We start from the raw sequence: 57671 nt of genomic DNA, 5'->3' as shown, positions 1-57671 counted from the left end.
GGCCGTCCATGATCCCGGTGTCCCTGCCGCGCAGCCAGTGGTCGAACCAGCGCACGTGCTCGTCGGCCAGGTTGTAGCCGGCGCCGCCCAGCACACCCCCGGTGTGCGGCCAGGGGCCGATGACCACCCGGTGCGGCACGGTCAGCCGGCGGGCCCACTCGGTCGCGTCGCGCGCCCAGACGTCGTGCCAACCGCCCAGGTGGTAGACGGCGACCCCGGAGGCGTTGATCGCCGTCAGCAGCGCCGACGGGCTGCGGGTGAGGTACGCCGCCTCGCCGGTGTCGGCCAGCCGCGACTCGGCTGCGGGCAGGCCGGCGAACATCGTCCTGACGTCCCGGTTGGCCACGTGCTGCTCGCGGGCGGCGGCCAGCAGGAGGCCGTCCGGGTCGTCGTCGAGGGGCGCGACGGGGCCACGCAGGTCGAGTTCGCGGACGTCCTCGCCCCAGGCGCGGGCGAAGTCGTCCCGGAACACCCCGCCGTCCCAGGCGAAGCGGTGCAGGTCGAACAGCGCCATCTGCGGGAAGATCGCCACCAGGTGCGGCGGGGCCGTGCTCGCCGCCAGGTACTGCGACACCCCCAGGTAGGAGCGGCCGAACATGCCGACCCGGCCGTCGCACCAGGGCTGGGCGGCGATCCACTCGGTGATGTCGTACGTGTCGGTCGCCTCGGCCGTGCCGAACGGACCGTCGCTGGTGCCGAACGACGCGCCGCTGCCCCGGCTGTCCACCACCACCACGACGTAGCCCCGGGCCAGCAGGCGCTGCGCGATCGGGAAGGCCCGCAGCGTCACCTCCCCGGGTGCCACCTCGGCCACCCCGAGGTCGTCGATGTCGGTGAGGTCGACGTCGGCCAGCTCGGCCCGCACCACCGCCAGGAAGTCGTCCCGCCCCGGGCGCGGCGACACCTGGTGGTAGCGGTCGTGGGCCCAGACGGCCGGCGCGGGGTCGCGCTGGCCGACCGGACGGAAGACGTACGTGGCCAGCCGGGTGCCGTCGCGCGTGGCGACGTACCCGGACCGGCAGGTCCAGGTGCGGCTCATACCAGGTCCGCCCGTCCGTAGAGTTCCCGCGCCTGCACCCCGACGTCGGCGCAGCGCTGGAAGAACTCCGCCATCTGCTTGAGCTGGTACGACTCGTCGGTGTAGTTGGTGGCCATGACGAAGACCAGCCAGGGCTCGCGGCCCATCGCGTACACGTACGCCTGCCTGGCCCGCAGTCGCCGCACGATGCCCATCGCCTCGACGGCGTCGGAGCCGTTGAGCTTGCGGCTGCGGCTCATCTTCTGCTCGATCCGGCGGGAGAAGAGCGGGCCGTACATCCACGACAGCGGGGCGCCGTCGCACTCCATGCCGAGGAACGCCATGTCGACGTCGCCGATCATGTCGTGGATGTGGCCGAACAGCGCCGGGTCGACGCAGCGGTTGTCCGCGCCGAAGTAGAGGTTCTTGCCGCCGGTACGCACCGAGTAGGTGACCTTCGCGGCGATGTCGAGGTCGCAGTGCTCGCCGACGAACGGGCAGACCACGATCTGGCCGTCGGGCAGCTCGATCGCCTCGCCCGGCTCCACGTCCACGACGTTGGGGAAGCCGAGCGCCTCCAGGCACAGCCGCAGCGACGGGTCCTGCAACGCCCCGGCGGCGGTCTTCGGCACGACCACCGTGCCGATGCGGTGCCGCAGCTTCAGCAGGGTGGCCAGTTCGAGGTGGTCCTGGTGCGCGTGCGTGATCAGCACGTAGTCGATGACGTCGGGCAGGTCGGCGTAGGCGTACCGGTCGCCGTCGCCCAGGGCGTCGGACAGGAACGGGTCGGTCATCACGGTGACCGGGCCGGACTGGACCACCACGCAGGCGTGCCCGAAGTAGCGCACCCGCAGCCCGGGGCCGTCCAGGTTGCGGTCCGGGCTGCCGCCCGGCTCGGCCGAGAACAACCCGCTGAAGGTGGCCAGGTCGGCGTCGGAGACGTCGAACGCCTCCCGCAGCTCGCCGAAGGGACGGGCCGTGTTCATGGTGGAGAAGAGCAGGTCGATGCGGGGGTCCCGCAGCGGCATCGTGGCCTGCACGTGCCCGTTGCCGGGGAACCGGGGGGTGGTCATCGCGAAGGGCCGCTCGTCGCCGGTGGCCAGCGACAGGTCCACCGAGTGGGCGGACTCGTCGAAGTGCCGCGACCGGTAGAGCATCCGCTCCGCGAGCCGGATCCGGGCGTGGTCGTTGAGGTCGTAGACCAGCTCGACGTAGCCGCGCAGGGCCGGCGGGATCTCGCTGTAGCGGGGCGTCAGGTCGAACCCGTCGGCGAGCTTCTCCAGGTTGACCGTCAGTTCGTCCATCGCCGCCGACAGTTCCGGCATCGGCCCGTCGGTGAGCCGGTCCACCAGTTCGGTCACGCCGTCGAGCTGGTCGTCCTCGAGGTCGACGAACATGCCGCCGCGCAGCTTCGGGTCCCGGGCCGAGCGGCGGTGCAGCGCCGGCGCGTCGAGGAACGAGCGCAGCAGCGGTCCGTGCAGCTTGGTGAAGTTCATCGCCGCCGGCACCGGCGACACCAGGTTGAGCCAGGCGTAGTACCGGTGGATCAGCGGTTCCAGCGCCAGGTTGGGCCGGGCGTGGACAAGGTCGTGGCTGGCGAAAGGCTGGTTCATCGTTCTCCCTCGGTCGGGTCGACCCGCAGTCGGTCACGGACGGTCCGGACGACCTGTGCGAGGTTGTGGAAGTCTTCGTCGTCGGTGGGGGTGTCCAGCACGAAGGTGCGTACCCCGGCCCGGATCAGGGCCAGCAGCCGGTCGACGGCACCGGCGTGGTCGGCCACCAGGTACGGCCCGTCCGCCTGGCCGGAGCGGAACGGCGCGAGCCGGTACGCCGGGTCGACGGTTACCGCGCCGTGGCCGGCCTCCGCCTCGGCGAAGAGCCGCTGCTTCCAGACCGAGTCGGTGTTGGCCATGGTGATCGCGGTGATCTTGGCGCCGTCCGGGTCCTCCGGGAAGCGGGCCGCGGCGACCCGCTCGGTCTCCGCCGCCGTCGCCCGGGTCAGCAGCCCGAAGTTCAGCGCGCCGGCCGACGCGCCGTCGGCGTCGGACCGGCCCGCCGTCAGCATCTGGATGCTGGTGGCGCCCACCCGGTCGGCCACCTCGCGGGCGGCCGGGGACTGCCCCGCGACGAACAGCCGGGGCAGCAGGTGCGCGGGCAGCCCGGGCGTGAGCTGCAACCGCGACACCTGGTAGAACCGGCCGTCGAAGCTGAACGGTCGACGGCTGCCCAGCACCCCCATCATGATCTCGACGTACTCGGCGAGGCGTGCGTACCGGTCGTCGTGCTCCAGCCGGTCGCCGAGCGCGTCCAGGTCGCTGACGGCCGTGCCGGTGATCAGGTTGAGGTCGATGCGCCGCTGGTAGAGCAGGCCGAGCGAGGCGACCATCCGGGCCGCGGTGAACGGGTGCTGGTAGACGGGGTTCACCGCGACCAGCGGGCTGAGCCGGGTGGTGCCGGCCGCCGCCGCGGTCGCCAGGATCCAGGGGTCGAGCACCGCCCCGCTGCCGGTGAAGATGAGCACCCCGTCGAGGTCCGCCGCGTCGCTGCGGCGGATGACGGACATCGCCGTGTCCGCGTAGGCGGTCAGGTCCCGGACGCGGGGCACCACGGTGATGAAGCTGACGTCGGGCACGGCCCTCACGCTCCCTCTTCGGTGACCGCGGCGAGCGCGGCCCGGATCTCCTGCGCCTCGCGCAGCTTGTCGTCGATCACCCTGGCGAGCGCGGCGACGGTGGGGGTCTCCAGGAACACGCCGAGTTGCAGCTCGACGTGGAAGGCCTGGGCGAGGTCCCGCAGCGTCCGGGCGGCGTTGAGCGAGTCCGCGCCGAGCATCAGCAGCGAGTCGTGCAGCCCGATCCGGTCCACCCCGAGCCGGCGTCGCCACACGGCGGCCACCGCCTCCTCCAGGACCGTCCCGGTGCCCGGCTGGGCGTCGGCGGACGCGGCGGCGGGCGCCGTGCCGTCCACGGGCGCCACGGCCACCGGGTCGACCCAGTGCCGTGAGCGCTGGAACGGGTACGTCGGCAGGCCGACGCGCCGCCGCGAGGCGCCCTCGTGCAGGGCCGTCCAGTCCACCTCGACGCCCCGGCGCCACGCCTCGCCCAGCGCGCCGAGCAGCCCCCGCAGGCTGCCGCCGTCGTCGGTCAGGGCCAGCGTCGGGGCCGCACCCGGGCCGACGACCAGGGTCACGTCGGCCTCGCCCGGCGCCTCGGCGGACGCCGGGGGGCGGGTGCCGGCGCGCAGCGCGCGGCCCGCCTCCGCGGGAGTGAGGCGGCCGTCGACGACGGCGGCCGTCACGGCGCCCGCTCCCTCGCCGTGGACGGCGACCGGCGACACGCCGCAGGCGGCCAGCAGCCGGGCGAGCGCGAGCTGCCCGGTGACGGTGGCCGCGTCGGAGCCCGCCCCGGCGGCACCCGGGTCGAGGTCCAGCTCACCGGCCACCCGGTCGACCTCCGCGCGCAGCCGGGGCAGGGCGTCGCACAGCGCCGCCAGGTCGGGGCAGGTGGCGCCGAACGCGTACGCCACCGTGGCGGCCTCCGGCGACGCCTGCGCCGCGCCGACGGCGGACAGCGCGCGGGCCGCCTCGCCGGCGTCGGCGGCCACCACGAAGGCCCGGTGGCGGAACGCACGACGACCGACCTGGCTGGTGTAGGCGACGTCGGCGAGGGCCTGCCCGGGGTGGCTCCCGACGTGCTCGGCGAGCCGGGCCGCGGCGGCGGCCAGCGCCTCGCCGCCGGCCGCCGAGACGGTGAGCAGCACGGCCGACGGGTTCGACCCCGGCGGCGCGGGCGGCGGCGCCTGTTCGAGGATGACGTGCGCGTTGGTCCCGCCGACGCCGAACGAGCTGACCGCCGCCCGGCGCGGCCCGGCCGCCTCCGGCCAGTCCCGCAGCATGTCGTTGACCCGGAACGGCCCCCGATCGAGCGAGGTCTGCGGGTTGGGCTTGCGGTAGTGGATCGACGGCGGCAGCTCGCCGTGGTGCACGGCGAGGACCGCCTTGATCAGCGAGGTCACCCCGGCGGCGGTGTCGAGGTTGCCGACGTTCGGCTTGACCGAGCCGATGGCCCACTCGGCCCCCGGTGCGGCGGCGCCGTACGCCTCCTCCAGGGCGGACACCTCGATGGAGTCGCCCATCAGCGTGCCGCTGCCGTTGGCCTCGACGTACTGGATGGAACCCGGCTCGACGTCGGCGACCCGCAGCGCCCGGCGGATCACCCGCACCTGGCCCGACCGGCCGGGCGCCACGAAGCTGACCTTGCCGGCGCCGTCGTTGTTCACCGCCGAGCCCTTGACCAGGGCATAGATCCGGTCACCGGCGGCCTCGGCGTCCTCCCGGCGGCGCAGCACCACCACGCCCGCGCCGTCGCCCAGGTGGTAGCCGGCGGCCTCGGCGTCGAACGCCCGGCAGCGGCCGTCGGGCGAGTTGACGCCGTCGGCCTCGTGCCGGTAGCCGCGCGGCACCGGGTTCTTGACGCTGACCGCGCCCACGATCGCCATGTCGCACTGGTAGTCGAGCAGGCTGCTGATGGCGTGGTGCAGCCCCACCAGGGCCGAGGAACAGTTGGTCTGCACCGTCATGCTGGGGCCGGTCAGGTCGAGCTTGTACGACACCCGGGTGGCCAGGTTGTCCTTGTCGCTGGCGACGGCCATGCCCAACCGGCCGGCGGAGTCGACCAGCTCCTGCTGGGGCAGCAGGTGGTAGAGCAGGTACTGGTTCAGGCCGCACCCGGCGTACACGGCGATGTCGCCGGGGAAGCGGCGGCTGTCGTAGCCGGCGTCCTCCAGCGACTCCCAGGCGCATTCCAGCAGGATCCGGTGCTGCGGGTCGATCAGCGTCGCGTCCGTCGGCGAGTAGCCGAAGAACTGCGCGTCGAACCGGTCGGCGCCCTCGATGCCCGACCACATCGGCACGTACGCCGGGTCGGTGCGTTCCGCGGCCGGGACCGCGTCCAGCTCGGCGTCGGTCAGCGGGCGGCCGGCGTCGACACCGTCGCGCAGCAGCTCCCAGAACTCGGCGACGTTCGCCGCACCCGGAAACCGTCCGCTCATCCCCACGACGGCGATGTCCATCTCGCTGCTCATCGACTTCCCACTTCCTGGATTCGCTGGCGCATCAGCCGACGGCGGTTCGCCACCTGCTCGTTGCGGTCGGGACCCGCGTCGACGGGCGGGTCCGCCGCCGGACGTACGGGCTCGCCGAGGTGCTCGGCGAGCTTGCGCACGGTGGTGTGCTCGTACAGGTCGACCAGCGGGAACTGCCGGCCGAGGAGTTCCTGGAGGCGGATGTGCACCTGGACCAGGCTCAGCGAGTTGCCGCCGACGTCGAAGAAGTTGTCGTCGAGCCCGACGGCGCCGACGCCGAGGACGTCCAGCCAGATCTCGGTGACCTGGGCCTGGAGCCCACCGCCGCCCGCCGTGAGCGGCCGGGCCGTGGCGCCCGCGCCGAGCCGGGCCAGCGCCTCCGTGGCCTCGGCCGCCACGGCGCGGCGGCTCACCTTGCCGGTGGCCGTGGTGGGCAGTTCGTCGACCAGGTGCAGCAGCGGCACCATGAACTCCGGCAGCCGCTGCCGCAGGTGGGTGCGCAGGTCGTGCAGCAGGTCCCGCCGGGCGCTGGCGCGCAGCGGGTCGTTGGCCAGCTCCGACCACTCACCGCGTCGGGTCTCCGGCGGGGTCCAGCCGACCGCGTCGTCGGGCCGGCCCGCCGGCCAGAACCGCAGGTCCATCGTGTACGGGTCGCGCGCGGTCGACGGCACGACCGAGGTCCGCCGGCCCAGCGCCTCGCCGATGCTCCAGCAGTCCTCCGGGTCGACCCCGGGCGGCAGCTCGCCCACCGGGAGCGCCACCGGGTCCGCGTCGGCGAGCCCGGCCAGCCGGCGTACGGGGCCGGCGACCGTGACCAGCCGAGCGTTCGGCACGCCGCGCACCTCCACCGGGCGGTTGCGGTTGCCGCGCAGCAGGCCGCGCAGCCGGGCGACGTCCAGGGCCTCGCCGGCCCAGTCGAGCCGCACCGGGTCGAGCGGGTCGGCGGCGGGGCGGTCCGGGGCGGCGCCGACGTGCAGGACGACGTCGTAGCGGAACGCGCTCAGCTCGTTGGCCTGCCGGCCCCGCTTGAGGTGCAGCTCCGCCCCGCTCACCCCGGGCAGCCAGTGCGGGGCGGTGAGGAACAGGTCGGGGGCCAGCACCAGCTCGTCGTCGGCGAGCACCCGGGCGGCGACGCGGCGGCGCAGCTCGGCGACGGTCAGGCCCGGTTCGGGGTCGCCGCCCAGCTCCACCGAGGCGTGGAACACCTCAAGCAGGTCCAGGTCACGCACGTCGCCGAGGTAGATCCGCCCGCCGGGCGCGGCCGCGGTGACCGCCGCGCGCAGCACCCTGCGCAGGTAGTCGTGGTCGGGGAAGTACTGGGTCACCGAGTGCAGCACCACGGTGTCGAAGCTGCCCGCCTCGATGCCGGTGACGTCGTCGGCCTCGCGCAGCAGCAACGTGACCGCGTCCCGGTCGACCCCCTCGGCGTCGAGCCGCTGTTCGAGGACCTTCAGGCCGGCGGCGGAGAAGTCGGTGCCGACGTACGCCTCGCACTCCGGCGCCAGCGCCAGGGTCAGGTTCCCCGTGCCGCAGCCGAGTTCCAGCAGCCGGCGGGGACGCAGTTCCCGGATCCGCCGGACCGCCTGGTCGATCCACTCGCCCATCTCGACGTCGGTGAAGGGCGTACCCGTGTAGCTGCTGGTCCAGATCGCCTGCTGGGCCTCCTCGGCGGGGCCGGCGTCGGTGTACATCCGGTCGTAGAGCAGCCGCCAGTCCGACACCCGGGTGGTGGCCGGCGCCCCGGTCGGTTCGGACCCGGCCGGCACCGGCGACCCGCCGCGCTCCCGGGGCACCACCGCCGCGACGATCCGCTGTTCCCCGCCGCCCGGCGCCTCGGCGAGCGCGGCCACGGCGGCGGCGACCCCGGGGTGGGCCCGCAGCGTCGCCTCGATCTCGCCCAGCTCGATCCGGAAGCCGCGGACCTTCACCTGGTGGTCGGCCCGGCCCAGGAACTCCAGCCGACCGTCGTGGCTGAACCGGCCCCGGTCGCCGGTGCGGAACAGCCGCCCACCGGTGCCGTACGGGTCGGGGAGGAACCGCGCCGCGGTCAGCGCCGGCTGGTCCAGGTAGCCGCGGGCCAGCCCGACCCCGCCGACGTGGACCTCCCCGGCGAAGCGGGGCGGGACCGGCCGCATGGCCTCGTCCAGGACGTAGATCCGGGTGTTGCCGATGGGCCGCCCGACGCTGCCGACCCGCTCTGCTCCGGTGACCACGTCCAGGGTCACGTCGGCGGAGATCTCCGACGAGCCGTAGAGGTCGACCAGGACGCAGCCCGGCAGGGCCGCCAGCCACCGCGCGGCCAGGTCCGGGGTGAGCGCCTCGCCGCTGGAGTGGCAGTAGCGCAGCGCCGACAGGCGCTCCCCGGCGTCGGCGACGCCGTCGAGGATCGCCCGCAGCAGCGACGGCACCGCCACCAGGCGGGTGACCCGGTGCCGGGCGAGCAGGTCGACCAGGCGGACCGGGTCGCGTCCGACGTCCTCGGGCACCACGACGACCGGGGCGCCGGCGAAGAGCGGGAGGAACATCTCGCCGCCGGAGTCGAAGAAGCTCAGCGAGGTCTTGTGGCTGCCCACCTCGTCCGGCCCCATCGGGAAGCGCTCCATGATCCACCGCTGCCGGTTGACGATGCCCCGGTGCAGGCCGAGGACGCCCTGCGGGGTGCCGGTGGACCCGGAGGTGTAGACGACGTAGGCCACGTCGTCGGGGTGGGCCGCCGACGGCGGGTCGCGGTCGTCCTCGGCGGCGAGCGACGCGTCGGCCGGGTCGACCACCTCGACGCCGGGCAGGTCGACGGCCGCCGCGGGGGCGGCGACCAGCAGCCGGGCCCCGGAGTCGGCGAGCATGAACCGCAGCCGCTCCACCGGGTACGACGGGTCGAGCGGCACGTAGGCGGCGCCGGTCTTGAGGATCGCCAGCACGGCGGTGAGGCTGACCGTGGAGCGGGGCACCAGCAGGCCGACCCGGGTGTCCCGGCCGGCGCCCAGCCCGATCAGCCGGTGCGCCAGCCGGTTGGCCGCCGCGTTGAGCTCGGCGTACGTCAGTCGGGTGGTGTCGTCGATCGCGGCCGGCGCGTCCGGGGTCCGGCCGGCCTGCTCGGCGACGACCTGCGGCACGCACCGGTCGGTGTCGTAGTCGGCCGTGGTGTCGTTCCACTGCACCAGCACCTGCCGGAGCCGCTCGGCGTCGAGCAGGGGCAGGGCCCCGACCGGGGTCGTCGGCGCCGCGACGGCCGCGGACAGCAGCGCGGTCAGCGCCTCGGCCAGCACACCGACGGTCTCGGCGTCGAACAGGTCGGTGCTGTAGTCGAAGGTGCCCAGCAGCTCGCCGCCGTGCTCGCCGAGATAGAGGGAGAGGTCGTAGTAGGTGGCCCGCTGCCGCACGGGCCGGCTGCGCACCCGCAGCCCGGCCCAGTCCCCCAGCGCCCCCTCGTGGTTGAGCACCATCGGCGCGAGCCCGAGCCGGTCGGTGCCGCGCCCGTGCTGGTAGGCGAAGGCCGCGCTGAGCAGCGCACCACGGCTGGCGTCGGCGGCCCGCCCGAGCCCCTCGACGATGCGCCCGAACGGCACCTCGGCCCGGTCGGAGGCGGCCAGTACGGCGTCGTGCGTCGCCCGCGCCAGGGCCCCGAACTCCGGGTCGGCGGACAGGTCCACCGGCACCGGCAGCGGGTTGACCAGGTAGCTGACCAGGTCGGCGAAGCGGCCACGGACGCGACCGGCGTGCACGAACCCGAGGGGGAACGCCGCCTGGCCGGCGTAGCGCGACAGCACCGCCGCGTAGCCGGCGAACAGCACGGCGGTGCGGCTGACCCCCTGCGAGGCGGCCAGCGCGTCGAGGCCGGCGCAGAGGTCGGCGTCGAGCCGGAAGGCGTACGCGGCGCCCCGGAACGTGCGCACCGACGGGCGGGGCCGGTCGGTCGGCAGCTCCAGCGGCACGAGGTCGGCGACCTGGGCCTGGCACGTCGCGGTCAGCTCCCGGCCGGCCGGGCTGTCCAGGAACGAGCGTTGCCAGGCGACGAACTCGGCCGGGTGGGCGGTGGGTGCGGGCGGTGCCGCGTCGTCCCCGGCGGCGTGCCGGCCGTAGCCGGTCGCCAGGTCCTCGACCAGCACCGCCAGCGACCAGACGTCCATCACGCTGTGGTGGGTGCACAGCAGCAACGTGTGCCGGTCGGCCGCGTGCCGGAACAGCACCGCGCGCAGCAGGGGTGCTCCGTCGAAGCCGATCCCGAGTTCCGCCCCGATCTCCTCGTCGAGGCGGCCCGCCGGCCAGTCGGCGGCGTCGCGCACCTCCAGTGTGACCTCGACGTCGGCGGCCACCCGCTGGGTCGCCTCGGCGCCGGCGTCGTCGTACCGGGTGAGCAGGGCCGGGTGCCGCACGCCGAGGTCGCGCACGGCGCGCGCCAACGCGGCGGTGTCCAGGTCGCCGTCGACGGTCACCGCGCGGCACAGGTTGAGGTTGGCCGGGTCGTCGGCGAGGGCGCCCTGGAACCAGATGGCGCGCTGGCCGTACGACAGCGGGTAGGGCCGGTCGGTGACACCCGGGGCGGCCGGCGGGTCGGCCGGGGCGGGCGCGGACGGCAGCGCGGCGGCGAGTTCGGCCACCGTGCGGTCGCCCAGCAGGTCGGTCAGGGCCGGGCGGACGCCCCACTCCCCCTCGATCAGGTGTTGCAGCTCCACGGCCCGCAGCGAGTCGAACCCGAGTTCCGGCAGGGAACGGTCCGCGTCGATCCGCTCCGGGTCGACGTCGAGCAGTCCGCCGGCCAGGACACGCAGCCGCTGCGCCCGGGTCTGGTCGACGGCCGGAGCCGGGCGCGCGGCGGGGCGCAGGGGGTCGTCCGCGACGATCGTCGCGCTGCCCGCGGCGTACGCCCGCGCGCAGTCACCGCGCCTGGTCTTGCCGCTGGTGGTGACGGGGATGGTGCCGGGCGGTACGGCCAGCACCCGGTGCAGGTCCAGGCCGTGCACCGTCACCACGGCCCGGCGGGCCGCCTCGGCGATGGCCGACGCCTCGTCCGACGCGTTCTCGGAGCGGGTCTCGTACCACAGGACCACGGCCTCGCCGACGCCGTGGCCGTCGTCGGTGACGTCCACGCCGAACGCCGCGATCCGCCCGCCGAGGCGGGGGCAGGCGGCGCGGACGGTCTGCTCGATGTCGTCCGGGTAGTGGTTCTGGCCGCGGACGACCACCGTCTCCTTGATCCGGCCGCGGACGTACAGGTGGCCGTCCTGCTGGAAGCCGAGATCGCCGGTGCGCAGGTAGGGACCGTCGGCGGGGTCGCCGCCGAGGGTGGCGTGCAGCGTGCGGGCGGACTCCTCCGGCCGGTTCCAGTACCCGTCGACGACGCTGCCGCCGCGGACCCAGATCTCGCCGGCGGAGCCGTCGGGGACCTCGTGGCCGCTCGCATCGACGATCCGGACCTCCGCCTCGGGCAGGATCTCGCAGCCGACCACCTCCGTGCCGGGGCGGTGGGGTTCCGGGTCGGCCACCGTGGTCACGACGGGGCGCCGCGGACGGGCCCGCCCGGCGACCAGCAGTGTCGCCTCGGCCAGGCCGTAGCAGGGCAGGAACGCGCGCTCGTCGAACCCGTGCGGGGCGAACGCCTCGGCGAAGGCGCGCAGGGTCGCCGCGCGTACCGGCTCGGCGCCGTTGAACGCCACCCGCCAGGAGCTGAGGTCGAGGTCGGCGCGGTCGGCCTGGGTGACCTTGCGTACGCACAGGTCGTAGGCGAAGTTGGGCCCGCCGCTGATGGTGGCCCGGTACCGGCTGATCGCCTGCAACCACCGCACCGGCGTGCGGATGAACGTCGCCGGGTCCATCAGCACCGTCGGCACCCCGAGGTAGACGGGGGTCAGCAGGGTGCCGATCAGCCCCATGTCGTGGTGCGGGGGCAGCCAGGAGGCCATCACCGTCGCGTCGTCGAAGCCGAACGAGCGGCGGATGGCCCGCAGGTTCTCCAGCAGGTTGGCGTGGCTGACCATCACGCCCTTCGGGGTGCTGGTGGTGCCCGAGGTGTACTGCAGGAACGCCAGCCCGCCCTCGGCCACCGCCGGCTGCCAGCCGGTGGGGGCGGTGTCGAGGGACTCGATCTCCAGCACCGGCAGGCGGCGACCGGGCATGAGCGTGGTCAGGTCGACCGCCCCGGTGACCGCACGGGCCGCCAGCACCGCGGTGGCCTGCGCGTCGTCGAGGATCCGCCCGACCACCGGGGCGCTGGCCCGGTTGAGCCGGGCGGCCAACGGAACCGGCACGGTGCCGGCGTACAGGCAGCCGAAGAAACCGGCGAGGAAGTCGACGCCCGCCCCGACGAGCATCAGCACCCGGTCGCCGGGACGGCAGTGCGCGGCCAGGGCGGCGCCGACGCGGCGGGCCCGGGCGTCGAGCGTCGCGTAGTCCACCGTGTCGGTCGAGCCGTCCTCGGCCACCAGGTGCAGGGCCGGGCTGCCGGGCTGGACCCGCGCCTGGTGGGACAGGGCGGCGCCCAGGTTGACGACGTCCGTCGCCTCGTGGGTCAACGCGCCGGTGTGCTCGGTCATCAGGCTCTCCACTCGCTGCACAGGGGTCGGACCGGGTGTCACGGCTGGCCGGGCACGAGGCGGGCCGCCAGCTCCGCGACCGTCGGCGCGTCGAAGATCACCGCCACCTCCACGTCCACCCCCAGCTTCGCCCCGGCCAGCGCCACGATCCGGGTGGCCGTGAGGGAGTCGCCACCGAGGTCGAAGAAGTCGTCGTGGATGCCGATGCCCTCGCGTCCGAGCACGTCGCACCAGATGTCCAGCAGCACCCGCTCGCGCTCGTCGCGCGGGCCGTCGGCGCCGGCGGTGCCGGGCTCGTCCTGGCCCGGGGGCGGCAGCGCCGCGACGTCGAGCTTCCCGTGGTTGGTAAGCGGCAGCCGGGGCAGGCTGACGAAGGCCGCCGGAACCAGGTAGTCCGGCAGCCGCCGGCGCAGGTGCGCGCGCAGGTCCGCGGTGCCCGGCAGGTCGTCGCCCACGACGTAGCCGACCAGCCGGGCGTCCCCACCGGGCGGATCCCGGCGTACGACGACGGCGGCCTCGTGGACCGCCGGGTGGCGGCGGAGCGCGGACTCCACCTCGCCCGGCTCGATGCGGTAGCCGCGCAGGTTGAGCTGCCCGTCGCCGCGGCCGAGGAACTCCAGCACGCCGTCCGGCCCGAACCGGGCCAGGTCGCCGGTGCGGTAGACGCGGGCGCCGGGCGTGGCGGCGTACGGGTCGGGCAGGAACCGCTCCGCGGTCAGGGCGCAGTTGTCGAGGTAGCCCCGGGCCAGCCCGGCGCCGCCGACGTACACCTCCCCCGCCACGCCCGGCGGTACGGGCTGCATCGCCTCGTCCAGCACGTACACCCGCACGTTGGCCATCGGACGGCCGATCGGGACGAAGGGCCGCTCGTCGGCCGGGTCGCACGGCCAGGCGGTGCAGGAGACCGACACCTCGGTCGGGCCGTACAGGTTGAACATGGTGACGTCGAGCCGGTCGAAGACCAGCCGTTGCGTCTCGGGGGTCAGTTCCTCCACGCCCGAGACGATCCGCCGCAGCGACTTCAGGTCGGCGGCGTCGGCGGTGAGCAGCACCTCGCGCAGGGCGGTCGGCGCGAAGTCGGCGTCGGTCACGCCGTGCCGGGCGATCACGGCCGCCAGCCGGCGCGGGTCGAAGGTCGCCGTCTCGGGCATCAGCACGCTGGCGGCGCCGTTGAACAGGGCCCGGAACAGCTCGTCCAGGGAGACGTCGAACGTGCAGGCCGCCTTGCGCAGCACCCGGTCGTCCGGGCCGAGCGGGAAGTTGCGCTGCGCCCACAGCATCCGGTTGGTGAACCCGCGGTGGGTGACCTGGACGCCCTTGGGCTGCCCGGTGGAGCCGGAGGTGAACAGCGTGTAGGCCAGGTTGTCCGGGTGCAGCGGCACGGCGGGGTCGGTGGCGGGGCACGTGGCGGTCAGCGACGACTCCCCGTCCAGGTCGATGATCCGCCGCCCGGGGCTCCAGACCTCGTCGCACAGGTCCCCCGCGGAGATCGCGACCGCCGGGCGGACCTGGCCGAGCAGCGCGTCCCGGCGGGCCTGCGGGTCACGCGGGTTGACCGGCAGGTGGTAGCCGCCGGCCTTGAGCACCGCCAGGATCGCCACCACCTCGGCGGTGGAGCGGGGCAGGCACACCGCCACCGGGTCCTCCACGCCGACCCCGAGGTCGCGCAGGTGGTGCGCCAGGCGGTTGGCCCGTTCGTCGAGTTCGCGGTACGTCGTGCGGACGCTGCCCTCGACGACCGCCACCGCGTCCGGGGTGCGCCGCGCCTGCGCCTCGACGAGGCGGTGCACGAGCGCCTCGGGGCCGAGGTCCGTCGCGGTGTCGTTCCACCCGTGCAGGATCCGGTGGCGCTGCGTGTCGTCGAGCAGCGGCAGCCGCCACACGCACGTGTCGGGCTCCCGCGCCACCTCGAGAAGCAGCAGCTCGAACTGCCGGGCCAGGGAGCGCACCGTCTCGCCCGTGAAGAGGCCGGTGTCGTACTCGATCTCGCCGACCAGCCCGTCGGCGGTCTCGGTGATCCGCATCGACAGGTCCATCCGGGACCGGCCGGTCTCCATCTGGTGCACGTCGACCCGCAGCCGCGGCAGGTCCAGCCGGCTGGTGGGCACGTTCTGAAGCACGAAGGCCACCTGCGCGAGCGGCTGGTGGCTACGGCTGCGTTCCGGGTGCAACGCGGCGACGAGACGTTCGAACGGCACGTCACGGTGCCGGAACGCGTTCAGCGAGGCCGCCTTGACCCGGGCGACCAGCTCGGCGAAGGTCGGTTCGCCGGACAGGTCGGCGCGCACCACGATCATGTTCAGGAAGCAGCCGATGAGGTGTTCCAGTTCGTCCTGGTCGCGGGTGGCGATGGGGCTGGCGACGACGATGTCCCGCTGGCCGCTGTGCCGGGCGAGCAGCACGGTGAACGCGGCGAGCAGGATCATGTAGGTCGTGGCGCCCTGGCTCTGCCCGAGGGAGCGGATCCGGTCCGCGTCGGTCGCGCCGATCCGGAACCACTCGGACGCGCCGACGAACTGCTGGACCGCCGGCCGCGGACCCCGGGTGGGCAGGGTGAGCAGGGGCGGCACGCCGGCGAGTTCGTCGACCCGCTCGCGCAGGTGCGCCGCCATCCGTTCCTCGCCGACGGCGGTGCGCTGCCAGGCTGCGTAGTCGGCGTACTGGATCGGCAGCTCGGGCAGGTCCGGTGCGGCGGCGCCGGCGACGAACGCGGCGTACGTGGCGGCCAGTTCCCGGCAGAAGATGGTGAACGACCACAGGTCGCACACGAGGTGGTGCACGGTTACCCCGAGTACGTGCACGTCCGGGGCGATCCGGTAGAGCACCGCCCGGATGCTCTGGCCCGCGGCCAGGTCGAGCGGGACCCGCATCTCCTGCTCGACGGCGGCCCGCAGCACCGGGTCGTCGGGTCGTGCGGTGGCCCCGGGCAGGTCGACCACGTCGATGGTCAGCGGGGCCGGCGGCGTGACGACCTGCACGACCCGCTCGCCGAGCTGACGGAAGGCGGTACGGAGGATGTCGTGGCGGCGCACGACCTCCTCGATGGCGCGGTGCAGCGCGGCCCGGTCCAGCGAGCCGGTCAGGATCAGCAGGGTGGCGTCGTTGTGGTGGACGGCGTCGTCCTCCAGGCGCTCGATGAACCAGAGCCGTTCCTGGGCGAACGACAGCGGCGCCTCCTCGGCGTCCAGGCGGGGGATGGCGGCGGCGGGCGCCGGATCGGAGCGGCCGGCACGCAGCCGCTCGTCGAGCAGGGCCCGCGCCGAACTGGACAGCCGCGACACGCGTTGCGTGACGTCACTCGCGACCGGATGCTCCTGCCGTCCCACTGGTCCTCCGTTGTCCGTCGGCGATCCGGATCCGCAGCCCGGAACACCGCCGGGTGCGAGCACGTCCCACCGATGCGGGTGCCGATCCTCGATCTGTACCAGGTGACTGAGCGTGCAGTCAGCGAACAGCGCTGTTATAGGGGTTTGACCTCACGATTCACGACATCCGTCCGGAGTCCTAGGGGTTGGGCAAGCCGTTTGCCTGCCACATGATTGGCACGGCTGCGACGCCGCCGGTGACCAGCATGCGACCCGTCCGACCGGAGGTGATGCCAGTGCGTGACGACCTCCGCATCCTGGCCGACCGGTCGTACCGGATGCTGTTCCTGGCCCGCACGCTGTCGCTGCTGGGCAGCGCCGTGATCCCGGTGGCGCTCGCCTTCGCCGTCCTCGACGCGCCGGGCGGCTCCGCCACCGACCTCGGCCTCGTGCTCGCCGCCCGGTCGCTGGCGCAGGTCGCGCTGCTGCTGTACGGCGGTGTCCTCGCCGACCGGATGAACCGCTTCCGCCTGATGGTGGGCTCCGACCTGCTGGCCTTCGCCGCGCAGGCGGTCCTGACCGTGGTGTTCGTCACCGGCCGGCCCTCGCTGCCGGTCGTGGTCGCCTTGTCCGCCGTCAACGGCGCCGCCGCCGCGCTGTTCCTGCCGGCCTCCCGCGGCGTCGTGCCGCAGGTGGTGGCCCGGGAGCAGCTCCAGTCGGCCAACGCGCTGCTGCGGCTGTCCCGCAACAGCACCACCATCGGCGGCGCGGCCCTGGCCGGGGTGCTCGTGGCGGCTTTCGGCGCCGGCTGGGCGCTGGCGGTGCCCGCGGCCACCTTCCTCGGCTCGGCGCTGCTGCTCGCCGGCGTCCGGGTGTCCCACCCCGCCCGGGCCGCCGCCAGCACCATCCTCGCCGACCTGCGCGAGGGCTGGCGCGAGTTCAGCTCCCGGTCCTGGGTGTGGCTGGTGGTCGTGCAGTTCGCGTTCGTCAACGGATGCTTCTCGGCGATCTACGTGCTCGGCCCGCTGACGGCCAAGGAACAGCTCGGCGGCGCCACCGCCTGGTCGGTGATCGTCACCGCGCAGGCGGTGGGCCTGGTCGGCGGCAGCCTCGTGGCGATGCGGATCCGCCCCCGCCGGCCGATGCGGGTCGCGGTGCTGGCGACCTTCGGTTTCCTGCCACCGTTCGCGCTGATCGCCGCTGGCGCGCCGGTCTGGCTGATCGCGGCCTCGATGCTCGTCAACGGCGTCTGCGTCGACATCTTCGAGGTGCTGTGGGACACCGCCCTGCAGAACCACGTGCCCAACGAGGCGCTGTCGCGGATCAGCTCGTACGACGCCATGGGCTCGTTCGTGCTGGGTCCGCTCTGCCTGGCCGTCGTCGGCCCGCTGGCGGACCGGATCGGCGTCGCCCAGACGCTGGTCGTCGCGGGCGGGGTGCTCGGTCTGGTGACCGTCGCCACCTTCTCCGCACGGTCCGTGCGGCAGTTGCCCGCAAGAGTCCCCGACGCACAACCCGCCAAGGTGTGAACCGGCAACGATGCCGGCCACGGACCAGGGTGGAGATCGGAGCAGGATGGAGCACCGGATAAGTCGGCAGATGACCGACGCGACCGACGCGTACGGCCGACGGTTGGGGGCCTACCTCGAGCAGTCGTCCTACTCGCGGCTGCGCGGCGGCCCGGGCGTGATCGACCTGGCCTTCGGCGACCCGCACGAGTTCCCCGCACCGGCCCTGGTCGAGGTCCTGCAACGGCACCTGAGCCCGCAGCACACCGACTGGTTCGCCTACACCCGGGACCACCCGCCGGCCCAGGAGTCGGTGGCGGCCACCCTGAGCCGGGAACTCGGCCTGCCGTTCACCGCCGACGACGTGGCCCTGACCAACGGGGCGTTCGCCGGGCTGACCATCTGCCTGCGCAGCGTCTGCGACCCGGGCGACGAGGTGATCTACCTCGACCCCGCCTGGTTCTACTACGAGCCGATCATCGCCTCGGTCGGTGCCGTCCCCCGACCGGTGGCGCTGACCCCCGGCTCCTGGCGGCTCGACGCGGAACTCATCGCGGCGGCGATCACTCCCCGGACCAGCGTCGTCATCGTCAACAGCCCGAACAATCCGACCGGTGCCGTCTACACCGACGACGAGTACGCAGCCCTCGCCGAGGTGCTGCGGGAGGCGTCCGCCCGCAACGGGCGGCCGATCTACCTGCTGTCCGACGAGGCGTACCGGCGCATCGTGTTCGGTGGCCGGCCCTGCCCCAGCCCGGCGACGCACTACCCGTTCACCTTCCTGGCACACACCTACACCAAGACGCTGCTGCTGCCCGGCGAGCGGGTCGGCTACGTGGCGATCCCGCCGACCATGCCCGATCCGGCGGTGCTGCGCCGGGCCCTGACCGTGGCACGCCTGACCACCGGCTGGGCGTTCCCCAACAACTCGCTGTTGTTCGCCCTGCCCGAGCTGGAACAGCACGCGGTGCAGGTCAAGCCGATCGAGCAGCGGCGCGACCTGCTGGTCGACGCCCTGCGCGAGGCCGGGTACGAGGTCCAGCCGAGCGAGGGAACGTTCTACCTGCTGGCCCGGGTGCCCGACGCGGACGACTGGACGCACGCGGCCCTGCTGGAGGAACACGGCCTCCTGGTGCTGCCGGCCTCGGTGATGGGTGCCCCGGGTTACCTGCGGCTCTCCCTCACCGTGACCGACGAGATGCTGGAGGAGACCATCGCTCGACTGCGGTCGGCACGCCCCGCGGACCGGGAGCACGCCAGTGTCCAGCGGTGACCGCCGCGCGGCCGTCGCCGCCGCGACGCTGACCGCGGAGCCGGGCGGGGCGGCCGCGAGCGGGGCGGCGGCCGGCGCCGGGTCGTCCACCGGGGCGGCCGGGCCCGACGTCGAAGCCACCATGGCCCGCGCCCGCCGCGCCCAGGCGGAGGTCGAGTTCTGGCCGCAGGACCGCATCGACGACCTGGTCGCGGCCCTTGGCTGGGCGGCCTACCAGGAGGACACCGCCCGGTCCCTGGCCGACCTCGCCTACCGGGAGACCGGTCTCGGCGACCCCGAGCACCTGTTCACCCTCTACCGGCGCCGGGTCCTCGGCACGCTGCGTGACCTGCACGGGGTCGTCACCACCGGGATCATCGAGGACCTGCCGGAGCGTGGCCTGCGCAAGCTGGCCAAGCCGATCGGGGTGATCGCGGTGGCCAGCCCCGCCACGGCGCCCTGTTCCGGCGTGGTCGGCAACGCCCTGCCGATGCTCAAGACCCGCAACGCCGTGGTCATCACCCCCAACCCACGGGCCCGGCACTCCGCGGCCCGCACCGTCGACCTGCTGCGTCGCGGTCTGGAGACGGTGGGCGCCCCGCCCGACCTCATCCAGTGCCTGCCGGTCACCGACCGGCAGACCACCGAGGCCCTGATGGCCGCCGCCGACCTGGTGATCGCCGCCGGCGGCCCCGGCACGGTACGCCGGGCGTACCGCAGTGGCACCCCGGCGATCAGCGCGGGCGTGGGCAACCCGGCGGTGATCGTGGACGCCTCGGCGGACGTCGCCGCCGCGGCGGAGCTGATCGTGCTGGGTGGCAGCTTCAACAACGGCACCTCCTGCTCGTCGGAGAGCAACGTGCTGGTGGACGCCGAGATCGCGCCCGCCTTCCACGACCAGCTGGCCCGGCAGGGCGCGCACCTGTGCGACCCGGCCGAGACGGCGCGGCTGCGTACGCTGCTCTGGCCGGACGGGCGGCAGCTCAACCGCGACGCGGTCGGGCGTCCCGCCGCGGCGCTCGCCGCCGCCGCCGGGGTCGACCTGGCCGAGCCGACCAAGACCACCGCCCTGGTGGCCCAGCTGCCACCCCTGGCGCCCGGCGGTGTCCTGGCGCTCGACGACCCGATGCTCGGCGAGAAGCTGGCGCCGGTCTTCACCGTCTCGGCGTTCACCGCCTTCGACGACGCACTGGTCGCGGTGGAGACCCTGCTGGCCCGGATCGGGCAGGGCCACAGCTGCGGCATCCACACCGACCGCCCCGACCGGGTCGCCAGGCTCGCCGAGCGGGCCCGCGCCGGGCGGGTGATGGTCAACCAGTCGACCGCCGTCGGCAACAGCGGCAGTTTCGACAACGGCATGCCGTTCACCCAGGTCATCGCCAGTGGCAGCTGGGGCGGCTGCTCCCGGTCGGAGAACGTGACCTGGCGCGACTTCCTCAACTACACCTACGTCTCACATCCCCTGCCGCTCAGCCTGCCGGACGAGGAGACGCTCTTCGGCGCCCACTGGCGGCGTCTCCCCTGACCGAGGACCACTCATGGACATCAACCCTCCCGAGGCACCACCGCGTGACCTGACGCCCGCCGAGATCGACGCCTTCCACACCGACGGCGTGGTCCGGCTGTCCGGCATGATCGACGAGAGGTGGCTCGGTCGGATCACCGAAGGCGTGGAGTACCTGCTCGCCAACCCGACCGTGCTCGCGCAGGCGACCGCGTTGCTGGGCGGCGGCGGCTTCGCCGGGGACGCCTTCATGTGGAAGACCCACGACGGCTTCCGCGACTTCATGTTCTTCTCCCCCGCCGCGCGCATCGCCCAGCAGCTGTTCGGCTCCACCTCGGTCACCGCCTTCTACGACCAGATCTTCGCCAAGCCCGCCGGATCGGGTGCCCCGACGCCGTTCCACGAGGACGTCAGCTCCTGGCCGATCGGCGGCGACCAGGTCTGCGCGATGTGGATACCCCTCGACCCGTGCACCCCCGACACCGCGGCGCTGCAGGTGGTACGCGGCTCGCACCGCTGGGGCCGGCGCTACGTGCCGATCACCCCGGGAGCCTCCCACCTCGGCCGGCGGGAGGAACTCGAGGCGGTGCCCGACGTCGCCGACCAGGACGTCCTCAGTTGGGACCTGACGCCCGGCGACATCGTGCTGTTCCACCCGGCCGCCCTGCACGGCGCCACCGGCACCGGGCCCGAGCGGCAGCGCCGCGCGTTCGTCTCCCGATGGGTGGGCGACGGCGTCACCTTCCAGCCGCAGCACGCCGTCCTGCCGCTGCTGTGGGACCACGGCCTGCGGCCCGGTGACCCCATCGGCGGCCCGCTGTTCCCGAGGGTGCTGCCGTCGCCGGTGCCGACGGAGACCGGCGCCCGCTTCGACGGCCCGCAGCAGCCCCACGCCGCGCGGGCCGAGGAGTTTCTCTCCATTCTGAGGATGCTGTAGGTGTTCGGGGAACTCACCGCCACGACCGTCGCCGGCCGGGACCTGGTGTCCCTCGCCGAGGACCACCTCGACACGCTCGCCGAGCGCGCGGCTCGGCACGACCGGGACAACACGTTCGTCGCCGACAACTTCGACGACCTGCGCGACAGCGGGGTCCTCTCCGCGTGCGCCCCGACCCGGCACGGCGGGCTGGGGGTCGACTCCCTGCTCGACGTGCTGGTGGCCGTCTCCCGGCTGGCCCGGGGCTGCGGGTCGACCGCCATCTGCGCGAACATGCACATGGCCTCGGTCTGGGCGCAGGTCCGCCGGTGGGAGCGGGCGGAGGCGGCCGGCGACCGGGCCCGCGCGGCGCAGCTCGACGCGATCCTGGAGGCGTTGGGCGGCTCCGACCTGATCATGGCGGGCGCCTCCACGGAACCGGGCGTGTCGTGGAACGCCGCGCTCACCGAGGCCGTCCGGAAGGGCGACGAGTACGTCATCACCGGACGCAAGACGTTCGTCACCAACTCGGCCGTCGCGGACTCGTTCAACGTCGCGGTCCGGGTCGCCGACCCCGACTGCGGGTGGCGGCACGCCGAGGCCGTCGTCCTGGCCGGTACGCCCGGGCTGACCGTGCTGGGCGACTGGGACACGCTGGGCATGCGGGGCTCCGGCAGCCACTCGATCCTGCTGGAGGACTGCGTCGTGCCCGCCGACCGGGTCACGGTCGACGGGCCGTTCGGTCCGCCGACGTCGGAGGACCTGATCCGCTCCTGCGCGATCAACTTTCCCCTGCTGGGCGCCTCGCTCGGCATCGCCGAGGCGGCCTGGCAGCTCGCTGTCGAGCACGCCACCAGGCCCCCCCGGCACCCCGGGCGGACGGCGCCGGCGCACCACCCGTCCGTGCAGCGGGAGATCGCCGCGATCGAGCTCGACCTGGCGGCCACCCGGGGGGTGCTGGAACGCTCCGGCCGCCTGGTGGACGCCCTGTTCGCCGCCGACCCCGCGCAGCGGTCCGAGGGGGCCGCCCTGGACGTCGTACGGGCCTGGCAGACCGCGAAACTGCTGGCGAACCGTACGGCGGTGAGCACGGTGGACCGGGCCATGACGATCTGCGGCGGGGCGTCGTTCAGCAGCCGGCACCCCCTGTCCCGGCTCTACCGGGACGCTCGCGCGGGCGGCTTCATGCAGCCGTTCGGGTCGTTGGACGGTCACCCGTTCATCGGGCGGGTCGCGCTCGGACTCGACCCGTTCGCCGACTGAGGCCCGGCGCGGTCGCCGCGCTGGCGGGCCGAGCGCTACCGCGCCGCGCCGGGCCTGCCGGGCACCGGCAGCGCCCGCACGTCCAGCTTCCCGCTCGGCGTGCGGGGCAGCTCCTCCAGGCACACCACGGCGCCCGGCAGCAGGTAGTCGGGCAACGTCTCGCGAAGCTGGTCGCGCAGCTCGCGGGCGGTTGGCCCGGGCGGCTCGCTCGGCACGACGTACGCGACCAGCCGCGGGACGGAGCCGGCCCCGCCGACCGGCACCACCGCCGCCCGGCGTACCCCGGCACACCGGCGTACCGCCTGTTCCACCTCGCCCAGCTCGACGCGATGCCCCCGGATCTTGACCTGGCCGTCCCGCCGGCCGTGGAACTCGACCAAGCCGTCGGGGTGCCGGGTCACCAGGTCGCCCGTGCGGTAGCACCGGCCGTCGCGATGGTCGGTCGGGAACATCTCACCGGTCAGTACGCTGTCGTCGCGGTAGCCGCGGGCGAGCCCCGCCCCGAAGATCAGCAGCTCCCCCTCGACGCCCGGGGCGACCGGTCGGAGGTCGGCGTCGACGACGGCGACGCGAGCGTTGTCGATCGGCCGGCCGATCGGCACGGTGGCGGTGGCAGGGCGCGTCGCCGGGTCGGTCGGCACCTCGAAGGTGAGCGCGCCGACGGTGGTCTCGGTCGGGCCGTAGTGGTTGACCATCCGCACGTCCGACAGTTCGCGGACCTGGTCCACCAGGTCCCAGCGGCACACCTCGCCACCGACGACCAGCAGACGGCGGGGCAGGGCCCGCTCCCCGGCCTCGTCGAGCAGCGCCGCCAGGTGCGACGGGGTGATCTTCAGAACGTCGATGCGGTGCGCGTCCTGGTAGTCGGCGAAGTCGTCGGGGTCCGTCGCGGTCTCCGTCGGCACCAGGTGGACGGTGTCGCCGCCGATGAGGGCCGGGAAGACCGCCGTGTGCCCGAGGTCCGTCGCGAGGCTGGTCACCGACGCGAAGCGCAGCTGCCCGCCGTCGCCGCGTTCCGCTGCGGCCAGCCGGGCGACGAAGGCCGCGTAGTTGGCCAGGGCCGCGTGGGGGATCTCGACGACCTTGGGTACGCCGGTGGAGCCGGAGGTGAACACGGTGTAGGCGAGCTGGTCCGCGGCCACCGGCAGCGGGCCGCGCAGCGTCCCGGCGTGCTCCGCCGCCGCCCCGGCGGCGATCCAGCGGGCCAGGTCCACGGGGAGCGCCACCTGACCGGGGACCGGCGCATCGTCGCGATCGGTCACCACGACGGCGGCCCCGCAGCCGCGCAGCTGGCTGTCGATCCGGGCCCGGGGCTGGTTGGCGTCCACGCAGGCGTAGCCGGCCCCGGCGTGCAGTGCGGCCAGGCAGGCCACCAGTTGGGCGGCGCCCCGGTGGGCCAGGACGGCCACCGGGACCGCCACGCCGTGGTCCCGCAACACGTCGGCGAGGCCGGCGACGGCGTGGCGCAGTTCGGCGTAGCTCAGTGTCGCGTCCGCGCCGACGACGGCCGTCCGGCGACCGGCACGTCCCGCGACGTCCCAGATCAGCGCGGGCACCGCCCGGTCGGGGTCCCACCCGGCCGGCCGCCCGGCCACCTCGGCATCGGCAGGCATGGCAGGTCCCTTTCCGTTCGACGGCGGCGGGCCGCGGCACGACCGTCAGGTCGCGCGGCACCGGCCTGCGGTGGCAGTGATCGTGACACGGGTGCCCGGCCGCGACAACACCTCATCCGTCGCGCGAACCCCTATCGTCGCGGCCCCGCGGCGGACGACGAGCCGCCCCTGTGGTCAGACCGCCACCATGCAGTTGTCGGAGCCGCTGTCACGCCCCCGGGCGCTGACGATGCCGGCGGAACCGTCGCCGTAGTAGCGGCAGAACAGACCCGCCGGGCGCCCACCGAACAGCAGCGGCCCGATCACCGGAGCGACCTCGACCTCGTGGGCCTCGTCGGCGCCGTCGGCGACCAACGCGACCCGGCACGTGCGGGGGGCCACGAAGTCCTGCACCACGCTGGTGCCGTCGGCGGCGGCCTCGACGACGGCGGACTCCCACGTCGCCTGGTCGACCTCGCCGCCGATGACCACCTGCTTGCCGCTCTCACCCAGGCCCGCCTTGAGCACCAGCAGGTCGCGGTTGGCCAGGACGAACGGGAGCAGCTCGACCTCGCGACCCGCGCGGCCGGTCCTGCGGTCGGAGAGGATCCGCGTCCACGGCACGTACCGGTCGACGAGGCTCCGGTCGACCGCGCTCATCCACGGCCGGCCCTCCGACAGCAGGCCCATGGTCAGCTTGCTGTGCATGAAGGTCGACGTCTGGGTGCCCACGAGCAGGCAGCCGTTGTCGAGCGCGTCCTGCACGTAGCTGGTGTCGAGGCCGGCGTCGAGCCAGTCCGGGATGGTGAAGTTGCGCAACCCGACCGGGTAGCGCAGGTGCGGCGGGCAGTCCCACGCCTGCGGCAACTCCTCCGGCTCGAAGAACCGCGCGGTCAGGCCGTGGTTGTTGAGGTAGTCGGCCTCCAGTTGGAAGTAGCGGCTCTGCACGCCGTAGACCCGGGCGCTGCCCACGATCGCCACCCTCGGCGCCAGTGCCAGCTCGGCGCAGAGCGACCGGTACATCTGCGCGCGCACGGCGAACGGGTCCGGGGAGGCGAACGGGGTCCGCCCCTCGCCGTCGGCGTGCAGCTTGCGCCACACCTCGAGACGGCAGTGCGTCTCCACCACCCCGCCGAGCGCGCCACTGACGTTGAACTCCAGGAACCTCGGCCCCTGCGGCCCGATGACGACGTCCGGCCGGACGACGGAGTCCGGGTAGCGCTCCTCGACGAACGGGTCCCGGACGAAGAGCTGGTGCTCGCTCTGCGGCATCCGGTAGGCCGCCAGCCGGCCCTCGGTGGTGGGGGCCGTCTCCAGGGCGGTGCGGCGCAGCAGGTCGACCAGCGCGGCGGCCACCCGGAAGATCTCGGCGTAGGACGCGCGCGGGATGGCTATCGGCGCCGCGGGCAGCAGCCGCTGGTAGGGCCAGCCCGTGTCGCGCAGCTCGTGACGGAGCATCCCCCGGATCGTCTCCACCGGCGCGGCCGGGGCCAGCCGGTGGGTGCCGAACCACGGGTGCCCGGCCGGCCCCGCACCGCCGACGTCCTCGCACACGGTCATCTGACGCCCTCCGGAGTTGCACGTCGGGCCGGCCGCCGCATAGCGCTCGCCATGGGCCGGTATCTCCGAAACGATGATCGACATAGACTAACATTCACGTCCGGCGTGGACCGGGCCCGTTCGTCCACACGCGACCCGGGGAGAGCTGTCGATGGCACTGCGTCATGTCCAGGGCAACGAGTACCGCGAAGAGCACGGCGGCGACTACGAGGACTTCGAGCCCGGCATGGTCATCCGACACTGGCCGGGCCGCACCATCTCCGAGACCGACAACACCTGGCTGACCCTGCTCACCATGAACCAGCACCCGCTGCACTTCGACGAGCACTACGGCGCCGGCAGCGAGTACGGGCGGGTGCTCGTCAACAGCGGAATCACGCTGTGCCTGATCGGCGGCATGACCGTGCAGGCCCTGTCGGCGCGGGCGGTGGCGAACCTGGGCTGGGACAAGGTCCGCCTGCGGGAGCCGGTGTTCGTCGGGGACACGTTGTACGCCACCAGCCGGATCCTCGACAAGCGCCTCAGCCGGTCCCGGCCCGGCCAGGGCATCGTGACGGTGGAGACGACGGGCACGAAGTCCACCGGCGAGACGGTCATCGTCTTCGAGCGCTCCTTCATGGTCCGGTGCCGGGAGAGCTCCTCCTGACCTACGCCACGGACGCCGCCCCCTCGTACAGCGCCACCGCGGCGGCCGTGTCCTCGATGGCCATCCCGACCGTACGCAGGACGGAGGTCCGCCCGTCGGCGCGGACCTGACCGGCGACCAGCGCGCCCAGCTCGTGCAGGTCGTTCACGCCGAGCAGACCGGCGGCCACGGCGGCCCGCACCTCGCCGGCGCCGTCCAGCGCCGCGGTCCGTTCCTCGACGACCGCCATGGCGTCGGCCAGGAGGGCGGGATCGAGTTCGATCGCGTCCGGGTGGGTGCCGCCGATGACGTTGACGTGTGCGCCGGGCGCCACCCAGTCCGCCTCGACCAACGGCGTGTTGTCGCTGGTCGAGGTCGCGGTGCAGATGATCGCCGCGTCGGCGACGGCGGCCTTGGCGCTGTCGCAGACGCTCGCGTGCACCGGGTGGGGCACCGCGTCGCGGACCCAGTCGGCGAACTGCTCGGCCCGGTCCCGGGTCCGCGAGAACACCCGGACGGTGCGGATGCGGCGCACCGCCGCCACCGCGCGCGCCAGCGACCGCGCCTGCACCCCCGCCCCGATGACGGCGAGGTCCTCGGCGTCCTCGGCGGCGCACCAGCGGGTCGCCAGGGCGGCGACCGCGCCGGTGCGGACGGCCGTGAGCTCGGCGCCGTCCAGCAGGGCCGTGATCTGCCCGGTGGCCAGGTCCGTCAGGGCGACGACCCCGTGGATCAGCGGCAGCCCGCGCCCGGGGTTGTCGGGGGTCAGTGTGGTGATCTTGACGCTGCCCACCCCGCGCCGCTCCCAGACCGCGGGGCTGACCAGCAGGACCCGCTGGGGGCCGTGTTCGATGACGGTACGCGCCGGGGAGTCGGTCCGGCCGGCGGCGAGGTCCACGAACATCTCGCCCAGCGCGTCGATGACCCGCACCAGTTGCCGCGTGCCCGCCATCCGCGCGGCGTCGACCGTCACCGGCCCGGTCATCCGGCGGCTCCGTCGGTGTCGAACCGGGCGGCCCAGGCGTCCTCGCGCGCCACGGTGGCGCGGGCCATCCGGGCGAACGGCGGGCCCACCATGTTCCCGTCCAGCACGGCGATCCCGCCGCTGGCCGCCCGCACCGCCTCGGCCACCCGGCGTGCCAGGCGCAGGTCGTCGGCCTGGGGGCGCAGCACCCGGTTGATCTCGTCCAGTTCGCCCGGGTGCACCGTCGCCTTGCCGTGGAAGCCGAGCGCCCGCACCCGGGCGGTCTCCTGCGCCAGGACGGCCGGCTCGGCGAGCCGGAAGTTGGCGGTGTCGATGCAGGCGGTGCCGTGCCGCGCGCAGGCCAGCGCCATCGCCTGCCGGGCGGCGAGCATGGCCTCCCAGGTGATCTCGACCCCGAGCGTCGCGGCCAGGTCGGCCGAGCCGAGGACCAGCCCGTCACTCGCCCCGGCGATCGCGTCGATCCCGGCCACCGCCTCCACGGTCTCCACCGTCACGTAGATCTCCGGGTACGCGTCGGCGGAGGCCAGGATCTGCCGCAGCAGGGCCACCTCGGCCGCCGAGGTCACCATCGTCATCATGACGATGCCGGGCCGCACCGGGGACTCCGTGAGGGCCACCAGGTCCTGCACCGCCGCGACGCTGCCCAACTGGTTGACGCGGACCGCGACGTTCTCCGGCCGTGGCGCCTTCTCCAGGGCGGCCCGGCACACACTGCGCGCGGCCGGCTTGTCGGCCGCCGGTACGGAGTCCTCCAGGTCGATCAGGTGCACGTCCGCGTCGTAGGACCAGGCCTTGACGACCCGGTCCAGCGACAGCGCCGGGGTGTAGAGGATGCTGCGCGGGATCGCCCGCGCGGCGCCGGTCACCGGGTCACCGGCTCGGGCCGCGCGGCGGCCGGGCGGGCGCCGGCCTCGACGAGCACGGAGCACAGCCTGGTGATCTGTTCCTCGGTCTGGCCCGCGCGCAGCATGACCCGCAGGCCGGCGGTGCCCCGGGCGACGATCGGGAAGAACACGGGCGAGGTGTAGAACCCGGCCGCGAAGACCCGCTGGGCAGCCTCGACGACGGTCTCGTCGCTCATCGGCACCACCCGGATCGGGTACGTGCTGCCGGACTGTTCGGTGACGAGCAGCGAGTCGAACAGCGCGATGTTGGACCGCAGCCGCCCCTGCAGGAGGGTCAGTTCCTCGGTGCGGTGGATCTCGGCCGAGGCGAGTGCGGCGCCCACGGCGGCGGCGTTCATCTTCTGCGAGTAGCCCAGCGGCCCCGCGAAGCGTTCGACGATGCGCCGCGTCTGCTGGGGGAAGCCGTCGAGCAGGATCGCCGTGCCACCCGCCCCGAAGCCCTTGCTCAGGGTGGCGACGGTGATGGTCCGGTCGTCGCGCACGGGGCAGTGCGAGCGGACGTAGCCGATGCCGCGCTCGCCGTACGCCGACAGCGAGTGCGAGTCGTCGTAGAAGACCAGCAGGTTGTACTTGTCCTGCAACACCGCCAACTCCTCGACGGGCGCGTAGCCGCCGAGGCTGTCCGAGCCGTCCACGACGTAGCAGACGCGCTCGTAGGTGCGGCACATGTCCTCGATGTAGTCGAGGTCGTGGTGGCGGCAGGTGACGACCTCGGTCTCGTCGGCGCAGTTCGGCTTGGCGTTGCCCATCGACACGTGGGCGTTCTTGTCGAAGACCATCAGCGGGCGGGTGCCGTTGCCGAGGTGCCCCGACGCGATCAGCGGCAGCAGGCCGGTGCTGGCCGCCGCCGTGGAGATCGCACTGATCACCATCGCGTCGAACAGTTCGCCCAGCGACTCCTCCAACTCCAGCAGCACCGTCGTCTGCACCCGGGTACGCGGGATGCAGTGGTCCAGCACCCCGAAGCGGCGCAGCGCGGCGACGGCCCCGTCGATCACCTTCGGATGGGTGTCCAGGTCCAGGTAGGAGCAGACGGTGAAGTTGACGAACTCGTGGCCGTCGGCCATCCGGAACACGCCGTCGGAGAGGTCACCGACGATGCCGGCGACCCCGTGTTCCTCGGACATGTTCCAGAAGGTGTTCCCCACGCCGATGAGCTTGTCGTTGTTGCGGTAGCGGTGGGTGGGGGTGATGGTCTTGCGCTCGCTCATCAGGAGTTCACCTCGGTGGGCTTGTAGCTGTAGACGCCCTTGACCCTCCGGTAGGCGTACGTGTAGAGCGCCACGCCGAGCGCGTGCGGCCTGCGGAGGATCTTCTTCGACTTCAGCCAGAAGTTGACGTTGATGTTCATCTCGTCCAGCGACTCGGCCTGGTGCCACCAGCCCAGCGGCAGGTAGAGCATGTGACCCGGTTCGAGGACGAAGTCGCGGCGCTGGGCCAGCTTGGGCGCCACCCTCGGGAAGCGCGCCAGGTCGACGTTGTCCAGGTCGAACACCTGGGACTTGTCCCCGAAGCCGCGCAGCACCGAGCGCGGGTAGTACTCGCGGGAGCCGGGCGGGGCGATGATGAAGCGCTTGCGGCCCTCCAGCGCGATGTTGAAGTTCTCGAACTCGTCGAAGTGGTTCTTGGTGAACACGCCGCGGTGGCTGATCCACAGGTTCGCCGCGTACAACGAGTCGCCGTAGCCGAAGAACTTGTCCGCGTCGAAGCCGATGACGGCGTTCACGTCGGCCGGGCTGTTGCGGATGTTCGACACCACCCGGTGCCACGTTCCCGGCGTGCTCAGGTGACGCTCGTCGGCGAAGAAGTCGCGCAGCTTGATGTCGCGGGTCTCCCAGCGCCCCGGGTGGTTCTTGTCGCCCGGCTCGCTGAACAGGGTGACGGTCATGTCGGCCAGCCGGCTCGCCACGCCCTCGCGGCCGAGCCCCTGCACGTCACCGGGCAGCGCGATCACCACGGGCACGTCGGCCTTGAAGAGGCCGCCGGGGCCGACGGCCATGAACTCGTCGAACGTCATGCGGGCCACGGGAACACCCGCCGACCCGTTCGCACTGGACACTGCGTCCGAAACTCCCATGTCGCCTTTCCTCGCTGCTGGGGGCCGCGCTGCGCGGCCGGTCACGTGGTGGCCCTGCGGGCGCTGAGTTCGGCCACCACGTCGACGATCAGGTCCTCCTGGCCGGCGATGGCCTGCCGCCGGCCGAGTTCGAAGAACACGTCACGCGCGTCGACGCCGGCGCGGCCGGACAGCTCGACCACCCGGTGCTTGAACCCCGAGAACACCCCGGCCAGGCCGCTCACGATGGACATCGAGGCGGTCACCGGGGGCGCCGGCATGAGTTCGCGCTCCGCCAGGTCGGCGGCGTCGAGGAGCGCGTACAGGTCGATGCCGGTGGCGAAGCCGCTGCGCTCCAGCACGGGGACGAGCACCTCGAGCTGGGTGTTGCCCGCCCCGGCGCCGAAGCCCCGTGCGCAACCGTCGATGATCCGGGCGCCGGCCTGCGCCGCGGCCACCGAGTTGGCGACGGCCATGCCGAGGTTGTCGTGGCCGTGGAAGATCACCGGCGTGTCGACCGCCGCGGCGATCGCCGCGATCCGCTCGGTGACGTCGTCAGGCAGGAAGTGACCCGCCGAGTCCATGATCCCGACCGCCTGGGCGCCGTACCCGACGGCCCGGGCCGCGTGCTCGGCCAGTTCGCCGGGGGACGCCATGTGGCTCATCATCAGCACGCAGTGCGCCTCGGCGCCGGCTCCGCGCAGGACGTCGAGATGCCGCTCGGCCAGGGACGTCTCGGTGGCGTGCACACCGATGCGGACGACGTCGGCGCCGTGGCCGATCGCCCGCCGCAGGTCGTCGGAGGTGCCCCAGCCCGGCAGCATGAACACGCCCATCCGGCTGTGCCGCAGCGCCTCCCGTACCGTCGACAGCATCTCGTCGTCGCTGACCGCGGCCTGGCCGACCTGGAGCGACGACGCGCCCAGGCCGTTGCCGTGGCCTACCTCCACCACCGGGATCCGCGCCGCGTCCGCCGCCTGCGCGTACCGGCGCAGGGCGACCGCCCCGAGCTGGTGGCGGACCGCGTGCTGGCCATCGCGCAGCGTCGGGTCGTGGATCACGACGTTCCTCATCGGGCCGCCTCCGTCCGGGCGGTCCGGCCCAGCCGGGCCGCGTGCTGCTCGGCGACCAGGATGGCGGCCGAGTTGATGATGTCGAGGTTGCCGGCGTAGCGGGGCAGCACGTCGCTGTGGGCGGTGACCTGGAGGGCGACCGTGACCCGGTCGTCGGCCACCGTGCAGGCGGTCACGACGTAGCCGGGAGCGAACGAGCGCACCCGCTCGGCCACCGGGTCCACCGCCGCGCGCACCGCGGCGACGTCGGCACCGGGGATCCGTGCGTGCACGGCCGTCCGGAAGGTCGCCGGCGGCACCGCCGGGCTGATGTTGAGGATCGCCTTGACGTCGGGCACGCCGGAGAACGTCGTGATGGCGTGCGCGGTGGTCGCCACGTACTCGTCGAGGTTGAGCCGGGTGCCGCGGCCGGCGACGTCGCTGGCCACCGTCGAGACGACCTCGAGGTAACTCACCGGGAAGCGGGCCGCGAGGGCGTGCGCGACCGGGATGGACGCCTGGCCGCCGCAGCTGATCAGGTTGATGTTGCGCCCGGTCGTCGCACCCACCCCGGTCACGGTCGGCACCACCATCCGGCCCGCCCTGCTGGGCGTCAGGTCCACCACCAGCGTGCCCAGCGGCTCCAGCAGCGACCAGTGGTGCAGGTGCGAGGCCGCGTTGGTGGCGTCGAACACCACGTCGAACGGAGTCGCCGCCGCCAGCACGGCGTCGATCCCGTCGGCGGTGACCGGACAGCCGAACCGCTCGGCGTGCCGCAGGCCCGCCGAGTCCGGGTTGCGCCCGGCCACCAGGCGGCAGTCCAGCAGCGGCGATCGGTGGATCTTGCTGATCAGGTCCTGGCCGATCGCCCCGGTGCCGATGACGGCGACGGTGGCGGGTTCGACGACGCCGGCATCGGCGTCGGCCACGTCCGCGGTGAGACTCAAGGCGTGCCTCCAGGGCGCTGGAGCCGGTCGGTCCGCGACCGCCGGGCGAGGGTTCGGCGGGTGCGGGTCGCGTGGCTCGCGGCATCCCGGCCGTAGGTTCTCAATTGCGTCGTCCTCACCATTCGATGTACACGCCGGCCCGCCGCGGAACCTCGCGCCGCCAGCGCGACGCCGGGAGACGGAGGCCCGCCGGGGGATGTCCGCACACGCGGTGACCGGGACTCGGCCGGCGGTTTCCGTACGGCCGGAATTGTCTCGTCTCGAGCGGCAATCGGACATACAACTTAATCTCAGAAGTCTCGCCGCAATAACCGAAGAAGCCCCCGTCTACATGCACGACAAGCAATGTGGCCATTGCGCTCTCAGCAGCCGCAACGATCTGCCGGCATCGAAGCTATCAGACGGCCACGGCGAGCGGCCCTGACTGGTGGGTCACTCTCACGACAGTCCACGCTGGAGTGTGGACCGTCACAGAGCCGTACGCCGGTCGTGGGTGCATCGGCGCCCCACCGGCCGCTCACGGCGCTTCGACGCTCTTCGGGCACTTCGTCCGCCCTTCCGCCGGCGCGCTCCTTTCGCGACCCACGCCGCCCTCCCCCGGGACCACGGATCCGTCCCGCCGCACCGGCGGTACCGCGCCGTCGACTGTGCCACCACCATTTGCGACTATCTTCGTCAGTTCCACCGTGCTGGCATTCTCGGACGGTCCGGTCGATTGTCGGCGGCGGCGGGTCGGCAGTTCGGGAAAGGGCACGGGGAAACGTGGACCCCGCCGCCGGCGGAGCCCGATCGGCGACGGCCGACGGTCGCCGCCACCCCCCTGCCGGCCCCCGCCCGACCGGAACCGGACGCCACCCGCCCCGAGAGGACACACCATGACGACCATCCGGCCGCCCGCAGTGGGCAGGTCGCCCCTGGGCCGCGCGTACGCCGAGCACCTCACCCGGAGGGCGGCGACGGACGACCCGACCGCCGCCGCCCGGGACTCGGCCACTCTCGAGCCGTACCGGGAGCGGTTCATGAGCGGCCCCGCCTTCCTCAGCGCGGCCGAGTGCCGGGCCGTCGCCCGGGACCTGCGCACCGTCTACGACCTGCTGCGCGCCCTGCCGGAGCGGGTGTTCGACGGCGACCTCACCGCGCTGGCGCAGTCCGTCGGCATGGATCCCCTGCAGACGGCGCTGATCACGCGCGGCGCCCGCGCCGGGTCGCTCGTCCCGCTCGGCCGCGCCGACCTCTACCACGACGGCCTGGGCTTCCGCCTGCTCGAATTCAACATCACCAGCGCGCTCGGCGGTTTCGAGAGTGCCGACATCAACCGGGCGATGCTGGCGTACCCGCCGCTGCGGGAGTTCGTGGACGAGCACCGGCTCCGGTACCGGGACACGCTGGGCTGCATCGTGCGGACCATGTACGCGGAGTGCGCCCCGATGATCCCCGCGGACCGGCCGCCCGTCGTCGCCGTGGTCGACACGATCGAGAACTACCCGATAGTCGGGTCCCGGCTCGAGGTGCTGGCCGAACTGCTCGCCGGATACGGCATCGAGGCGATCGGCTGCCACCTCGGCCAGTTCACGTACCCGTCGGGCCGACCGACGGTGGCGGGCCGCGCCGTCGACGTCGTCCTGCGGTACTTCCTACCGGAGGACCTGGCCGACCCGGCGGTGACCGCCCAGGTGGAGCCGCTGCTGGTCGCCGTGGAGCAGGAGAAGGTCGGCCTGCTCAGCCGCCTGGACGCCGAGTTGTACGGCAACAAGGGCACCCTGGCCATGCTCTCCGACGACCGGCACCGGGGCCTGTTCGACGCCGACGAGCTGGCCTGCGTCGACCGGATCCTGCCGTGGACCCGGTACGTGCGCCCGCGCGGCACCGATCCCGAGGGGGCCGAGGTCGACCTGCTCGCCTACGCCCGGGCCCGGCAGGGCGAGCTGGTCCTCAAGCCGACGCTGCTGCACGGCGGCAACGGCGTCCTCGCCGGCTGGACGGTCGACGGGGACGAGTGGCAGGCCCGGCTCCGCGCCGCGGTCGACGGCCCGTTCGTGCTGCAACGTCGGGTCCGGCCCGCCGCGGAACCGTTCCCCGACGGCGCCGGCGGCGTGCGGGACCTCTACCTCAACTGGGGGGTCTACCTGGCCGACCGGGACGTCGTCGACGAGGACGGTTACGCCGGCTGCCTCGTCCGCGGCAGCACCGACCCCGGGGTCGGTGTGGTCAGCATGGCCGGTGGCGCGACGATCGGCTGCACCTTCCACGGCGGCTGAGCGTACCGCCGCCTGTCGGGCACCGGGTCGCGGTGCCCGACAGGCGTCAGCGGTCGGCGCCGGCCGCTGGGGCCGTTCCGGCCGGGCGCCGGGCGCCCGCACGGACCGGCCGACAGTCCGCGGACCGGCTCACGCACCCGCGCCGGAGCGCACCCGGGCGATCCAGGCCTCGACGTCGTCGGCGGTACGCGGCATGGCCGACGACAGGTTCTCGTGACCGTCCTCGGTGACCAGCACGTTGTCCTCGATCCGGACGCCGATGCCGCGGAACTCCTCCGGCGCCAGCAGATCGTCGGCCTTGAAGTACAGGCCGGGCTCGACGGTGAGGATCATCCCGGGCTTCAGCTCGCCGTCCATGTAGTCCTGGCGCAGCAGCATCTGACAGTCGTGCACGTCCATGCCGAGGTGGTGCGACGTGCCGTGGACCATCCATCGCCGGTGCCAGCCGCCCCGCTCGCGGTCCAGGGTCTGCTCGAGGGTCACCCCCTCCGGCAGCAGCCCCCACTCGTGCAGCCGTCGGGCGATGACCACGTTCGCGGCGGCGTGGATGTCGCTGAACCTGTTGCCCGGCTTCACCGCCGCCAGGCCGGCCTCCTGCGCCTCCAGGACCGCTTCGTAGATCTTGCGCTGCACGTCGGTGAAGCGACCGGTCACCGGCAGGGTGCGCGTGATGTCCGCGGTGTAGAGGGAGTCGACCTCGACACCGGCGTCCACCAGGATGAGGTCGCCCTCGCGGACCGGCCCGGTGTTCTTGGTCCAGTGGATGGTGTTGGCGTGGTCGCCGGACGCGCAGATGGTCTCGTAGCCGATCCCGTTGCCGTCGTGGCGGGCGTACAGGCCGAAGAGGCCCTCGACCCACCGCTCGCCGCGCTCCTTGCCGACGGCCTCGGGCAGCCCGGCGATGATCGCCTCGAAGCCCCGGTGGGTGGCGGCGATCGCCTTGCGCATCTCGCCCACCTCCCACTCGTCCTTGAGCAGCCGCATCCCCGAGAGGTGGCGGGCCAGTTCCTCGTCCGCCTCGTGCTGCTGCGTCACCGACGCGGACGTGTCCGCCTGGGCCCGGGTCTCGTCGACGAGCTGGGCGAGCTCTCCGTCGGCCCCCCGCACGACACGCACCCCGGTCGCGCCGGCGTCCTTGGCCAGGACGTCCGGGAGCGTGTCGATGTGCCGGGTGCCGATGCCCAGCCGCTGCTCGACCTCGCGCATCGTGGGGCGGGGTCCGACCCAGAACTCGCCGAACCGGGAGTCGGCGAAGAACTCCTCGCTGTCGCGCGGGGCCAGCGGCCGGAAGAACAGGATCGCCTCGTGGCCGTCGGGCTTCGGGTCCAGCACCAGGACGCTGTCGGGCTCGGTGTCGAACCCCATGCCGGTCAGCCAGGCGAAGGCCGTGTGCGGGCGGAAGGTGTAGTCCGTGTCGTTGCTGCGCACCTTGAGGCCGCCGGCGGGGATGATGAGGCGCTCGCCCGGGAACCGCCGTGACAAGGCCGCCCGGCGACGGGCCGCGTTGTCGGCGACCTCCGAGCGCGGGACAGGTGCCGCATCCGGAGTGGCCCAGCCGGAGGCGATGAAAGCGCGAAACTGATCGCTCGTGGGGGTGTTGCGGTGGCTGGCTTTCACCTGCTCGTCGCTTGTCATGGTCGATATCCTGCCACGCGCCGCGGAGCCTCGGCAAAGCCGCCGGAACCCTCGACCGCACCCCCGTGACGCGCCCCGGCGGCACGGCCAGAACCCGATCGTCGCCGCCGGATGTCCGTTGTGGCCGCCGGTATCGACGTTTGTGCCGGCGGCACGGACCGAAGGGACTTTCCGAAACGCCACAATCGATCGACGCCTTGACATCCGTTGTAACCTCTTCGAAGCCGCTCGATCGGCGTCCCAGGCGCGTTCGTCAACGCCGCCGTTTCCGATTTGTTTGATCCGACCGTCCGATACGGTCGCCAACTCACGGAAAGCGAAGTGCCCATGCGATTGTCTGCGTTGAGTTCTGCGATGAAGCCGACTCCAGGCCGTGATTCGCGTCGTCGAGGCGGGCGGATCGCCGTCGTGGCCGCGCTCGGACTGGCGCTCGTCGGCGCGGCGGGCGCCGGTGCCGCGGCCGTCGCGCCCACCCCGACGCCGGAGCTGGCCGCGGCGACCGTCGGCGGGCAGGGCGTACGACAGGGCAACGTCACGGTCGACGGCGCGACCCTGCGCTACACCAGGACCGGCAGCGGCTCGCCGTTGGTGCTGCTGCACGGGTGGCCGCAGACGTCGTGGGTGTGGCACAAGGTGCTGCCCTCCCTCGCCCGGCAGCACACCGTCATCACGTTCGACCTGCCTGGCCTGGGCGCCTCCACGGCTCCGGCCGGCGGCTACGACAAGGCCACCACCGCCCGCCGGATCCGCCAGGCGGTCAACCAGCTCGGCTTCACGCAGGTGGCCCTGATCGGCCACGATCTCGGCGCGATGGTCGCGTACAACTACGCCCGCGACTTCCCCACCGAGGTCACCCGGATCGGCGTCGTCGAAAGCCCGCTGCCGGGATTCGGGTTGGAGGACTTCTACGGGATCAGCTGGCACTTCCTGTTCAACGCCTCACCCGCGCCCATCCCGGAGCGCATCATGGACAACGAGGACGTCCCGACGTATCTCGGAATGCTCTTCGACCGGGCGCAGCACCCGGAGGCGATCGACCGCAACGTCTACCACCGCGCGTATTCCGACCCGGCGAAGCGGACGGCGGGATACGAGTACTACCGGGCGTTCAAGGAAGACGCCGCCGACAACCAGGCCCACGCGCAGGCGAAGCGCCTCACCATTCCCGTGCTGGCCATGGGAGCCGATTCCGTCTTCGGGCCGGCCGTCGCCGCCTCCTACCAGCAGGTGGCCACCGACGTGCGTACCGTCGTGGCCCCCGACACCGGCCACTGGATCGCCGAGGAGAACCCGGCCTTCTTCAGCGCCTGCGCGTTGCTCTTCTTCGGACCCGCCACCGGCACCCCGTCCAGCCCCGAACTCACCGGCTGCGCCCCCTGACCGCAGCCCGTCGACCCGCACCGCACCACGGCGAGGGCGCCCCGGGGCGGGCGGGTGCGTCGCCACCGCCCGCCCCGGTCGCTTCCCGCCCGGCGACCCGGCCCTGCCGATGGATCGGGTGGACCGGGCGGCGGCCCGGCGGACGGGGCGCTCCCCTGCCCGGGCCGTCAGCTGTCCCCGTAGACGAGGTCCATCACGTCGGTGCGCCCGGACCAGCGCAGTTCGAAGCGCCAGCAGCCGGCCTGCGGCAGGTCCACGATCGACGGACCAGGGCCGCCGGCGACCTCCCGGGTCACCCGGGCTCCGCTGCCATGCAGGGTCGCGGTGATCCGCAGGGGACCACCTGCGGCTACGGCGGGGTTTGTCGTGGTGGGGCGGGCGACCCAGAGGATCTTGTTGTTCGTCCCGTTCCTCCTCACCCGCGTCAGCGGGTGTCCGAACAGCACCGCGACGATCTCGCCGCTCGCGCCGAGGACGTGCGGCATCCGGGTGCTCCCGCTGAACCCGGCGTCCGCCCAGTCGGGCAGCGGCCCCGTCTCCACCTGCGAGCCGCAGCCGGGGGCCGCAGCCGACGGCGCGCCCGTCGGCGGCGCGCTCTGTGGGGCGGCGGCCGGCGCGGCCGGCTGCCCTGCCGTCGTGCACCCCGCCAACAGCAGCACCGTTGCCAGCGACACCCCGCGTCCTGCACCCATCCCATGCCTCCCGACGTCCCACTCGTGCGTGCACGGTCAGGACACCGGCCGACTCCACCAGGTCCCGGCGCGGGCCACGGGATCGGCACGCCGGGTGCACACCCGGGCCGGCACCGGCACAATTACCCCTACGGTCCGTTCATGAACCGCAACCGCTGCGCCGGATCCTCGACGTGCCGGCGGTGCAATCCCCGTCGTCTCGATACCACCCAGGCATCTTCATACCGCGCAGGTATCAACGTCCCGGCGACAGTGGCGCCCTGTTTTAGCGAGCGGGCGATCGCGAGCGCCTCGGGCCTGCTGAGTTCGCCCTCGATCCGGTAGCTCGCGCCAGCCTCCTGCCGGATCGAAGTGGACGCGGCGAGGCGCGTGGTCTGCACCCTGGACGGTGCCAGCGAGGTCCACGTAGGACAGCGCGGCGGCGCTGCGCCGGGCCGCCAGGAGCCCGTAGTTGCCCGAGCGGGCGACCCACCTGCGTCTCAGCAGCACCACCGACGTCTCCAGCCAGGGGCGGGGGTCTACGTCGATCGGATCGTGGCTGCGGACCGGGACGGGCTCCTCTTCCAGGGCGAGGGCGAGGGCGCCGACGCCACCCCGGCTCGTTCCCGCCGGCTGGTCGCCCGCCCGCGCCTGAGCCGGTCGCCGTGCCCCGGGCCGCGTCCACCCGCGCCCGTTTAGACGTGGCCGGGCAGGACCGGTCGCCGCGGACGGGCTCCGGCACGGGTCGGCTCAGGGCGTACGGGCGGGAGGTCGGGCGCTGCCGGTCGCCGGACGCCCTCGCCGCCCTCATCAGACGGGGCAAGCCCACGTGAAGGGCCCCGCCCCTGCTCCGACCGGGGAGTGCAAGCAATTTATGGACGCCTACGTGTCACTGTCTTAACCGCAGCGAGACGCGACGTCACTAGGGTCAGTGGACCCATCGATCGACGTCGTGGCGAGAATCGTCCCGCCGTGGTGGGGCACCGGAAGGGGTGGCAATGAGGGGGGTGGCTCCGCTGGTCATCGGCATCGCCTCCTCGCCGGCCGAACGCAGGCGGCTCGCACGTCTGCTCGGCGGGACCGAGGCGTTCCTGATCGTCTCGAGCGTCGACCAGGCGCGCACGTTCCTCGGCGTAGCCGGGACGCCCCCGGTGGCGCCGGTGGCGCCGGTGGCGCCCGCCGCGCCGGCCGAGCCCGTGGCGGGCCCCGTGACCCCACCGCCGGCCGACCTGAGCGTCGACTCCGACCGACGGGTGCTGCGCTGGCTGGACCGCGAGGTCGAGCTGACCCGACTGGAGCACGACCTGCTGCGCTGCCTGGTAGAGGCGCCCGGACAGGTCTGGACCTACGAGCGGCTGCACCTCGCGGTCTGGGGCAACGTGCACCTCGGGCGGGGCTCCGACATGCACTCGGTGGTTCGCCGGGTGCGGCACAAGCTCGCCCGGCTGGACGCCTCGGCGTCGATCCACGCGGTCCGTGGGGTCGGCTTCCGCCTCGCCCCCGTCTGACGCACGGGCTGCCGGGGCCGACGCGGTCCGGCCCGCCTGGTCGGAAACCAGGCGGGCCGGACCTGTCAGCCGACGGTCGGTGTCAGCAGCGCACGGGTGACAGCGCGAAGTCCTCCACCGTGGGTGCGGCGGTGTTGATCCTCGTCTGCCGGGTCTGGGGCTTCCAGCCGTCCTTGGCGACGATCATCGTCAACGGGTTGTTCCGGCGGTCCATCCAGTAGGCGTACCTGCCCTCGGCGTCGGTGGCGAACGTCCAGGACATCGCCCACGAGTCGACCTGGACGATGGCTCCGGGGATCGGCGAGCCGGCACCCTGGCAGCTCGTCCCGGTGACCGTGCCCATCAGCTTGCCCCAGGTCGTCGGCTGCAGCACGTTCATCGTGACCGCCACCGGCTCCACCGTGTACGGGGTGTTCTCCTTGATGGCGACCGAGGCGGTGTAGGTGCCGGGCTGGTCCACGTTCGCCGTCATGCCGACGTTGACCGTGACGGCCTGGCCCGGCGCCAGGGTGGCCGCCGTCCTGTCGATCGTCATCCAGCTGACGTCGGCGGTGCTGGCGGCGCACTCCTCGAACCCGGGCAGCACCTCGCTGTCCCGCGTCGCGGTGAAGCCGCCGGAGGAACCGCCGACCTTGTAGAAGCCGCACGCCGCGCCGCCGCGGTAGCGGGCGGTGTTGGCGTTCGGCAGGCTCGACCAGGAGGAGGTGGCCGGGTCGTAGGCGAAGCCGACGTTGGTGATGGCACCACCCTGCGAGCCGCCGACGACCAGGAACTTGCCGTTGGCCACGGCGAACGAGCTGGCCCAGTTGTCGGCCGGCGCGTCCGCGATGGCCGTCCAGGTGTCGGCGCCCGGGTCGTAGGCGTAGCTCGCCTTCTGCGCCGCGGAGCCGTCGTTGCCTCCGGTGCAGTAGACGATGCCGTCGATCCCGCCGCAGGAGAGGAAGGCCACCGACTTCGGGTAGTCGGCCAACGTCTCCCAGCTGTCGCCGGCCGGGTCGTAGCGCACGACGTCGTTCGACATCGGCGTGCAGGACGCCGTGGTGCAGCCGCCGACGGCGTACAGCTTGCCGCCCGCGACCGCCTGGCCGGCGGCGGAGCGCGGCGCGGGATTGTCGGCCTTCTCCGTCCAGGTGTCGGCCGCCGGGTCGTACGACCAGGTGGTGCCGTCGGGGCCGGCCGTGCCCCAGCCACCGGTCGCGACGATCCTGCCGTCCAGGACGCCCACCGTCATGGCGGTACGCGCGCCGGGCAGATCGGCGATCGGGGTCCAGGTCTGGGCGACCGGGTCGTAGGCGTAGTTCTTCGCCGAGGACGCCGATCCGGTGCCGCCGGCGATGGAGTACACCTTGCCGCCCAGGTTGACCACCCGGTTGTCCATCACCACGGCCGGGTAGTCGGCGATGTCGGTCCAGGGCGCGGCCTGCGGACCGGCCTCGGGCGAGGTCGCCGCCGTCGACTTGCCGGACGTCCTCGCCGCGAACGAGGTCGGGACCTGGAGCCGCTGAACCGGCGCACCGGGTGAGCCGAGCACCTCCTGCTTGCTCATCCGGGACCCGTCGGCCCGCAGCAGCTCGAACCCGCCGGCGCGCTCGCTGAACTCGACGGCGACCGGGGCGCCGCCCGTGTTGGTCACCGTGAACGACTTGGTGACCTTGCCGCTGGGCATCCGGGCGGTCCCGGTCACCTGGGCCGGCTTGACCGACAGCCGGCCGGCCGCGAGCTGGAAGTTCGCCGCGGTGGCCCAGTCGGCCTGGACGTCGACCTGCTTGCTCTGGCTGACGTAGTCGCCGGCCCGGGCGGTGAACCTGTGGGTGTCCGTCAGCGTCGAGAACAGCCAGTAGAAGCCGTCCGCCAACCCCGTGTCGTCGGGGGTCGCCACGGTGGTGGCCTTCTCCGTCGGCCGGTCGTCGCTGATGACGGTGGCGCCGTCGACGTAGCCGTTGTCGTTCCTGTCGCGGACGTGGCCGAGCACCAGGCCGCCGTCGATCGGCTCGCAGGTGATCTGGCTGCCGATCAGGACGTTGTCGACCGACCACCACCACTCGTACGAGGCGTCGTAGTAGCGGAACCGGACCCGGGCCTGGGCCTGGCCGGCGGCCTGCGGGACGGCGATCTCGGTGACCTTCGGACCACGGACGTCGGCGGCCTGCCGGAGCACGTTGGTCCACGTGGTCCCGCCGTCGAGGCTGAGGTCGACGTCGGCGCGGTCGCTGCCCAGCCAGTTGTAGTCCTGGTTGAAGCGGATGACCGGTGCCGTGACGCCGGTCAGGTCCACCACCGGGCTGACGAGCGAGGTGTCCTGCTTCCCGCCGGAGCCGTACTCGTCGCTGTCGATGATCGCGAAGTTGCCGGTGCCCCCGGTCAGGTTGCCCCGGGCGCCGTCGTCGGTGAACTTCCAGACCTGGCCGCTGGCGGCGTGGTCCACCACGGACCAGCCGGCCGGCACGGTGCTGCCGTCGAAGGTCTCGTACTCGCCGTCGGAGCCGAACCGGTATCCGGGTGCGGTCGTGCAGGCGTTGGTCGGCACCGGCACCGCCACGTTGGCCGTGGCGTTGCCGGTGCCGACGACGACCTGCTTGGTCACCGTCTGGTAGCCCGGGTACTGCGGCTCGACCTTCAGGTCGTAGGTGCTGCCGGCCGGCAGCTTGAGCGTGTAGCGGCCGTTGACGGGCGTGGTGTAGTCGGACACGCCCGACTGGCCCTCCACGGTGACCTTCGCGTAGAGCGGCCAGCCGTGCCCGGAGCCGTCGGTGACGGTTCCACTGACGGTGACGCTCGGCACCGCCGTCAGCGCCACGTCGAGCGTCGTGGTCGCGTTGCGGGCGACCGCAGCCGGCGTGGTCTTCGCCTGGTAGCCGAACGCCGCCACGGCGACCTGGTAGTCGCCGACCGGGAGCAGCGACGAGTACGTCCCGTCGGCGCCGGTGGTCAGCTCGCGGTCCGCCGCGCCGGTCAGGGTAACCGTGGCGCCGGGGACCGGGGCGCCGGTGGCCGCGTCCGTGACCTTGCCGGCCAGCGTGCCGGTGTCGCCGATCGGGGCGCCCTCGAGCAGTGCGAGCGCGTCCAGCCGGCCCTCACCGAACACGTTGTTGTCGTCCGCGGTGCCACCGCACTGCGCGTCGGCCTTGTCGACCGCCGAGCCGTCGAGCAGCGCGCGGGTGGCGTCGACGTCGCCGACGAGCGCCGGCGCGGCGGACCACAGCAGCGCGATCGCGCCCGCGAGGTGCGGAGCGGCCATCGAGGTGCCGTTGTAGCTGGCGTAGCCGCTGCCCGGAATGCTCGACCGGACGTTCACGCCGGGCGCCGCGATGTTGGGCTTGATCTCGCCGTTCTGACCGGCGCCGCGGGAGGAGAAGCTGGCGATGTTGTTGTTGACGTCGTAGGCGCCCGCCGAGTAGTTGCTGACCAGGCTGCCCGGTGAGCCGCTGGTCTGGCACGCCGATCCGCTGTTGCCGTTGGACCAGACGCCGAAGATGCCCGACGCGGTCCACGCCAGCGTCACGTCCTCCATGAACGGGTCGTTGGAGGGCAGCGTGGTTCCCCACGAGTTGTTGATGATGTTCGGCCGCTTGCTGGCGTCCGGGTTCTGGCCGTTGAGGTCCGTCGGTTCGAGCATCCACTGACCGGAGGTGACCAGCGCCGCGTCGTTCGGGCAGCAGCCGTTGGCCGCGATCCACCTCACGTCCGGGGCGACACCGATCTGGTTGGCTCCGTCGGCGCCGGCCATCGTGCCCATCGTGTGCGTGCCGTGGCCGTTGGTGTCGCAGGGCGCGGCGCAGGTGCCGGCGGCGCGGAACCAGTTGTAGTTGTGGTCGAACGTGCCGTCGCCGTTGTTGCCACGGTAGGAGTTCACCAGCGCCGGGTGGTCGAACTGCACCCCGGTGTCGATGTTGGCCACCGTGATGCCGGCGCCCTTGGCGCCGTACTGGGACCACACGTCGTCGGCGTTGATGTTCGCGATGCCCCACTCGAGGGCGTTGACCGTCTTCTCGGCGGTGCCCTTGGTGACCTCGGGCACCTCGTAGGCGACCGGGGCGTACAGGCCCTCGACCTCGGCGTGCGCGGCGAAGCTCTGCGCCATCGTCAGGGAGCCGCCGCTGACCTTGATCGCGTTGGTCGCCCAGAAGGTCTCGTACCTCGTTCCGGAGCCGTCGAGCTCGGCGCGGATCTTGGACTGGCTGCTGGCGGCGGTCTTCTTCAGCGCGTCGGCGACGGCGGTGCCGCGCTTGGCCCAGTCCTCGATCGCGGCGGCCTGGCCCAGGTCCGCCCGGTCCTTGAAGCGGATCCAGAAGTCGCCCTCGGTCTTGCCCTGGAGTTCCTTCGTGAGTTCGGGACGGATCTTGTCGGACGGGGAGGCCTGTGCGGCTGACCCGGTCGCGGCCAGACCTGTCGCGGCCAGGATCATCGCCGCACCGGCGCTGACCAGAGATCTGGCCCAGCGCCTCGTGGGTGGATGTGTGAACATCGGTGGTGCCTCCTCCAGAACGGCCCAGAGTGGAACGAGCCATGGTGGAGGGCGCAGGTGCTCGTCTCCGTTCGGACGATCCGGATCCGACCCCTCCACGCCCCCAGGCACCGCGCGGGTCGCGCCGGCTGCCCGTGTGGACACTATGATCGACAAGAATGGGCGATCAAGAACTTGCCGTAAGCAATCTGTCACTAGGCGTTGGCCGGCGAATGGGGAGCTTGCCAATGTTGGTCACGGTCTTGACGAAGATGGGCAGAGGCTGCCCGTAGTTTCCGGGTGGGTGCTGTGGGGGCACGCGACGAAGATGCGGCGCCGGGCTCTCCAGAGCCGGCCGACGAACCCTTTCCGCTGGTGATCGCGGTGACGCCGTCGCCGGCCGAGCGGATACGACTGGCGGAACGCCTGGAGGGCGTCGCGCCGCTGCTGCTGGTGGCCGACCTCGACGAGCTGCGCAGGCTGATCGCGGCCCCGCCGCGGCTGCCCCCGGAGCCCTCCTCCCGGTCGCCCGCCGGCACGCCGGGCTCGACCGACGACGACGCGCTGCTGATCGACTCGGCCCGCTCGACGGCGCGCAGCCGGGGCCGCGAGATCGGCCTCACGCGGCTCGAACACGACCTGCTGGCCTGCCTGACCACCGAGCCCGTCCGGGTCTGGAGCTACGCCGAGCTGCACCGCTCGGTCTGGCGCGACGAGGGACGCGAGCGCCGGGCGGACGTGCAGTCCCTGGTGAAGCGGCTGCGTCGCAAGCTCCACGAACTCGGCACCGGGGTGGCCATCGACGCGGTGCGGGGCGTCGGCTTCCGGCTGACCGACCATCAGCAGCCGAAGGTCAGCGGTTCCGGATGACTGCCTGACTTAGGCACTCCGCGGCCGGCGCAGGGTGACCGGTGGGCCGAAGCGGACCGCGACGCCGGGCGAGTACAGCACGCTGACCGGTTGCCCGACGGGTGCCGGCAGCCCGGCGGCTTCGACCAGCTCGTCGTCGAGGTGCAACAGCTCCGCCCGGTGCAGCGGCCAGCGGGGATGCCAGTTCGGCAGGTGCAGCGTCCGCCCGTACGCCCGGGTGTGCAGCCCCCAGCGGGCGGTGACGAAGTGCTCCAGCGGGGTCGGCTCGGCGATGGGCTCCCCCACGTGCACCACCATCCGGCTCGTCGCACCGGCCGGACCGGGCCACCGGCGCCGGCACCGGTAGGTGTAGCGGTCCCCGTCGCGCTCCAGCCGCATCGCCGACCACATGTACGGCAGCCGCAGGGTCGCCCGGGCGACCAGCACCGGGACCAGCCGCGACGCGTCGAGCGAACGGAACACCACCGCCCGTCGGCCGGTGTCGTCGACCGAGTAGAGCCGGACGTTGGTCTCCGCGAAGGTCCCGAGGTACGGCACCCCCGGCCCACGGCCGAGGCCCAGCCCCACCATCCGGAAGCCGATCAGGCCGACGTAGCTGACCCCGTCGAGGGTGTCGGGGCGGGTTCCCGCGGGCAGCAGCGGCGCGACGAGTTCCGGCGCGACCGCCCAGTGCAGGAACGTCAGGTCGTCCCAGCGCTGCCGCAGGACCGCCCACGGGAACGCCTGCTCGGGCGCGCAGTCGACCGGCTCGATGTCCACGTGTCCATCCTGCCCCGACCCGGCCCGGCCCCGACCCTGGCCCCGGCTGCGGGCGCGGGTGCGGGTGCGGGTGCGGGTGCGGGTGCGGGTGCGGGTGCGGGTGCGGCGACCGGCGACCGGCGACCGGCGACCGGTGTGACGATGACGCCGTCGCGCGCTAACCCGGGGACACGCCCAGCGGCCGACGAGGAGCGGCCGCGGGTTCCTCGCTGTCGCGTCCCTTCGCGAGCACGGGACCGGGCGTGCTCCAGGAACGCCACAGCCGGCTGTACCCGCCCCCGGACTCCAGCAGCTGGCCGTGCGTACCGTGCTCGACGACGCGCCCGTGCTCCATCACGACGATGCGGTCCGCGGTCGCCGCCTGGCTGAGGCGGTGGGCGACGATCAGCGTGGTACGGCCCTCGGTGGCCGCCGTGGCGGCGCGGTCGAGGTCGCGCGCGCCGGCACTGCCGGCCTCCGCGGTGGCTTCGTCGAGGACCGCGACGGCGGGGTCGGCGAGAACGAGGCGGGCCAGGGCGAGCTGCTGGGCCTGGGCGGCGGTGAGGTGCCGTCCGCCCTCCCCCACGCGCGTGTCGAGTCCGTCCGGCAGCGCACGGAGCCAGTTGGTGACGCCGACGAGGTCGAGGGCGGCGGTCAACTCGGCGTCGGTGGCGTCCGGGTTGGCCAGGCGCAGGTCGTCGCCGAGCGTCCCAGCGAAGACGTGCACCTCCTGGCTGATCAGGGCGATCTCGCGACGTACGCGGTGCTCGTCCAGGTCCGCCAGCGGCACGCCGCGCAGACTGACCGCGCCACGGGTGGGGGCGATGATCCCGGCGGCGATGCCGGCGAGGGTGCTCTTGCCCGCGCCGCTCGCACCGACGAGGGCGACGCGCTCGCCGGGTGCCAGGGTGAGGGTGACGTCCCGCAGCACGACGGGCCCGTCGTCGTAGCGGTGCCGGTCGACGACCACCTCCAGCGTCGCGGGTCCCGGGCCACCAGGTTCGGCCGCCCCGGGGCGTCGGGGGGTGGCGGGTCCGCAGCCGTCGGGCGAGGCGGCGCCAGGCAGCGAGGTGACGCCGACGAGCCGGGCGAGGCTAGCCCCGGCCTGGAGCACGGAGTCGGACTGGAACAGCAGCAGGCCGATCGGGTTGAAGAGGCGGTGGAAGTAGAGGGCGGCGGTGGTCGCCGCCCCCACGGTGGCCAGGTCGTCGCGGACCAGCAGGAAGCCGACCAGCAGCACGGCGGCAAGCCCCACGAACTCCGAGCGGTTCATCCGCAACCCGAGCCGCATGTGCAGGCTGAAGATCTCCAACGACAGGTCGCGGGCCGCAGCGGAGCGATGGGCGATCCGACCGACGTGTGCGTCCTCCGTCCGGTAGGCCCGCACGGTCGCCGCGCCGCGCAGCGCTCCGGCCATGACCTGGGCCCGCTCGCCGGTGGCAACCCGCTCGCGCGCGTAGTACGGCACCGACCGCCTCAGGTACCACGACAGCGCCATCGCATAGGCCGGTGCCGCGGCGAGCCCGGCGAGGCCGAGTCGCCAGTCGAGGGCGAAGAGCCCCGTCGCGGTCAGCACGATGGACAGCAGCGCGCCGAGGAAGGCGGGGCCGCTGGTGGCGATCACGTTGGTCACCACGGCCACGTCGTCGCCGGCGCGGGCCACCAGGTCCCCGGTGCCGGCCCGCTCCAGCGTGGCCGACGGCAGGTGCAGGGCGCGGTCGAGGACCCGCTCCCGCAGCCGCGCCAGCACGGTCTCGCCGAGGCGTGCCGTGAGCGCGGCGCCGATCGCGGTGAGGACGCCGGCGAGCACGGCGGCGCCCGCGATCACGCCCGCCCAGGCCACGATCCGGGGCGTGTCGGAGCCGGCGATGACGTCGTCGACGAGGCGGCCGAGCACCCACGGGGCGACGAGCCCGGTCGCGGACGCGGCGACCAGCAGGGTGCCGGCGGTGGCGCTGAGCCCGGGTAGCCGGACGAACTCGACCCGCAGGGCGGCCCAGGTCTGCCGGGCGGTCGCCGTGGGCAGCAGTTGCCGGGTCGCGGCGGTCGACTCGACGCTCATCGCAGGACCTCGTCCCGGTAGCGGCCGTCGCCGGCGAGCAACTGCTCGTGCGGGCCCTCGGCGACGACCCGTCCACGGTCGATCACGACCACCCGGTGCGTGACCCGCAGCAGGGCCGGACTGTTGGTGATCAGCACCGTGCCGCGGGCTGCCGCCGCGCGGGCCGAGGCCAGTCCCTCGGCGAGTAGCGCCTCGGTCACCGCGTCGACCGCCGTGGTGGGGTTGTGCAGCACCAGCACCGGCGGGTCGGCGGCGAGAGCCCGGGCCAGTCCGACCCGCTGCCGCTGCCCGCCGGAGAGGTTCGCGCCCCGCTCGGTGAGCAGGCGGTCGATGCCGTGCGGGTGGGCCGCGAGCACGTCCTCGGCCGCCGCGGCGCGCACCGCGGCGCGCAGCACCGCCTCGTCGGCGTCGGCGCCGGCGGCGAGGTTGGCGCGCAGTGTCCCCTCGAACAACGCCACGTCGTGCTGCTCGACCAGGAGGATGCCGCGTACGGCGTCGATGTGCAGACCCTCGGCGGGCACCCCGTCGACGTACAGCGTGCCCCGGTAGTCCTCCCGGGGCACGCGGCCGGACAGCAGCGCCACCAGCGCGTCGGCCTCGCTCGGATCGTGGGCGAGCACGCCGAGCACCTCACCGGCGCCGACCCGCAGGCACAGCCCGTCGAGCCCGGCGTACCCGATCGTGTCGAGGGCGAGCCGCGACGGGGCCGGGTGGGGTGCTGCGGCGGAGCCGGAGCGGGTGAGCGGCTCGGCGCCGAGCACCCGGGCGACCCGCCCGGCGGAGGCGCGGGCCATGGCGGACAGCTGTACGCAGTAGCCGAGCGTCTGCACGGGCTCGGCGATGAACTGGGCCAGCCCGACGACGGCGACGAGTTCGCCGATGGTGAGCCGGCCCTGGATCGCGAGCCAGCCGGCGACGCCGGCGACCGCCGCGAGGAGGAGGCCGTTGACCGTGGTGGTGAGTCCGAGGTGCAGGCCCTTGGTGGTGGCGGCGCGCAGGGTGACGTCGAGGGCGTGGCGGCTGGCGGCCGCGTACCGGCGTGCGGCGTGGCCCTGGGCGCCGATGCCGCGCAACACGCGCAGGCCCGAGACGAGGTCCACGGCGAGCGAGGTGGTGGCGGCGAGGGCCTCCTGCTGCGCGGCGCTGCGCCGGCTGAGCAACGGCGCCATCCGCTGCAGGGCGACGACCACCAGCGGCACGCCGACGAGTACCCCCAGCCCGAGCGGGACGTCGACGACGAGCAGCGCGACGGCAGCGACCACGATGGCGGTGAGCGCTGCGGCACCGAGCCCCGCGACCCGTACGACGAGCGCGGACAGCTCGGCGTCGGAGGCGGTGACGGACAGCAGTTCGCCGTCGCGCATGCCCGAGCGGTTCCCGCGCGGGTCGAGGGCGCTGCGGGCGATCTCGACGCGCAGGAGGTGGGCCTCCTGCTCCAGCGCGGCGTACGCCAGGCGGGCGCCGGTGCGGTAGGCGAAGGCGAGGACGGTGAAGAGGACGGCGAGACCGGCCAGGGAGAGCAGCAGCGCCCCTACGTCCCCGGTGGCGACGGCGCGGTCGATGATCACGGCGATCGCGACCGGGACGAGGGCCTCGGCGGCCTGGTGGGTGCAGAGCAGCACGGTGCCGGCCACCACGCGAGCGCGCTGGCGGCGCAGGGCACGGCGCAGGACCGTCCCGCCGCTGGTCTTCTCGGCTGCCACGAACGCCCCTCCCGGAGATCGAGGCCAGGTTAGCCTCACCTAATGGTCGCGGCGAACGGGGGTTCGACGACCCGTCAGTCGGGCACACCCAGGCCGAGATCCGGACCGGTCGTGACGTGGTGGCGGCCGATCGGCACGGCCTCCCCGACGTCGGATCGACGATCACACCGGCCGGACTCCACCTGGGTCGCGTCGTCCATCGCGGGCGGCCCGACCAGGACGAGCACGACGCCACCGAGGGCCAGCGGGTTGCCGGACGCCGCCGCGAGGAGCCGGGGCAGGCCCAGCCGGCGCAGCACCGGGTGCGCCGCCAGCGCCGCCCGCGACGCGGTCGCCTCGCGCCCGGACAGGCCCGGGCACCGGTCGGTGAGCCGGTCGGCGCGACAGTCAGGGTGCGCCGGCGTCAGCCGCAGCCCCGACCGCAACTCGTCGACCGCCTCGGGGTCCGCGTACGCCCGTGCGGCGGCCGGCCGCCCAGCGCCGGCGGCACCACTACCTCGGTCTTTCACCTGGGCGGCCCCGTTCATAGCCGTTGCTCGATAGGGCTGGTCCGGGGTTCGCGGGTCAGCTTCGCTGGCATGCTGACGGCCCGCCCCGACGCCGGGCCGGGTTCCTCCGTGCATTCCTTGGACAGCCCTTGACGAAGGGCCGAGGCTAGGCTTCGCTTCGGTGACGGCGACCCACCACGGCATCATCTTGCAGCCAGCGGTCGCCCAACTCGCCGAGCTGATCGGACGGGAGCTCCAGGCATGACAGAGACGACGCCCGGGGCCACGCAGAGTGAATGAGGACGTAGAAGATGAACGAAACGACTTCCAAGCCGTCGAAACCGCGCTCCCTTGAGGGGGTGGACCGGCGGCCGGTGCAGAGCTCCGGGGAAGACCCGGTGACGTTCGGTTTCCTGCCCGAGGCACCATCGACGCCCGTCCTCGTCACGCCGGCCGGTCCCGGCGTCGACCTGCCCGGCTGGCTGCGCGCGCACCGGGAGGCCGTCGAAGCCCGGCTGCTGCGGCACGGCGCGGTCCTGCTGCGAGGCTTCCACGGCGGGTCGGTGGAGAAGTTCGAAGAGGCCGCCTCGGCCCTTTGTGCCACCCTCTACCGCGAGTACGGGGACCTCCCGCGAGAGGGCGAGTCAAACCGCGTCTACAAGTCGACGCCGTATCCGGAAGACCTGTCGATCCTGTTCCACAACGAGAGTTCCCATCTGCCGCAGTGGCCGATGCGACAGTTCTTCTCGTGCATCGTGGCCCCGCGCTCCGGCGGCCAGACGCCGATCGTCGACTGCCGTACGGTGCTGGCCCGTATGCGTCCGGAGCTGGTCGAGCTCTTCGCTACCAAGAAGCTCCGTTATGTCCGCAACTTCATCGAGGGCGTCGACGTCAGCTGGTCGCGCTTCTTCGGTACCGAGGATCCCGCTGAGGTTGAGCGTCGGTGCGCCGCGGAGGGAACGAGCTTCGAGTGGACGGCGGAGGGCGGCTTGCGGACCTCGCGTCAGGCCGACGCGGTTCTGCGCCATCCGGTGACCGGAGAGGCCGTCTTCTTCAACCAGCTGGCGCTGCACCACCCGTCGGCGCTGGACCCGGAGATCCGTTCCGCGCTGCTGGAGATCTGCGAGGAGGAGCAGGGTATGCCGCGCAACGTCTTCTGGGGCGACGGCACGGTCATCGACGACGCCGTGGTGGCCGAGGTCCGGGACCTGATGGACCGCGAGTCGGTCGCGTTCACCTGGCAGGAGGGCGACATCCTGGTCATCGACAACATGCTGGTCGCCCACTCGCGCAGTCCCTTCACCGGGCCGCGCAAGATCGTGGTGGCGCTCGGCGACATGACCGGCGAATCGGTGCCCGCACCTTTCGCTACCGATGCCCGGGTGCCGCCGCCTTCAGGGGTTCGATGCTGACCCCGGGCATCACCATGGCGTCGTAGCCGAACCAGACTGACCTTCGCCCGCATCTGGAGCACGCCCGCGACGGGCGGGATCCGGTCGAAGGACGCCGCCGCACCTCTGAGGGTCGCCGGTGCGGGCGGGAGGGAGGACCAGCTCAACCGGTCAGTCGCTGCGAGACCCAGTCGGCCGCCTGGTCGACCGCCCGCCGGGACTCGTCGGTGTGGTCGAGCATGTCGAAAGCGTGCTGCCCGCCCGGTACGTCAATCACCTCCACCCGTACGCCGACGTCGCCCGCCGCGTCAAGGAACACCGCGACCGTCTCGGCCATCTCCTGCCGCTCCCGGCCGACGCGGGTGAGCAGCAGCGGCGGTACGGGCCCACCCGGCTCCCGGATCGCCACGCCCGGGTCGAAGCGCGGGTCGACGCCCCAACCCGGCATCGGCGCGAGAAGCGGATACGTCAGCGCCACCGCCCGCAGCCAGGAAGGGCGCTCCCGCAGCCAGTCCGTGCTCAGCAGTCCCCCGCCGGAGAAGAACCAGAGGGCGATCCGGTCGCCGTCGACGCGCGCGTCGGCGCGAACCCGGTCCACCGCCGAGGCGACGTCGCAGGCGGCCGTCGCGCAGTCGGTGACGGGGCCCTGCGGACCGGCGACGACGCGCATCCGATGCTCGACGGTGACGGCCAGGAGGCCGAGGTCGGCGAGCAGGCAGCCGTAGCCGCGGTAGACCGGCCAGTCACGGGGCGTCGGGAGGCCGTCCGGTAACGGCCCCCCGTGGACGAGGACCACGGCGGGGTGCGGACCGATAGCGTCCGGTACGTACCAGTCGAGGTTCGCCACCCGCTCGTGCCGGCGGGCGGGCGGCGTCAGCACGAACGGGCGAAGGAAGCTCGGCGTCTCGCTCATGATCACAGTCTGGCACGGTGCGATGACTACGCGGTGCCCCGATCGCGCGTCGCGCCGTCTAGCGCCACCTGGCGCCGCCGGGTGCGCAGCCGCGACGCTGCGGCCGACCCGCGGCACAGGCCCCGGCTCAGGCCCCGGGCGGCGGCAGCGGCAACTCGACGGCGGCCACCGTCTCGACCCGCACGGCCGAATGGGTGGGCGGCGCCATGTCAGCTCGCGGTGATCGGCTGTGCACCCGACCCCGGCCGGTCGGGTCCGTACGGCTGCTCACCTCGCAGGTCACCATCAGGATCGGCGCGGGCGGCCCGGTGAATCGTCCGGCGCCCCAGCGCACCCACAGCGGCACCCGGCCCGCATCGGCTTCGGCGAGCAGCTTCTCCCAGGTGCGGCGGCGCGTGCCGTGGTCGATCTCGACGACGACCGGCGGCCCGTCCGGGCGGGCACAGGCCACGTCGAGCACCGACTGCTGCGCGGACATCGGCGGCGGCAACGGCAGCACGCTCGACGCCCGCCGGTAGACCCGCCACCCCTGCGCCGTCGCCCAGTCGACCACCGTGTCGATCAGGCGGGCGGTGACCTCGTCCGTGGTCAGGTCGGTGAAGGTGACCGTGTCGAGCCGGTCGGCCAGCGACGCCGCCAGCCGCTCCCCGTCCGCACCGACCACCACCGCCGCAGGGTAGCCCGCGCAACCGGCCGGCCCCGCCACGGGGGCGGTACGCGGGCTGCCGCTATCGCGTGCCGACGGACATCGGCGCGCTGAGCGGGCCCTCGTTGCCGCTGCGGTCCAGGCCGGACACGCAGTAGGACAGCGGGCGGTCCGCCGGGGCGGTGCGGTCCACCCAGCCGGGGCTGCGGGCCGTGCCGACGAGCCGGGCCGCGTCGCCGTCGACGCGGTAGACGGCGAAGCTCGTGGCACCGTCCCCGCGCCAGGTCAGCGTCACCCCGCCGGCGTTTCCGCGCCGCGCGCCGGTGACCGTGGGGGCGGCCGGCGGCGCCGAGGGAAGGTGCGCCATCGCGGGCAGCAGCGCCGGGCCGGCGTGGTGGGCCGCGCTGTAGCGGCTGACGGCCCCGAGCCGGTCGGCGCGTACCTGCCTGGCGCTGAAGTGCACGCTGCCGTCGACGCCGTACCGGCGGTTGAGGGCGAGTTGGCGGGTCAGCTCGGTCGGGTCGCGCCAGGCGCCACGCTCGCCAACCCGGTAGTCGGCCTGGCCGACGTAGAGCTGCACCCTCGTGCCCCGCACCGTGGCCGCCCACCACGGCAGCAGCTTGGCGTAGTCGGCCTTGCCGAACCCGATGTGCCAGTAGAGCTGCGGCACGACGTAGTCCAGCCACTGCCGCCGTACCCAGAGCCGGGTGTCGGCGTGGATGTCGTCGTAGCTCTGCAACCCGGCGGTCGCCGAGCCGGCCGGGTCGCTGCGCTCGTTGCGCCAGATGCCGAACGGGCTGATGCCGAACTTGACCCACGGCTTGATCGCCTTGATCCGCTCGCTCATCTCGCGGACCAGGGTGTTGACGTTGTCCCGGCGCCAGGCGTGCTTGTCCGCGAACCCCCGGCCGTGGCGGGCGAACGTCGCGTCGTCCGGGAAGTCCTGCCCGGCCTCCGGGTACGGGTAGAAGAAGTCGTCGAAGTGCACGCCGTCGACGTCGTAGCGCTGGACCGCCTCCAGCATCGAGTCCTCGACGAACGTGCGTGCCTCGGGGATGCCGGGGTCGAAGTAGAGGCGGCTGCCGGGCCGGTCGGCGCTGGGATAGGTGACCACCCAGTCGCGGTGCCGTCGCAGCGGGTGCGTCGGCGCGAGCCGGTCCAGCCGCGGGCCCGGCCCGCCCACCGTGGCCGGCTGCCCGCCCCGGTACGGGTTGAACCAGGCGTGGAACTCCAGGTTGCGGGCGTGCGCCTCGGCGACCATGAACTCCATCGGGTCCCAGCCCGGGTCGCGGCCGTCGCGTCGCCCGGTCAGCCACTCCGACCACGGCGCGTACGCCGACGGCCAGAGCGCGTCCCCGCTCGGGCGCACGTGCACGAAGACCGCGTTGTGGTTGCGCCGGACGGCCAGGTCCAGCCAGCCCCGGAACTCGGCCCGCACCGTCTCGGCCGGCAGTCCCCGCCGGCTCGGCCAGTCGATGTTGTTCACCGTCGTGATCCACATGCCCCGCAGCTCGCGGGGCGCCCGGGCCGGTCGACCGGCGCAGGCGGGGGTGCCGTCCGTCGGGGCGGCACCGGACGCCGCACCGGAGGCGGTCCCGGCGTCCTGCTGCGGCGGGGCGTCCTCGCCGCCGGTCCGGTCGCGCAGCGCCCAGGCGCCGAGCGCGACCGCGACGGCGAGCGCGGCGACCAGCGCGACGATCGCCCGGGTACGACGGCGGTGGGCGGGCGGGTCGGCGACGGACATCGCCCCAGTCTGCACAGTCCGGCCCCAGCGGTGAACCGCGGCTAGTGCCGGTCGGTCTCGTCAGCGGTGCCGCGGTCGGTGTCGCCGGAGTCGAACGGGGTGCGCATCCGGGTCATCGCGTCCGCGCTGACGTCCACCGTCCGAGCGCGTTCGCGATCGGTGTGCCTGTCTCCCTCTGATCCGAAGGGATTCAGGGCGGGCGGCGTCATATCTGCCAAGACGTACTCCAAGATGTCACAGGGCGGCGCAGGTCGGATTCGCTGGCAGCCACAGGCCGGGAAGAGGGCGGGCGGTCGGGGCGCGTCATCGGCCGTCGGGTACCCGCTCCCACAGCCTACCCCTCCCACGCCCCCGTCGCTGACGGTGCGGCGGTCGGGGCGGGTCCGCACCCCGCCGGCGGCATTCGACCAGTCGAGCGGGTTCGGCTGACACCGGCCCCCGCCGACCCCGAGCCGTGGCCGGGCACCCGGCTGAACGTTGCGGGCGTGCCGACTTTTGACCGTCCGGACGAAAGTTGGAACGATCTCGCGCAAACATCTAGACATTTAGATTTAAGAATCATAATGTTTGCCTGACCAGGCAGCGGCGTGCCAGGCCACTCATCAGGACATGACAACGATGTCCGTTCGATGTCCGGGCCCCGCCGCTGAGCCCGAGCGCCGCGCCGACGACGTACGTCGTTGTCCCGCTCCCCTGGAGGAGAGAATGCTCGGACCGTCCCGACGAGCACGTGTGCCCATCGCGAGCGCCCTCACCGCCGTCATGGCGGTCGCCGGCCCGTGGCTGTCCCCGCCGAGCGCGGCTGCTGCTCCGCCCCCGCAGGAACCCGGCGTCACCCTGCGCGTCTTCGACCTCCAGGTGCCGCTCGACGAGCTCTGCACCATCAAGGCCGGCCAGACCCCGAACGTCGACAAACTCATGCCGACGATCGACTGGACGAGCGCGGCGGACTTCGGCATCGAGGACCGCTTCCTGGTCCACGTCCTCGGCAACGTCACCATCACCCAGGCCGGCAGCTACACCTTCCGGCTCGTCAGCGACGACGGGTCGCGCCTGCTGATCGACGACAGACTGGTCGTCGACCACGACGGCGCACACGGCCCGGCGCCGAAGGACGGCGCGGTCGGCCTGACCGTCGGACAGCACTCCCTGCGTATCGAGCACTTCGAGCGTACGGGCGGCCAGCAGCTCACGTTGCAGTGGCGCACCCCCGGCTCCGGCACGTTCGTGAACGTCCCGAACTCGGCGCTGAGCACCGACGCCGGCGTCGTCCGGGTGGCCGCACCCGGTCGCAAGGAGTGCGAGGCCAGTGGCGACTCCCCCGGCGACGGGCTTCCGCTCACCTCGGTGCATCCGAACTACACCCTGACCGACCTGCGCCCGAGCGGCTTCCAGCCGCAGGTCACCGGGTTCGACTGGTTCCCCGACGGCCGGCTGGCAGTGTCGACCTGGGGTGGCTCGCTGACCAGCGTGGGCGAGGTGTGGATCCTGGGCAACGTCACCGGCAGCACCAGCGCCGCCCAGGTGACCCGGCAGCGGGTGGCGACCGGCCTGCAGGAGCCGATGGGACTCAAGATCGTCGACGGGAAGATCTACGTCGCGGAGAAGGCCAAGCTCACCGAACTCAACGACACCAACGGCGACGGGGTCACCGACCAGTACCGCACCGTGGCCACCTGGCCGTTCGGCAACAACTTCCACGAGTTCGGGTTCGGCCTGCTGTACCGCGACGGGTACTTCTACCTGAACCTCTCGGTGTCCATCAACTACGGCGGGGCCACGACCGACCCGCAACCGGCCCCGAACCGGGGCACGACCATCAGGGTGAACCGCAGCACCGGCGCGGTCGACTACGTGGCCGGCGGTCTGCGCACCCCGCACGGCATCGGCTGGGGCCCCGAGGGCGACATCTTCGTCACCGACAACCAGGGCGGCTGGCTGCCGTCGTCGAAGCTGGTGCACGTCAAGCAGGGCCGTTTCTTCAACCACTACATGAACCCGCCCGGGCCGTTCGACGACAACCCGGTGGTCCGGCCGGTCCTGTGGATGCCGCAGAACGAGATCGGCAACTCGCCGAGCACCCCGGTCATGCTGACCCAGGGCCCCTTCGCCGGGCAGATGCTCATCGGCGACGTGACCTACGGCGGACTCCAGCGCGCCTACCTGGAGAAGGTCGACGGCGAGTACCAGGGGGCGCTGTTCAGGATGACCCAGGGCCTGGAGGCGGGGGTGTCCGAGGTGAGCGTCGGCCCCGACGGTGCCATCTACACCGGCGGCCTGCACGGCGGCGGCAACTGGGGGCAGGAGGGCAAGCTCAGCTACGGCCTGCAGAAGATCGCCCCGAACGGCGGCAACCACTTCGACATGCGGGCGATGCGGGCGCTACCCGACGGCTTCGAGATCGAATACACCCAGCCGCTGTCGGCGGCGACCGCCGCGGCACTGGCCGCCAGGTACCGGGTGAAGCAGTGGCGGTACGTGGCGACGGCCGCGTACGGCGGGCCGAAGGTCGACGAGGAGACCCTGCCGGTCTCGTCGGCCACCCTGTCGCAGGACGGAAAGACGGTCACGCTCGCGATCGACGGCCTCAAGGCCGGTCGGGTGGTGCACGTCCGATCGCCCCGGCCGTTCACGGCCAGCAACGGCCAGTCGCTGTGGAGCACCGAGGCGTGGTACACGCTCAACGCCGTCCCGGGGCAGGATCCGCCCGTCAACCTCGCGCTCGGCCGGGCGGCGACCGCCGACAGCTCCTGTTCGGCCACCGAGCGGCCGGCCAAGGCCGTCAACGGAACGACCACCAGCGGCAACCTCGACAAGTGGTGCTCGTCGGGCAGCAACAAGTGGCTGCGGGTCGACCTCGGCACCACCCGCAGCGTGAGCCGGTTCGTCGTCAGACACGCGGGCGCGGGCGGCGAGAACACCGCCTGGAACACCCGCGACTTCACCATCCAGACCAGCACCGACGGCAGCACCTGGACCACGGCGGCGACCGTCACCGCCAACACCGCCAGCACCACCACCCACGACGTCTCCCCCACCCAGGCCAGACACATCCGACTCACCATCACCACGCCCACCAGCACCACCGACAACGCCGCCCGCATCTACGAGTTCGAGGCC

Annotated in this window: 37 protein-coding genes (1 of these 37 running past the window's edge); 13 read left to right on the top strand and 24 right to left on the bottom strand. The window is 73.3% G+C overall.

What is annotated here, in order from left to right; genetic code table 11:
• The 6 genes in view from KBX06_RS21750 to KBX06_RS21725 are tightly spaced (at most 38 nt apart) and all read right to left on the bottom strand, a layout consistent with a single transcriptional unit that may run on beyond the window.
• Positions 1–1039, bottom strand: partial view of a CocE/NonD family hydrolase gene (locus tag KBX06_RS21750; RefSeq protein ID WP_210838034.1) — the start only. 2555 nt of this gene lie to the left of the window's left edge; only the first 1039 of its 3594 coding nucleotides appear in the window; its start codon is at positions 1037–1039; its stop codon lies off the left edge, out of view.
• Positions 1036–2631: an MBL fold metallo-hydrolase gene (locus KBX06_RS21745; protein ID WP_210838032.1), complete on the bottom strand. Its 1596-nt coding sequence runs from the start codon at positions 2629–2631 to the stop codon at positions 1036–1038. Before KBX06_RS21745 ends, KBX06_RS21750 begins: the two co-directional genes overlap by 4 nt.
• Complete coding sequence (locus tag KBX06_RS21740; RefSeq protein WP_210838030.1) at positions 2628–3659, bottom strand: LLM class flavin-dependent oxidoreductase; 1032 nt, start codon at positions 3657–3659, stop codon at positions 2628–2630. The genes KBX06_RS21745 and KBX06_RS21740 overlap by 4 nt, the downstream gene beginning before the upstream one ends.
• Positions 3656–6100, bottom strand: coding sequence for a type I polyketide synthase (locus tag KBX06_RS21735; RefSeq protein ID WP_210838026.1), 2445 nt, complete (start codon positions 6098–6100; stop codon positions 3656–3658). Before KBX06_RS21735 ends, KBX06_RS21740 begins: the two co-directional genes overlap by 4 nt.
• Positions 6097–12630 (bottom strand): non-ribosomal peptide synthetase, encoded by a 6534-nt coding sequence (locus tag KBX06_RS21730; RefSeq protein ID WP_210838024.1) that lies wholly within the window; start codon positions 12628–12630, stop codon positions 6097–6099. The genes KBX06_RS21735 and KBX06_RS21730 overlap by 4 nt, the downstream gene beginning before the upstream one ends.
• Before the next feature lie 38 nt (positions 12631–12668).
• Positions 12669–15956 carry a non-ribosomal peptide synthetase gene (locus tag KBX06_RS21725; RefSeq protein WP_210838022.1) on the bottom strand — a complete coding sequence of 1096 codons (3288 nt, stop codon included), beginning with the start codon at positions 15954–15956 and terminating at the stop codon, positions 12669–12671.
• A gap of 275 nt (positions 15957–16231) precedes the next feature.
• Between KBX06_RS21725 and KBX06_RS21720 the strand changes: the two genes are divergently transcribed.
• The 5 genes from KBX06_RS21720 to KBX06_RS21700 all read left to right on the top strand — a co-directional run bounded on the left by KBX06_RS21720 (position 16232) and on the right by KBX06_RS21700 (position 22378).
• Positions 16232–17464, top strand: a complete 1233-nt coding sequence (locus KBX06_RS21720) for an MFS transporter (protein ID WP_210838019.1) — start codon at positions 16232–16234, stop codon at positions 17462–17464.
• Between the two features lie 70 nt (positions 17465–17534).
• Positions 17535–18716, top strand: a complete 1182-nt coding sequence (locus KBX06_RS21715; protein WP_210838017.1) for an aminotransferase class I/II-fold pyridoxal phosphate-dependent enzyme — start codon at positions 17535–17537, stop codon at positions 18714–18716.
• Positions 18703–20220 (top strand): aldehyde dehydrogenase family protein, encoded by a 1518-nt coding sequence (locus tag KBX06_RS21710; RefSeq protein ID WP_210838015.1) that lies wholly within the window; start codon positions 18703–18705, stop codon positions 20218–20220. The genes KBX06_RS21715 and KBX06_RS21710 overlap by 14 nt, the downstream gene beginning before the upstream one ends.
• A gap of 13 nt (positions 20221–20233) precedes the next feature.
• Positions 20234–21136, top strand: a complete 903-nt coding sequence (locus KBX06_RS21705; RefSeq protein ID WP_210838013.1) for a phytanoyl-CoA dioxygenase family protein — start codon at positions 20234–20236, stop codon at positions 21134–21136.
• Positions 21137–22378, top strand: a complete 1242-nt coding sequence (locus KBX06_RS21700) for an acyl-CoA dehydrogenase family protein (RefSeq protein ID WP_210838011.1) — start codon at positions 21137–21139, stop codon at positions 22376–22378.
• Between the two features lie 35 nt (positions 22379–22413).
• Here KBX06_RS21700 and KBX06_RS21695 read toward each other — a convergent pair whose 3' ends face one another.
• Entirely contained in the window at positions 22414–23991 is a 1578-nt protein-coding gene (locus KBX06_RS21695) for an amino acid adenylation domain-containing protein (RefSeq protein ID WP_210838009.1), read from the bottom strand.
• Positions 23992–24165: 174 nt separating this feature from the next.
• Entirely contained in the window at positions 24166–25530 is a 1365-nt protein-coding gene (locus tag KBX06_RS21690) for a hypothetical protein (RefSeq protein ID WP_210838007.1), read from the bottom strand.
• A 151-nt stretch (positions 25531–25681) separates the two neighbouring features.
• On the opposite strand from KBX06_RS21690, the gene KBX06_RS21685 reads away from it, so the two are divergent.
• Positions 25682–26176, top strand: coding sequence for a MaoC family dehydratase (locus tag KBX06_RS21685; protein WP_210838005.1), 495 nt, complete (start codon positions 25682–25684; stop codon positions 26174–26176).
• Between the two features lies 1 nt (position 26177).
• On the opposite strand, the gene KBX06_RS21680 is transcribed toward KBX06_RS21685, so the two are convergent.
• From KBX06_RS21680 to KBX06_RS21655, 6 genes are all read right to left on the bottom strand, one after another.
• A complete protein-coding gene (locus KBX06_RS21680; protein ID WP_210838003.1) occupies positions 26178–27140 on the bottom strand; it encodes an ornithine cyclodeaminase family protein in 963 nt (320 codons plus the stop codon).
• Entirely contained in the window at positions 27137–28006 is an 870-nt protein-coding gene (locus tag KBX06_RS21675) for a CoA ester lyase (RefSeq protein WP_210838001.1), read from the bottom strand. Before KBX06_RS21675 ends, KBX06_RS21680 begins: the two co-directional genes overlap by 4 nt.
• The gene (locus KBX06_RS21670) at positions 28003–29256 is read right to left on the bottom strand and encodes an aminotransferase class I/II-fold pyridoxal phosphate-dependent enzyme (RefSeq protein WP_210837999.1); all 1254 of its coding nucleotides are present in this window, start codon (positions 29254–29256) and stop codon (positions 28003–28005) included. Before KBX06_RS21670 ends, KBX06_RS21675 begins: the two co-directional genes overlap by 4 nt.
• The gene (locus KBX06_RS21665; RefSeq protein WP_210837997.1) at positions 29256–30062 is read right to left on the bottom strand and encodes a cupin-like domain-containing protein; all 807 of its coding nucleotides are present in this window, start codon (positions 30060–30062) and stop codon (positions 29256–29258) included. Before KBX06_RS21665 ends, KBX06_RS21670 begins: the two co-directional genes overlap by 1 nt.
• A 101-nt stretch (positions 30063–30163) precedes the next feature.
• Entirely contained in the window at positions 30164–31174 is a 1011-nt protein-coding gene (dmpG, locus tag KBX06_RS21660; RefSeq protein ID WP_210837995.1) for a 4-hydroxy-2-oxovalerate aldolase, read from the bottom strand.
• Positions 31171–32100, bottom strand: coding sequence for an acetaldehyde dehydrogenase (acetylating) (locus KBX06_RS21655; protein ID WP_247686418.1), 930 nt, complete (start codon positions 32098–32100; stop codon positions 31171–31173). The genes dmpG and KBX06_RS21655 overlap by 4 nt, the downstream gene beginning before the upstream one ends.
• An 875-nt stretch (positions 32101–32975) precedes the next feature.
• Here KBX06_RS21655 and KBX06_RS21650 point away from each other — a divergent pair.
• Positions 32976–34358, top strand: coding sequence for a hypothetical protein (locus KBX06_RS21650; protein ID WP_210837990.1), 1383 nt, complete (start codon positions 32976–32978; stop codon positions 34356–34358).
• Between the two features lie 129 nt (positions 34359–34487).
• On the opposite strand, the gene KBX06_RS21645 is transcribed toward KBX06_RS21650, so the two are convergent.
• A complete protein-coding gene (locus tag KBX06_RS21645; protein WP_210837989.1) occupies positions 34488–35993 on the bottom strand; it encodes an aminopeptidase P family protein in 1506 nt (501 codons plus the stop codon).
• 408 nt (positions 35994–36401) lie between these two features.
• Here KBX06_RS21645 and KBX06_RS21640 point away from each other — a divergent pair, with 408 nt between their 5' ends.
• On the top strand, positions 36402–37373 hold the full coding sequence (locus KBX06_RS21640) for an alpha/beta hydrolase (RefSeq protein ID WP_307854712.1): 972 nt from the start codon (positions 36402–36404) through the stop codon (positions 37371–37373).
• 167 nt (positions 37374–37540) lie between these two features.
• On the opposite strand, the gene KBX06_RS21635 is transcribed toward KBX06_RS21640, so the two are convergent.
• Positions 37541–38065, bottom strand: coding sequence for a hypothetical protein (locus tag KBX06_RS21635; protein WP_210837985.1), 525 nt, complete (start codon positions 38063–38065; stop codon positions 37541–37543).
• Between the two features lie 977 nt (positions 38066–39042).
• On the opposite strand from KBX06_RS21635, the gene KBX06_RS21630 reads away from it, so the two are divergent.
• Positions 39043–39552 carry a winged helix-turn-helix domain-containing protein gene (locus KBX06_RS21630; protein WP_210837983.1) on the top strand — a complete coding sequence of 170 codons (510 nt, stop codon included), beginning with the start codon at positions 39043–39045 and terminating at the stop codon, positions 39550–39552.
• 82 nt (positions 39553–39634) lie between these two features.
• Here the strand turns inward: KBX06_RS21630 and KBX06_RS21625 are convergent, their stop codons facing one another.
• Positions 39635–44017, bottom strand: a complete 4383-nt coding sequence (locus tag KBX06_RS21625; protein ID WP_210837981.1) for a S8 family serine peptidase — start codon at positions 44015–44017, stop codon at positions 39635–39637.
• Positions 44018–44371: 354 nt separating this feature from the next.
• Here KBX06_RS21625 and KBX06_RS21620 point away from each other — a divergent pair, with 354 nt between their 5' ends.
• Positions 44372–44866 (top strand): winged helix-turn-helix domain-containing protein, encoded by a 495-nt coding sequence (locus KBX06_RS21620; protein ID WP_307854711.1) that lies wholly within the window; start codon positions 44372–44374, stop codon positions 44864–44866.
• Positions 44867–44875: 9 nt separating this feature from the next.
• Here KBX06_RS21620 and KBX06_RS21615 read toward each other — a convergent pair whose 3' ends face one another.
• Positions 44876–45625 carry a YqjF family protein gene (locus KBX06_RS21615; RefSeq protein ID WP_210837977.1) on the bottom strand — a complete coding sequence of 250 codons (750 nt, stop codon included), beginning with the start codon at positions 45623–45625 and terminating at the stop codon, positions 44876–44878.
• On the opposite strand from KBX06_RS21615, the gene KBX06_RS21610 reads away from it, so the two are divergent.
• The gene (locus KBX06_RS21610; protein WP_210837975.1) at positions 45618–45764 is read left to right on the top strand and encodes a hypothetical protein; all 147 of its coding nucleotides are present in this window, start codon (positions 45618–45620) and stop codon (positions 45762–45764) included. The two genes, KBX06_RS21615 and KBX06_RS21610, sit on opposite strands and share 8 nt — an antisense overlap.
• Positions 45765–45782: 18 nt before the next feature.
• Here the strand turns inward: KBX06_RS21610 and KBX06_RS21605 are convergent, their stop codons facing one another.
• The 3 genes from KBX06_RS21605 to KBX06_RS21595 all read right to left on the bottom strand — a co-directional run bounded on the left by KBX06_RS21605 (position 45783) and on the right by KBX06_RS21595 (position 49878).
• Complete coding sequence (locus tag KBX06_RS21605; RefSeq protein WP_210837973.1) at positions 45783–47666, bottom strand: ABC transporter ATP-binding protein; 1884 nt, start codon at positions 47664–47666, stop codon at positions 45783–45785.
• Positions 47663–49369: an ABC transporter ATP-binding protein gene (locus KBX06_RS21600; protein WP_210837971.1), complete on the bottom strand. Its 1707-nt coding sequence runs from the start codon at positions 49367–49369 to the stop codon at positions 47663–47665. Before KBX06_RS21600 ends, KBX06_RS21605 begins: the two co-directional genes overlap by 4 nt.
• A 74-nt stretch (positions 49370–49443) precedes the next feature.
• Positions 49444–49878: a hypothetical protein gene (locus tag KBX06_RS21595; protein WP_210837969.1), complete on the bottom strand. Its 435-nt coding sequence runs from the start codon at positions 49876–49878 to the stop codon at positions 49444–49446.
• A gap of 338 nt (positions 49879–50216) precedes the next feature.
• Here KBX06_RS21595 and KBX06_RS21590 point away from each other — a divergent pair, with 338 nt between their 5' ends.
• On the top strand, positions 50217–51269 hold the full coding sequence (locus tag KBX06_RS21590) for a TauD/TfdA family dioxygenase (protein WP_210837967.1): 1053 nt from the start codon (positions 50217–50219) through the stop codon (positions 51267–51269).
• A 142-nt stretch (positions 51270–51411) separates the two neighbouring features.
• On the opposite strand, the gene KBX06_RS21585 is transcribed toward KBX06_RS21590, so the two are convergent.
• The 3 genes from KBX06_RS21585 to KBX06_RS21575 form a co-directional block, all read right to left on the bottom strand.
• The gene (locus KBX06_RS21585; protein ID WP_210837965.1) at positions 51412–52161 is read right to left on the bottom strand and encodes an alpha/beta hydrolase; all 750 of its coding nucleotides are present in this window, start codon (positions 52159–52161) and stop codon (positions 51412–51414) included.
• Positions 52162–52288: 127 nt separating this feature from the next.
• Positions 52289–52828 (bottom strand): hypothetical protein, encoded by a 540-nt coding sequence (locus tag KBX06_RS21580; protein WP_210837963.1) that lies wholly within the window; start codon positions 52826–52828, stop codon positions 52289–52291.
• A 61-nt stretch (positions 52829–52889) separates the two neighbouring features.
• Positions 52890–54551, bottom strand: coding sequence for a glycoside hydrolase family 10 protein (locus tag KBX06_RS21575; RefSeq protein ID WP_210837961.1), 1662 nt, complete (start codon positions 54549–54551; stop codon positions 52890–52892).
• Positions 54552–55283: 732 nt separating this feature from the next.
• Between KBX06_RS21575 and KBX06_RS21570 the strand changes: the two genes are divergently transcribed.
• On the top strand, positions 55284–57671 hold a 2388-nt coding region (locus KBX06_RS21570), incomplete at its 3' end, for a discoidin domain-containing protein (protein ID WP_374225667.1).

It is taken from the genome of Micromonospora sp. C31 (assembly GCF_018070575.1).
Taxonomy (GTDB): Bacteria; Actinomycetota; Actinomycetes; order Mycobacteriales; family Micromonosporaceae; genus Micromonospora.
The sequence above is the reverse complement of the archived record's forward strand: the minus strand, read 5'-3'. Positions and strand labels throughout refer to the sequence as shown.

Coding starts and splice junctions, on each gene's coding strand:
- KBX06_RS21630 (WP_210837983.1), top strand. CDS start 39,043: ATGAGGGGGGTGGCTCCGCTGGTCATCGGCATCGCCTCCTCGCCGGCC.
- KBX06_RS21665 (WP_210837997.1), bottom strand. CDS start 30,062: ATGACGTTCGACGAGTTCATGGCCGTCGGCCCCGGCGGCCTCTTCAAG.
- KBX06_RS21680 (WP_210838003.1), bottom strand. CDS start 27,140: ATGACCGGGCCGGTGACGGTCGACGCCGCGCGGATGGCGGGCACGCGG.
- KBX06_RS21650 (WP_210837990.1), top strand. CDS start 32,976: ATGACGACCATCCGGCCGCCCGCAGTGGGCAGGTCGCCCCTGGGCCGC.
- KBX06_RS21705 (WP_210838013.1), top strand. CDS start 20,234: ATGGACATCAACCCTCCCGAGGCACCACCGCGTGACCTGACGCCCGCC.
- KBX06_RS21670 (WP_210837999.1), bottom strand. CDS start 29,256: ATGAGCGAGCGCAAGACCATCACCCCCACCCACCGCTACCGCAACAAC.
- KBX06_RS21735 (WP_210838026.1), bottom strand. CDS start 6,100: ATGAGCAGCGAGATGGACATCGCCGTCGTGGGGATGAGCGGACGGTTT.
- KBX06_RS21730 (WP_210838024.1), bottom strand. CDS start 12,630: ATGACCGAGCACACCGGCGCGTTGACCCACGAGGCGACGGACGTCGTC.
- KBX06_RS21575 (WP_210837961.1), bottom strand. CDS start 54,551: ATGTCCGTCGCCGACCCGCCCGCCCACCGCCGTCGTACCCGGGCGATC.
- KBX06_RS21685 (WP_210838005.1), top strand. CDS start 25,682: ATGGCACTGCGTCATGTCCAGGGCAACGAGTACCGCGAAGAGCACGGC.
- KBX06_RS21645 (WP_210837989.1), bottom strand. CDS start 35,993: ATGACAAGCGACGAGCAGGTGAAAGCCAGCCACCGCAACACCCCCACG.
- KBX06_RS21715 (WP_210838017.1), top strand. CDS start 17,535: ATGACCGACGCGACCGACGCGTACGGCCGACGGTTGGGGGCCTACCTC.
- KBX06_RS21690 (WP_210838007.1), bottom strand. CDS start 25,530: ATGACCGTGTGCGAGGACGTCGGCGGTGCGGGGCCGGCCGGGCACCCG.
- KBX06_RS21605 (WP_210837973.1), bottom strand. CDS start 47,666: ATGAGCGTCGAGTCGACCGCCGCGACCCGGCAACTGCTGCCCACGGCG.
- KBX06_RS21585 (WP_210837965.1), bottom strand. CDS start 52,161: ATGAGCGAGACGCCGAGCTTCCTTCGCCCGTTCGTGCTGACGCCGCCC.
- dmpG (WP_210837995.1), bottom strand. CDS start 31,174: ATGAGGAACGTCGTGATCCACGACCCGACGCTGCGCGATGGCCAGCAC.
- KBX06_RS21695 (WP_210838009.1), bottom strand. CDS start 23,991: ATGCCTGCCGATGCCGAGGTGGCCGGGCGGCCGGCCGGGTGGGACCCC.
- KBX06_RS21610 (WP_210837975.1), top strand. CDS start 45,618: ATGTCCACGTGTCCATCCTGCCCCGACCCGGCCCGGCCCCGACCCTGG.
- KBX06_RS21625 (WP_210837981.1), bottom strand. CDS start 44,017: ATGTTCACACATCCACCCACGAGGCGCTGGGCCAGATCTCTGGTCAGC.
- KBX06_RS21745 (WP_210838032.1), bottom strand. CDS start 2,631: ATGAACCAGCCTTTCGCCAGCCACGACCTTGTCCACGCCCGGCCCAAC.
- KBX06_RS21635 (WP_210837985.1), bottom strand. CDS start 38,065: ATGGGTGCAGGACGCGGGGTGTCGCTGGCAACGGTGCTGCTGTTGGCG.